Consider the following 55,661-nt stretch of genomic DNA (forward strand, 5'->3'; position numbering starts at 1 on the left):
AGCCGAGGCCGAACATGCCGACCGCGAAACCGGCCACGCCGCCGCCCACCGCCGTCGCCGCGGTGCCGGTGACGTAAAGCCGCTGGCCGACGAAATAATCGAAGCTCGAATATTGCATCGCCGTGTAGGCGGCGGTGTTGCCCGGGACGACGAAATAGCCTGCGCCGGTGCGCTGGATCTCGATCCCGCCGGTATAGGCCCAGCGCTGCCCGGCGCCGCCCGGTCCCTGCCGGTTCAGGTGATGCGTCAGCCCCAGCGACAGCCCGGCCGAGCGATACTCGCCGCTGACCGCCCCGGTGGCGACCGCGGCCAGTTCGACGTCGAGGGTGCGCGTGACCGGCACCGCCACGCCCAGCGACCCGCGCAGGATCAGGCCCGCGCCGGTATCGACCAGCCCGCCGCCCGCGAAGCCGGCCGAGCCCTCGGCAAAGAACGACAGCCGCCCGACCGAGACCCGCTGACGCAGGCCGCCGGTGATTTCCATGTAGCCCTGCGCGCCGCGCGCGGCACCGGCGCTGCCGAAGGTGAATTGCGTGTTGGGACCGAGGTCGAAGAACACCCGCGCCCCGGCGATGCTGACATCGGCCTGCGCCCCGGCCGAGCGGTTCAGCGTGCCGCCGGGCGAGACCATCTGCGTGACGACCGCGCCGATGGCGTCGAATTCGGGCACGCCGCCGCCCGGCGTGCCGCCGCCGCCGATCCGGTAGCGCAGGCCCAGGCCATAGGCCGGTCCGTCGATCGGGGCGCCGTCGATGCGGATCCACGAGGCGCTGGCCTGAAGATCCCACGCCGCCGTGAGCCGGTAATCGAGCGAGGCCGCGGCGCGCAGCATCAGCCCGTCGCCGACCACCTGCGAGGCCCCGCCGCCGCCGCCGATGAAACCCGCGAACGAGAGGCCGAAACGCTCGCTCAGCGGCACCCGGGCCACGCCTTCGAAGCCCCAGAAGAAGGCCCCGCCCGCATCGCCCAGCGCCGCCGAATAGACCGAGCCGCCGACGCTGACGTGGGGCGTGATGCGGCGACCGACATAGAGGCGGTGCAGCCCCTCGATCAGGGTCGTCGGATTGCTGATCGCCTCGAGCCCGGTTTCGATGTCGAAGCCCTGAGCCTGGGCGGCGCCGCCAAGGCCAAGACCTGCGGCCAGAGCAAGCGCGGCGGGGGACAGGCGACGACTGACATACGGCACGGAGGGGACCTCGATCTTTTCTGACGGAATATGGCGCCGACAGTGACGCAGGGTCGGCGCTGGGAAAAGGTGAAAAGGGCGGGCAGGGCGCTTTCGCCGCCAATCGGCGGCCCGATGTTGCAGCAAGGCCGCGCTCTGCCGGGGCCTCGGGCCGCGGCGGGCTGGCCAAACAGGCGATTCGCGCCTATTTACGGCGTGAAACAAAGAGGTCAGCCCGTGTACGACAAGAAAGGTACCGTCACCCGCGAGGGGATCCGTATCCACGAACCGGCGGATTTTGCCGGGATGCTGAAGGCCGGGCAGGTCGCGGCGCAGATTCTGGACGACATCGCCCCGCATGTCTTTCCCGGCCAGACCACCGGCGAGATCGACCGCCTGATCGAGGAGATGGTCAACACCCATGGCGCCAAATCCGCGACGATCGGCTACCGCGGCTATCAGCACGCCAGCTGTATCAGCGTCAACCATGTGGTCTGCCACGGTATTCCCGGCGACAAGCTGCTGAAGAACGGCGACATCCTGAACATCGACGTGACGGTGATCGTGGACGGCTGGTTCGGCGATACCTCGCGCATGTATGTGGCGGGCGAACTGGGCCGCAAGGCGGAACGCCTGATCCAGGTGACCCATGACGCGCTGATGCTGGGGATCGAGGCGGTGAAGCCCGGCAATACCTTCGGCGACATCGGCTATGCGATTCAAAGCTATGTCGAGGCGCAGCGCATGTCCGTGGTGCGGGATTTCTGCGGCCACGGTCTGGGCCGGGTGTTCCACGCGCCGCCGAACGTGCTGCATTACGGCCGCCCGGGCCGCGAGGCGGTGCTGGAGGAAGGCATGTTCTTCACCATCGAGCCGATGGTCAATCTGGGCCGTCCCGAAACCAAGGTCCTGGCCGACGAATGGACGGCGGTGACCCGCGACAAGTCGCTGTCGGCGCAATTTGAGCATTCGGTGGGTGTCACATCCGACGGTTGCGAAATCTTCACGCTTTCGCCCGGCGGAAAGTTTCATCCGACCTGGGGCTGACTAAACCCCGAAGTTGAAAAACGGCGGCCGAGAGGCCGCCGTTTCAATTTCTGATTGCCGTCGAATTCCTCAGAGTTGAAATTCGATCTTCCGAATACCTTATTGCATCGCTGTCGCCCAAACGGAAACGGCGCCGCACCCGGGTCTCAGATCGCCATGTCGTCCAGGGTCTTGCCCTCGGCGAAGGCTGCCTCGACCCAGCGCGGACGACGGCCGCGGCCGGTCCAGGTCTGCGACGGGTCCGCCGGATTGGCGTATTTCGGGGCGGCGGATTTCCGCGTCCGTTTCGAGGAAAGCTCGGTCAGATCGGCGGCGGTCAGGCCACGTTCGCGGGCAAAGGCCTCGACTTCGGCCAGAGCCTTGCGGCGCTCGCGATCCTTGAATTCGGTAATCGCGGCGTCGACGTCCTTTTGCAACTGCTTCAACTCTTTAAGCGAAAGGCTTTCGAGTTCGATCATTCGCTTCTGTCCTCACGGAGTTTGAATCAAGTGAGGCTCATTTGCACCTTTTTCGGCGGTGCGTCAATTGCAAAACGCAATACATCAAAAGGTTGAGTTTCGGGTTTCACGCCAGATCATGTAAATGCCGGCGCCCAGGATCAGGCTAATGCCGATCCACGCCACCGGATCGGGCCATTCGCCAAAGACCAGCAAGCCCCAGAAGATCGCCATAGGCATGGCGGCGTATTCCAAAGGCGCGACCAGCGCCGCCTCGCAAAGCCGGTAGGCTTGTGAAATCAACAGCCCGCCCAAAGCGGTTCCCAGCCCCGCCAGCAGGAAGAACGGCAGATCCTCGGGCCGGGGCCAGATCCAGGCGCGCAACAGGAATTCCAGCGCCGCGCCTTCGCCTTCGCCCGCCCAGCGGCCCGATCCGAAAGCCAGGCCGAAAACCACGCTGAACAGAAGAAAGGTGATCTGGATATAAAAGGCCATGGTCGGCGCCCGTTCGCCAATGCCCAGGCTGCGGGTCATGATCTGCAATCCAGCATAGCCCGTTGCCGCCAGAAGCGGCAGCAGCGCCACCAGCGAGAAGGACTCCGACCCCGGCCGGATCACCACCACCACGCCCAGCAATCCCGCGGCAATCGCCGTCCAGCGTCGGGGGCCGACCGTCTCGCCCAGAAAGATGACCGAGAAGAGCGCAATGACCAGCGGGCTGACGAAGAAGATCGCCGTGGCATCGGCAATCGGCATCGCCGCCAGCGCCACGAAGAAACACATGTTGGAAAAGACCACGAAGGCGCCGCGGATCAGGTGTTTCCCCGGCTGCCGCGTGCGCAACAGCGCATAGCCCCCCGACAGCGGCACGATCACCGCCAGCAGCACGGCCAGCGCCACCAGCGAGCGGATCAGGATGACCTCGTGCAGCGGATAGCCGCCTGACAGCGCCTTGACCGACATGTCGTTGAGGGTGAACGCCACCGATGCCCCGACAGCGCACAGCGCGCCCTGTGTCGGGATCGACAGCGCGGCCCTCATCGCGCGCGGGCCAGCAGGCGTTCCAGCGCCTGGGTGAAGCGCGACCGGTCCCGCGGGCCGAAGGTCTTGCCCGAGCCCTGCCGGAACGGATCGGCCGAGCGCAGATCGGCGGCAAGGTCGCGCATCGCCAGCGCCTGCCCGATGCTGGTGGCGGTCAGCACTGTCCCGTCGGGCTTGATGACCTCGGCCCCGGCATCGATGCAGCGCGCGGCCAGGGGGATGTCGGCGGTGATCGCCACATCGCCCGGCACGCAGGCGGCGGCGATCCATTTGTCGGCCTCGTCCGCGCCCTGATCGACATAGACCATCCGCACCAGCGGGTGATCGACCGGCCGGATCCCGCCGTTCGAGACGATCACCACCGGCACCTTGTGCCTGAGCGCCACACGCAGGGATTCCTCGCGCACGGGGCAGGCGTCGGCGTCGATATAGAGGCTGGGCATGGGCACCTGTTTGTTAACAGATGCATCTATGCCGAGCGCCCGCCTTTATTGCAAGCTCAGTGCCCCAGCATGCAGCAGCCCGACAGGCCCTGCGCCTGACCACGCCAATAGATCTGGCCCTCAAGCCCATAGAGCCGGTCGCTCATCCCGTCCGAACAGACCCCGTTGCGGATCACGGCGAAACCTTCGCGCGCGCCCTGGAACGGCAGGGTCAGCGTGGGCGGAAACTGCGTGCCGGGCAGGTGGGGCGCATCGGTGCGAACCTCGAACGACGTGTCGGGGGCCACGTATTCGGCGCGGTTGTTGGGCAGGAAGAAACGGAAGGTCCAGAAGGGCTCGGTCCCCAGGCAGGTCAGGGTTTGCTGACCGTCGCGCCAGCTGTCGCTGCGCTCGGCCTGCAGATAGCGCATCGAGGTCCAGCCGATCCCCTCGTCGATCCGCACCAGGCCCCAGCGGCGATCCTCGGACAGGCCCACAACCTCGATCCCGACCTGCGTACGCTCGAACCGGCCGACGATGGCGGCCCGGGCATTGGGTTCGGCGCGGATGTTCAGAACGTCCCCGGCCGAGACATTGACCACCCGGAACAGGGCCGGGAAATCCTGGGCGGCGGCGGTCTGGGCGAAAGCCAGAGCGATGAGCAGGGCGGCAAGGCGGAGCATGAAAAGACCTCGTGTCAAAAAAGCGGGCGGCAAAAGGACGTGCCGGCCCCGATCCTAGCACGGAAATTCCCGCCCGGGGATGCGAACACCGATTTGTCAGATGCCGTGGGTCAGGTCTTGGCGCCCCAGCTGAGCGAGGCCCGGCGGCGCGTGTAGAATTCCGCCATCAGCCCGAACAGCAGGCAGGCGGCGGTGACGGCGACCGGGTAGATCAGGCTGGTGTAATGCGGGCTGTAATTGAGAAAGGCGAAACCGCGCGCCTGGTCGATGATATGGAACAGCGGGTTCCAGGCGAAATAGGGCAGCATGATCCCGGGCAGCGCATTGGCGACGAACATCTTGCCCGAGGCGAACATGTTCACCCGGGTATAGATCTGCTGGATCAGGCCCACGAATTTCGGCGCCCAGGGTTTGGCGGCCAGAAAGATCGTGCCGACCGCCACGCCCGAGAACCAGGCCAGCAGCATCATCAGGATGCAGCCCAGCGGATCGTGGATCACCAACGGCTGCCAGGCGGCGTGATAGATGAACAGCACCACCGCGACCGACAGGATCTGGACATAAAGCTCGCCCAGAGCCGCGGCGCCGATGGCGACGATCGTGTTCATCGGCGCGTGTTTCATCATCGCCGAGGTCGGTCCCTCGGCCCCGAAAACGGCGCCGATGGCCTTGACGTGACTCATGTAGAGAAAGACGCCGGTCATCAGATAGAGCATGAAATCGCCCCGGATCCCGGTGGGACGCCAGCCGCCGAGCCAGTACATCATGTAGAAGACGCCAACCAGCATCAGCGTCTGGGCGATGTTGAGCAGCAGGCCGATCAGCGCATTGCCATGCGAATTCCGCACCGAGCGGACGCCGGAATGATAGATCAGCTCGAGAATCGTGAAGGCCGAGGCGGCCCACGCTTCCTGTCTGCGGTTATTGAGCATCCGCGCGATTCCCTGCCGTTGGCCCGCCGTCCGGCGCCGAACCTTGCCATCCGGGCCGGGGCAAGGATAAGGCGAAACCAGTATTCATTCAACTCACCGCCCCGAAGGACCATCATGATGACCGACGCTTTCCAAAGCCTTGTCGAAACCGCCTTCCGGCGCATCGCGCTTCAGGCCGGGGCAGTCATCATGCAGGTCTATGCCCGCCCGGATTTCGAAGCCCGCGCCAAATCCGACAATTCGCCGGTGACCGAGGCGGACGAGTCCGCGGATGCGCTGATCCGCGCCGAACTGGCCAAGGTCTTTCCCGACATTCCGGTGGTGACCGAGGAACTCTCGGACAGCCACTCGATCCGGGCGGATCGGTTCATCATCGTCGATCCCCTGGACGGCACCAAGGAATTCGTCCAGCGCCGCGGCGATTTCACCGTCAATATCGCCTTGGTGGAAAACGGCGTGCCGGTGCGGGGCGTGGTCTATGCCCCGGCCAAGGAGCGGCTCTTCTACACCCGCGCCGATGGCGCCTCGGTCGAGGAACAGGGCCCCTTCGGCGATACCCCGGGCGCGCAGGGGACGATCCGGGTCTCGCAGCCGGACAATGACGCGCTGCTGGTCGTGGCCTCGAAATCGCACCGCGATGCGGCGACGGACGCCTACATCAACCGCTATGCCGTGAAGGACGCGAAAAGCGCGGGCTCGTCGCTGAAATTCTGTCTGGTGGCGACGGGCGAGGCGGATTTCTATCCCCGCCTCGGCCGGACGATGGAATGGGACACCGCCGCCGGTCATGCCGTGGTGCTGGGTGCGGGCGGGCAGGTGCTGCGCTTTGACGACCACAGCCCGCTGACCTATGGCAAGCCGGGCTACGAGAATCCCTTCTTCCTGGTCCTGGCGCCCGGCGTCACGCTGCGCTGAACAGCCCGGGAGCCGGTCGGGCATTCTCCCGGGGGGCAGGGCGCCGCAATGCGGCACTTGCCGCCGGGATTTCCCGAAAACATCAACAAAACCTCGATTTCACGACACAATCGCGCCTCGATTAACAGTCATTAACCCCCTTGTAGACGGAACAAACCGTCAGTCATCGACAGCAAGGTGGACCCTCCGATGCGCAATAAAGTCACGAAAGCCGTTTTCCCCGTTGCCGGTCTGGGCACGCGTTTCCTCCCGGCCACCAAGGCCGTTCCGAAAGAGGTGCTGACCCTGGTCGACCGCCCGCTGATCCAATACGCGATCGACGAGGCGCGCGAGGCCGGGATCACCGAATTCATCTTCGTGACCTCGCGCGGGAAATCGGCGCTGGAGGATTACTTCGACCGCGCTCCGGAACTGGAGATGTCGCTCAAGGCCAAGAACAAGACCGACCTGCTGGAGATCTACAACCAGACCTGCATGGACTCGGGATCGCTGGCCTATGTCCGCCAGAACCAGGCGCTGGGCCTTGGCCACGCCGTGTGGTGCGCCCGTCACCTGATCGGCAACGAGCCCTTCGCGGTGCTGCTGCCCGATGACGTGATCGCCGCCGAAAAGCCCTGCCTCAAGCAGATGGTCGAGGCCTACGCCGAAACCGGCGGCAACATGGTCGCGGCGATGGAAGTGCCCGATGACAAGGCCTCGTCCTATGGCGTGCTCGACGTGCCCGCCTCGGTCGGTTCGGTGATGCCGGTGCGCGGCATGGTCGAGAAGCCCGCCCGCGGCACCCAGCCCTCGAACATGGCGGTGATCGGCCGCTACATCCTCTCGCCCGAGGTGATGCTCGAACTGGACAAGAAACAGACCGGCGCCGGGGGCGAGATCCAGCTGACCGATGCGATCGCCAAGCAGATCGAGACCCGCAACAACGTCTATGGCTACCGCTTCCAGGGCCAGCGCTATGATTGCGGCTCGAAAGCCGGGTTCCTGCAAGCGACCGTCGCCTTCGGCCTGGCCCGCGACGACCTGCGCGACGAGCTGGAGGAATTCCTCCACGACATGATGGCGATGCGCCACGCCGCGGAATAAGCCGCTGCCAGACCCGCTGATGGGGCCCTTCGGGGCCCCTTTCGCGTTGCGGGCTTGTGATAATACCGACCGGATGGTACGGTTCCTCATGCCAAGGCCGACCAAGCAGACCCCCGAACGCGGCAGCGCCCGCCAGCGCCTGCTGGAGGCGGCGCGCGACGTGATCCGCGCCAAGGGCTTCGCCGCCACCAGCGTGGATGAGCTTTGCACCGCGGCCGGGGTCACGAAAGGCGCCTTCTTCCACCATTTCGCCAGCAAGGAGGCGCTGGGCATCGCCGCGGCCGAGTTCTGGGGCAGCTCGACCGGCGCGCTCTTCGCCGGGGCCCCCTATCACACCCCGGCCGATCCCCTGGACCGCGTGCTGGCCTATCTCGATTTCCGCCGCCTGCTGATCGGCGGCGAGACCTGGGAATGGACCTGTCTGGTCGGCACCATGGCCGAGGAGGTCCACCAGACCCATCCCGACATCGCCCGCGCCTGTGGCGAGGCGATCTTCGGCCATGCCGCGACGCTGGAAGCCGATATCGCGCTGGCCATGGCGCAGCACGGCATCAGAGCGCCCAGCGCCGCCAGCCTCGCCCGCCATACCCAGGCGGTGCTGCAGGGCGCTTTCGTGCTGGCCAAGGCCGGTGGCGGGGCGGAGGCCGGGCAGGAGGCGCTGGATCACCTGAAGCGCTATGTCGAATTGCTGTTCGGAAAAGGCGAGTCATGACCCGGATCACCTGCCCCTGCGGCCGGACCGCGCTGGACCTGACCGGCCCGCCGATCCTTGCCGCCACCTGTCATTGCACCTCGTGCCGGACGGCGGCCGGGCAGCTGGCGGCGTTGCCCGGGGCCCTGCCGGTGACGGATGCGAACGGCGGCACGCCCTACGTGCTGTGGCGCAAGGACCGGGCGGCGGTGACCCGCGGCGCGGAGGGGCTGCGCGAGCACAAGCTCACCGCCAAGGGCAGCCGCCGCGCCGTCGCCAGCTGCTGCAACGCGCCGATGTATCTGGAATTCAAGGGCGGGCACTGGCTGTCCCTTTATGCCGCGCGCTTCGATCCGCCGCCGCCGATGCAGACGCGCACCATGCTGATGGATGCCCCGCCCGGCAGCGTGCCCGAGGACGGTATCCCGGGGGCGCGGCGCCAATCCTTCGGATTCATGACGAAATTGCTGGGTGCCTGGGCCGCCACCGGCTTTCGCTTCTTCAAGATGGCCCCGATGCCCCCGCTGGAGGAACCGCGATGAGCGACAAGATCGAGGTGCAGAATGTCACCAGCCCCGGCCGCACCACCCGCGTGGACCGCGCCAAATACGAGGCGGCGCGGGCGGCGCTGATGGCGGTCCTGCCGGCCGAGGCGCCGGGCATGACCCCGGCCGAGGCGCAGAAGGCCATGGTCGCGCATCTGCCGCAGGATCTGTTTCCCGGCGGCGAAAAGGTCGGCTGGTGGATGAAATGCGTGCAGCTGGACCTTGAGGCCAAGGGCATCCTGACCCGGGCACCCAAACCGCCCGTTCGCCTGTGGCGCGTCTAACCCCTTGACGCAGCGCCCCTTCCGGGCCGAGGGTGACCCGGTTCCGCCGGAGGTTCCCATGCGTATCCTTGCCCTGCTCCTGTCCCTTGCCGCCGCGCCCGCCTGGGGTCAGAGCCTCGCCGCCAGCCTGTCCGGCGATTGGCAGGGCGAGGGGCAGCAGGTCGGCGGCCAGGTCTGGGATATCGTCCTGCATCTGCACGCCGATGGCGCCGTGGTCGACTTCCCCGACATCGGCTGCGCCGCCTGGTGGCAGTTCACCGATCACCGCGCCGATCAGGTCACCGGGATCGAACATCTGGCTGCGGGTCATGACCTGTGCATCGACCAATCGGGCATACGGTTGAACACCGATGCCAAGGGCGGGCTGCGCGTGACCTGGACCGATCCGGCCGGCGCGGTCATCGCCACCGCGGCGCTGGACAGGCGCTAGGCGGACACCCCCCGCTAAAACCCCAAATATTGTGGCCGGAGCGTGACATCCCCCGGGGAATCCGCTATCAGCACAGGGGAACAATCACGGACGGACGGCATGACGGCTCAACCCGCCCCGCGCGAGGAATACGGCGCGGATTCCATCAAGGTCCTCAAGGGCTTGGACGCGGTGCGCAAGCGCCCGGGCATGTATATCGGGGACACCGACGACGGCTCGGGCCTGCACCATATGGTGTACGAGGTGGTGGACAACGGCATCGACGAGGCGCTGGCCGGTCACGCCACCCTGGTTTCCGTCAAGATTCACGCCGACAGCAGCGTCTCGGTGCGCGATAACGGGCGCGGGATTCCGACCGATATCCACCAGGAAGAGGGCGTCTCGGCGGCCGAGGTCATCATGACCCAGCTGCACGCCGGGGGTAAGTTCGACCAGAACAGCTACAAGGTCTCGGGCGGTCTGCACGGGGTCGGCGTTTCGGTGGTGAACGCGCTGTCCGACTGGCTGGAACTGCGCATCTGGCGCGGCGGCAAGGAATGGTACGCACGGTTCGAGAACGGCGACACCAAGATCCACCTGCGCGAGGAAGGCCCGGCCGAACCCGGCCAGAAGGGCACCGAGGTGCGCTTCATGGCCTCGGCCAAGACCAACCGGCCGGACGGCACCTTCTCGAACCTCGATTACGTCTTCAAGACGCTGGAGAACCGGCTGCGCGAACTCGCGTTCCTGAACTCGGGCGTCCATATCCTGATCGAGGATGAGCGCCCCGCCGAACCGCTGAAGACCGAATTCCTCTATGAAGGCGGCGTGCGCGAATTCGTGCGCTACCTCGACCGGTCCAAGAACCCGGTGATGCCCGAGCCGATCTTCATCTCGGGCGAGAAGGACGGGATCGGCGTCGAAGTGGCGATGTGGTGGAACGACAGCTACCACGAGAACGTGCTGCCCTTCACCAACAACATCCCCCAGCGCGACGGCGGCACCCATATGGCGGGCTTCCGTGGCGCGCTGACCCGGACGATCACCAAATACGCCCAGGAAAGCGGGATCGCCAAGAAAGAGAAGATCGCTTTCACCGGCGATGACGCGCGCGAGGGGCTGACCTGCGTGCTCTCGGTCAAGGTGCCCGACCCCAAATTCAGCTCGCAGACCAAGGACAAGCTGGTCAGTTCCGAGGTGCGCCCGGCGGTCGAGAACCTGGTCAACGAAAAGCTGAGCGAATGGTTCGAGGAGAACCCGGGCCCCGCCCGCCAGATCGTCGGCAAGATCGTCGAGGCGGCGCTGGCCCGTGAGGCCGCGCGCAAGGCCCGCGACCTGACGCGGCGCAAGACGGCGCTGGACGTGGCCTCGCTGCCCGGGAAACTGGCCGATTGCCAGGAACGCGATCCGGCGAAATCCGAACTCTTCCTGGTCGAGGGTGACTCGGCCGGCGGTTCGGCCAAGCAGGGCCGCTCGCGCCACAATCAGGCCGTGCTGCCCTTGCGCGGCAAGATCCTGAACGTGGAACGCGCGCGCTTCGACCGGATGCTGTCCAGCCAGGAGATCGGCACGCTCATCACCGCCATGGGCACCGGCATCGGCCGCGACGAATTCGACATCGGCAAGCTGCGCTACCACAAGATCGTCATCATGACCGACGCCGACGTCGACGGCGCGCATATCCGGACGCTGCTGCTGACCTTCTTCTTCCGGCAGATGCCGGCGCTGATCGAGGGCGGCTACCTCTACATCGCCCAGCCGCCGCTTTTCAAAGTGGCCCGCGGCAAGTCCGAGGTCTATCTCAAGGACCAGCCCGCGCTGGAGGATTACCTGATCCAGCAGGGGATCGAGGGCGCCGTGCTGAAGCTCAGCAATGGCGAAGAGATCGCCGGGGCCGACCTTCACCGCGTGGTCGAGGCGTCGCGCAGCTTCAAGCGCGTGCTTGATGCCTTTCCGACGCATTACCCGCGCAACATCCTGGAACAGGCCGCCATCGCCGGGGCCTTCGATCCGGGTAAGGCCGATGCCGACCTGCAGGCGGTGGCCAATACCGTCGCCCAGCGGCTGGACATGGTGGCCAAGGAATACGAGCGCGGCTGGTCGGGCCGCATCACCCAGGACCACGGCATCAAGCTGTCCCGCATCCTGCGCGGGGTCGAGGAGATCCGCACACTGGACGGTGCCGTCCTGCGGTCCGGTGAGGCGCGGCGCCTGGCCCAGGTCTCGCAGCAGCGGCGCGACGTCTATACCGATCCGTCGAAACTGGTGCGGCGCGATCGGTTCCAGACCATCCACGGGCCGATGGATCTGCTTCGGGCCATGCTGGAAGAGGGCGAGCGCGGCTTGTCTTTGCAACGCTACAAGGGTCTGGGCGAGATGAACCCCGAACAGCTGTGGGAAACCACGCTGGACCCCGAGGCGCGCACGCTGCTGCAGGTGCGCATCGAAGATGTCGCCGAGGCGGATGACATCTTCTCCAAGCTGATGGGCGACGTGGTGGAACCCCGCCGCGAGTTCATCCAGCGCAACGCGCTGAACGTGGAAAACCTGGACGCCTAAAGCGTCAGGTCGGCCTTGGCGCCAGCGGCGAGGGCATTGAGCCTCTCGCGGCTGGCGCAGAAGGACGGCGCCTCGGTCGTGGCATCCTTGCCGGACAGCTCACGCTCCCAGCGCGAGCATTTCCGGCTGTGCCAGCACAGCGCACAATTGCTCAGCATGTCCGACAGGCCCTGAGGGGTCAGCGCTTCGGTTTTGACCGCGGTGCTCAGGTCGATGCCCATCTTGGGGGCAATCGTCCAGACAGCGGCGGCGGGGCGGTTGATGAAATGCATGGACAACGGCGGTCTCTACGGTTCTGCTTGCCTCGGTCAACGGTTTGGCACTGGCAAAAACACACCCGTTACACGCACATTCCCCGGTTACTCGCCTATAGGGTGATTCATGTGCGAAATGGTTACTCGCCCATTAGTTGTGTTTGATTGTGGCGTCGTCAAGGCGCCTGTCCCGGGATTCCCGCCGTCAGACGCGGAAAGTTCATGCATCGGCGGCCGGATGCCGATCCGATGACGGCATCCGGGTGCTGAAAGGCGCGTGCGGGGTGGTCCTCAGGCGCTCAGCGCCTCGCGGCCATGCGGCTGGCCAAAGTCCGGCCGGGGCCCGATGGGGACGATCCGGTGCGGATTGATGGTGTCGTGGCTGTAATGGTAATGCCGCGTGATGTGGTCCATGAACACCGTCCCGGCGACGCCCGGCACCTGATAGAGGTCGCGGGTATAGGCCCAGAGGTTCGGGTATTCGATCAGCTTGCGCCGGTTGCATTTGAAGTGGCCGTGATAGACCGCGTCGAACCGCAGGAGCGTGGTGAAGAGCCGCCAGTCGCCCTCGGTCATCCGCGCGCCCATCAGATAGCGCGAGGTGGTCAGCCGATCCTCCAGCCAGTCGAGCGTCTCGAAGAGGGGGACAACCGCCTCGTCATAGGCCGCCTGAGTCGTGGCGAAACCGGCCTTGTAGACGCCGTTGTTCACCGTGTCGTAGATCCGCGCATTGACCGGCTCCAGCGCCGCGCGCAGATCCTCGGGCCAGAGGTCCAGATCGTTCCCGGTTATTTCGTCAAAAGCCGAATTGAACATGCGGATGATCTCGGACGATTCGTTCGACACGATCGTCCCGCGCTGCTTGTCCCACAGCACTGGCACCGTCACGCGGCCGGTCATCTTCGGATCGGCGCGGGTATAGACCTCGTGCATCGCCCGGGCGCCATGCAGCCGGTCGCCGGTCGCGCCGGGAAAGTCGGGGCGGAATTCCCATCCCTGTTCCAGCATGTCGGGATGCACGGCCGAGACGTCGATATGACCCTCCAACCCCTTGAGAACACGGAAGATCAGCGTGCGATGCGCCCAGGGGCAGGCATAGGAGACATAGAGGTGGTAGCGCCCGCTTTCAGCCTTGAAGCCGCCCTCGCCGGAAGGCCCGGCCGACCCGTCCGCCGTCACCCAGTTGCGCCAGCTCGCCTCGCTGCGCTTGAAGGCGCCGCCGGTGGATTTGGTGTCATACCATTGGTCGTGCCAGGTGCCGTCGATCAAACGTCCCATGAGAAACTCCTTTGCCCTTAACCTGAGCCCTGGGGCCCCGGGGTCAAGAAAAGCCGCCCCGGGAACCCCGCGCAGGCGTTGTGCGTTTGCGCAGGCTGGAGAAAAAAACGCGGTCGCGACAAATGGCTAACTTGTTTTCGTCATGATCGCCGTGAACCATGATGCCACGGGAATCGGGAGGCGCCCATGTTCGAATTTCTGCCGGAAGACATCCGCCGTGGCCTGCAGGCTGCCCAGACGCGCGCCCAGCGCAAAAGCTCGCGGCTGAGCGTGCATATGGGTGACGCCGCCTATCCGATCCTGCGCCTGTCCGAGACCGGCTTCGTGGTGGAATCGGGCCGCGTGCCGGTGCTGCGCGGTTTCGTCGACATCTACAACGGGCCGCGCCATATCCTGCAGGCGCTGGTCATCGGGGTGGAGGATGCGGAGGGCGAGCGCAGCTATGAATTCAAGCGCGAAACCGTGGTCCATTCGGCACCGATCCGCGATTACGCCGACGACCGGCCCGAGCATGGCGGCTTCCTGGCCAGCCCGATCTGACGGCTTTTTCGGGACTATCCGAATGAAGAAGGGGGCCCCGCGGCCCCCTTTGTCATGTCCTGCCGCTCATTGCAGATCGGCGAAGGCCTTTTGCAGGCGTTTCACCGCCTCCTCGATCCGCACCCGCGGCGTGGCGAGGTTGAAGCGCATGTAGCTGTCGCCGCCCAGGCCGAAGGTCGCCCCGTGGTTGACCGCCAGCTTGGCGTCCTGCTGGATGCGGCGGATCACCTCGTCCGTTTCCATCCCGGTGCCCGAGAAATCGACCCAGGCCAGATAGGTCGATTCCAGATCCATCGACCGCACGCCCGGAATGGCGTTCACGCCCGCGTCGAAGATCCGCCGGTTCCCGTCCAGATAGACCATCAGCGCATCGACCCATTCGGCGCCCTCGGGCGAATAGGCGGCGGTCTCCATGTTCAGGCCGAAGGAACTGGGCGAGATGCCGAGGCCCAGCATCGTCGCGCCAAACGCCGCGCGCAGCGTCGCATCGGGGATGATGACGTTGCCGTTGTGGGCGCCGGCGATGTTGAAGGTCTTGGTCGGCGCCGTCATCATCACCAGCCGGTCCAGCATGTCGGGCAGGGCCTTGATGGCCGGGACATGCGTCTGGCCGGGGAACAGCAGGTCGCAATGGATCTCGTCCGAGATCAGGATCAGGTCATGCGCCTTGCAGAACTCACCCAGCGCGCGCAGCTCGGCCTCGGTCCAGCAGCGGCCGCCGGGGTTGTGCGGGGACGAGATGACCACCAGCTTCTCATTCCCGGTCAGGCGCGACGCCGCATCCTCGAAATCCATCTCGTAGCGGCCGTCGACCAGCGCCAGCGGGCATTCGGTGACCGTCCGTCCCGCGGCTTTGATGATCCGCGCGAAGGCGTGATAGACCGGCGTGAACAGCACCACGCCTTCACCGGGCCTGGTCCAGGTATGCACGCACAGCGCCGTGCCGTTGACCAGCCCGTGGGTGGTGAAGATCCACTCGGGATCGACCGCCCAGCCGTGCCGCGTGCGCATCCACCAGTCGATCGAGGCCTTGTAGGCCGCGTCATCGCCGAAATAGCCGAACACCCCGTGGTCGACCATCGCCTGCAACTCGGCCGTCACGCAGGCGGGCGGCCGGAAGTCCATATCCGCCACCCACATCGAAATCCCTTCGTCGGGCGAAACCCCATAGAGGGATTCCATCATGTCCCATTTGGCCGAATGGGTGCCGCGGCGGTCGATGATCTCGTCGAAATTCATGCCAATCTCCTGAACCTGTGCAGCAGAATGCCCGCTGGGGCGACGGGCGCAAGAGTGAAACTGCCCGGCCCCGCCGTCCCGTTGCGTGCCGCATCGGGATCGCCTACATCAGGCGCATGACGCTGAAACACATCCTTCTGCATCCCGATCCGCGCCTGAAGAAGGTCTGCGCCCCTGTCGAGGGCGTGACGCCCGATCTGGGCAAGCTGGCCGAGGACATGCTGCAAACCATGTATGACGCGCCCGGCATCGGCCTGGCCGCGCCGCAGGTCGGCGTCATGCAACGCCTCTTTGTCATGGATTGCGTCAAGGGTCAGGACGAGGCCGCCAAGCCCATGGTGCTCATCAACCCCGAGGTCACCTGGACCTCGGAAGATCGTAGCACCTATGAGGAGGGATGCCTGTCGATCCCCGAGCAATTCGCCGAGGTGACGCGCCCGGCCCGGGTGCGGATGGCCTGGACCGGCCTCGACAACCAGCGGCACGAGGAGGAATTCGACGGGCTCTGGGCGACCTGCGCCCAGCACGAATTCGACCATCTGAACGGCAAGCTGTTCATCGACTACCTCGGCCCGATCAAGCGCCAGCTGATTACCCGCCGGATGGAAAAGTTCAAACGCGAACGCGCGCGGGGTTGAGGCGATGGGCCCGAAACCCGGCGGGCTGAGGATCGGTATCGCCGGCGCGGGCATGGGCGGATTGGCCGCCGGGATCGCCCTGACGCTGGCGGGCCATCGGGTCACGATCTGCGACAGGTTCGACGCCCCGCGCCCGGTGGGGTCGGGGCTGGTGTTGCAGCCGGTGGGCCAGCGGGTTCTGTCCTGGCTGGGATGCGGGGCGGCGGCCCGCGCGCTGGGCTCCCCGGTGCGGGTTCTGCACGGGGTCGAGGCGCGGACCGGCGCGGGCACGCTGAACGTGCGGTATGACCGGGCGGGCGCCGGGCTGCACGGGCTCGGCATGCACCGCGCCAGCCTGTTTCACGTGTTGCACGAAAGGCTCGTCTCGCTGGGCGTCACTGTCCTGCCCTCGGCCGAGGTGACCGGGCGCGCGGGGCAATCCCTGACCCTCGCCGATGGCCGATGCCTCGGCCCCTTCGACCTGATCGTCGACGCGCTGGGCGCGCATTCGCCGCTGACGCCCTTGCGGTCGCGGATCCTGCCCTATGGCGCCCTCTGGACCACGCTGCGCTGGCCCGAAACCGCGCTGCCCGACGACCGCCTCACCCAGCGCTATGTCGCGGCGCATCGGATGGTGGGCGTGTTGCCCATCGGTCGGATGCCGGACGACCCCCAACCCCTCGCCGCCTTCTTCTGGTCCTTGAAGGGCGCTGAATACGACGACTGGCAGCGCCAAGGCCTGATCCCGTGGAAGAGTGAAATCCTGTCGATCTGGCCCGAATTGTCGCCCTTCCTCGCCCAGATCACCGACCCGGCGCAGATGGTCTTCGCCCGCTACGCTCATGGCACGCTCTACCGCCCCTATGGCGAGGGCATCGTCCATATCGGCGACGCCTTCCACCGCGCCAGCCCGCAGCTGGGGCAGGGGGCCAACATGGCGCTGCTGGACGCGCTGGCGCTGGCAAGGGCGCTGGATCAGGCGGGGCCGGAGGATGCGCCCGCCCTCTATGCCCGGATCCGCCGCGGCCATGTCGCGGTGTTCCAGACCGCCAGCCGCTTCCTGACCCCGCAATACCAGTCCGACAGCCGCGCCGTCGCCTGGTTCCGTGACCGGATCGTGGCGCCCCTGGGCCGGGTGCCGCCGATGCCGCGGGTGATGGCCTCGATTGCTTCGGGCCTGATCGTGCCGCCTTTGGGCGGTGAGCCCTATCGCGACGGCCGACCTGTCCCGCCCGTCTGGGCGATGGACGAAGGCGAGGGCGGGTGGTAACCGGTCGCCATGTCCATCCTGCCCATCGTCCTGTTCCCCGACCCGATGCTGCGCCGGCCCTGCACGCCGGTCGCGGTGATCGATGACCGCATCCGGCAACTGGCCGCCGACATGCTGGAAACCATGTATGCCGCGCCCGGCCGGGGCCTTGCCGGGCCGCAAGTGGCGGTGCCGCTCAGGATCTTCGTCATGGACGTGACCTGGAAGGAGGGCACGCCCAGCCCCCGTGTCTGCATCAATCCGGTCATCCTGGACGCCTCGGAAACGCAGGCCGAGAATACCGAGGGCTGCCTCTCGATCCCCGGCATCCCGGCGCAGGTCTCGCGCCCCGACTGGATCGTGCTGCGCTACACCGACCTCGCGGGGCAGGAGCAGACCGAGCGCCTGACCGGGTTCGAGGCCGTCGCGGCCCAGCACGAACTCGACCACCTGAACGGCCGCCTCTGCATCGACCTGATGGACGAAGACAGCCGCACCAAAGCCTCGCCCGCCCTTGCCGCGATGGGAGCCCCCGCATGATCCGCCGTTGCCTGCCCTGGCCTGATGCCCGCCTGCGCACCCCGGCCGCCCCGGTCGAGGCCGTGACCGACGAGGTCCGCGCGATCTGGACCGACATGATCGACACGATGGAGGCGATGCCGGGCGTGGGCCTCGCCTCGCCGCAGATCGGGGTGATGCTGCGGCTGGCGGTGGTCGATGCGTCCGAGGGGCGCGGTCAGGCGGTGCGGATGGCCAATCCCGAGGTGCTGCACGCCTCGGTGCAGCTGCGTCCGCACGAGGAAGCCTCGCCCAACCTGCCCGGGGTCTCGGCCCTGATCGAGCGGCCGCGGGCGGTGACGGTGCGGTTCCTGAACGATCAGGGCATGGTCGAGGAAAGGGATTTCGTCGGCCTCTGGGCGACGAGCGCGCAACATCAGATCGACCACCTGAACGGCCGGATGTATTTCGACCGGCTGGGCAAGGTGAAGCGCGACATGCTGCTGCGCAAGGCAAGGAAGATGGGCTGACAGCCCACCCTACGGGAGGCGACGATGAAGGTCATTTTCATGGGCACGCCGGAGTTCTCCGTGCCGGTGCTGGAGGCGCTGCATCAGGCGCATGAGGTGGTCTGCGTCTATTGCCAGCCGCCCCGCCCCGCCGGTCGCGGCAAGCAGGAACGTCCGACCCCGGTGCATGCGAAGGCGCTGGAGCTGGGCCTGCCGGTGCGCCACCCGGCCCGGCTGAAGGATCCCGCCGATCAGGCGGATTTCGCCGCGCTGGGGGCCGATGTGGCGGTGGTCGTGGCGTACGGCCTGATCCTGCCGCAGCCGGTGCTGGACGCGCCGAAACTTGGGTGCCTCAACATCCATGCCTCGCTGCTGCCGCGCTGGCGGGGGGCGGCGCCGATTCACCGGGCGATCATGGCGGGGGATGCCGAGACCGGGGTCTGCATCATGCAGATGGAGGCGGGGCTGGATACTGGGCCGGTGCTGCTGCGCGAGGCGATGGCCATCGGCGCGACCGAGACCACCGCCGAATTGCACGACCGCCTGTCGGCGCTGGGCGCGCGGCTGATCCTTCAGGCGCTGGACCGGCTGCCCAGCCTCACGGCCGTCCCACAGCCCGGGGAGGGCGTCACCTACGCCGCCAAGATCGACAAGGCCGAGGCGCAGGTGGATTGGACCGCCCCGGCCACGCAGATCGCCCGCCAGATCAACGGCCTCTCGCCCTTTCCGGGCGCCTGGTGCGACACGCCATCGGGGCGGCTGAAACTGCTGAACGCCGAAGCCACCGACGAGACCGGCCCCCCCGGCACGATCCTCCACGGCCTGACCGTGGCCTGCGGCAACGGCGCCGTCGCCATCACCCGCGCCCAGCGCGAGGGCAGGCGGCCGATGGAGGCCGAGGAATTGCTGCGCGGCCTGGGGTGGGAGCCGGGAACGCGGCTTTAGCCTTCCGGCACGAAATGGGCGAAACGGGCCTGCTGGGCGATCAGCACCGCCTGCGTCCGGCTTTGCACCCCCAGCTTGCGCATGATCGCCGTGACATGCGCCTTCACCGTCGTCTCGGCGATCGACAGCTCGAAGGCGATCTGCTTGTTCAGCCGCCCCTGACAGAGCAATTCCAGGATTTTCGCCTGCTGCCGGGTCAGTTGCGCCAGCCGCCCGACCGCCTCGGCCGCGCCGTCGTCGGCCTCGTCGGCGACGCCCTCGGGCAGCCAGGTCTCGCCGCGACCCAGCGCCTCCAGCGCGGCGCGGAAACTCTCGCGGCCCGCATGTTTCGGCACGAAGCCCGCGGCGCCTGCCGCCAGCCCGGCGCGGATCAGCCGCGGTTCGGCCATGGACGACACCACCAGCACCGGGATCTCGGGATGCGTGGTGCGCAGGCGGATCAGCCCGTCCAGCCCCTCGACATCCGGCAGGTCCAGATCCAGCAGCACCAGCTCCGGCCGGGGCGGGGCCTCCAGCCGGTCCAGCGCGGCGCCCAGCGAATGGGCGGCGTCGACCTCGACCACCCCGGCGATGCCGCGCAGGGTCAGGGCCAGCGCGTCGCAGAAAAGCGGGTGGTCATCGACGATCAGGGCGCGGGCGAAGGAGTCGAGGGGCGGCATGGCTGTCTCCGGCTAACCGACCCCCACGATAGCAGCCCGCCCGCCGTCCCGAAACCGCCACGAAAGTCCCCCGGCAGCGCGCGCCCATGCGACCAAGGTCTGACAGACCAAAGCCTGCTTTCGCTGCCTGACGCGCTGTCCTATGGTGCCCGCGACTTGGGGAGGGAACCAGCATGCAGATGAACGACAGCCGCCTGATCGCCGCGCCGCCCGCCGTGGTCTGGGCCGCGCTTCTGACCCCGGAGGTGCTGAAAGCCGCGGTGCCGGGCTGCGAGGAACTGACCGGCAGCGTCGCCGAAGGCTATGAAGCCGCGGTGGTGCAGAAGGTGGGGCCGGTGAAGGCCCGCTTCACCGGCCTCGTGACCTTCGCCGATATCGTCGAGGGCCAGAGCCTGACGCTGCAGGGCGAGGGCAAGGGCGGCGCCGCCGGTTTCGCCAAGGGCGAGGCCAAGGTGGCGCTGGAACCGGCGACGCTGGAGGACGGGACCGAGGGCACCAAGCTGACCTATGCCGTCGACGCCAAGGTCGGTGGCAAGCTGGCGCAGCTGGGCAGCCGGATCATCGATGGTTTCGCCCGCAAGATGGCGGATGAATTCTTCAGCCGCTTCGCCGATGCCGTCGAGGGCCCGAAGGATTCGCCGGACGCCGAGGCCGAGGCCCCGGTCGAGGGCGAGGCGCCGAAAAAGGGCTGGTTCAAGCGGATGCTGGGTTCGGACTAAAGCCCCGCCAACGGATCGACGCCGATCACCAGCGGGTGCAGCCAGATCAGCAGCGCCCAGACGGCCACCCCCGCCAGCATCGGCACGAGGCGCGGGGGGCCGGGCCGCCATCGACCCGTCAGCAGCCCTGCAAGCGGCACGATCAAGGTGTTCCGCGACAGAGCCTCCCACTCGGGCATCTGGCGCCGCTTGCGCCGGTCGATGGCGGCCATCCCGGCCAGCGCGAAGAGGCCCATCGGCGCGAAGAGCAGCAGATGCGCCAGATCGCCATTGGCGATGGCATGGGCAAAGGCCCAGAGCGCCAGCGCCCAGAGGACCGGATGCCGCGTGACACCGGCGATGCCGGGCCGGGCCGGATCGAAGGGCGCGGCGCGTGAGCCGAAGCTGAGGGGATTGGTCCCGGCCAGCGCCCCCGCGACCAAGAGGCAGGCTCCCAGCATCAGCGCCCCCGCCACCCAGACCTGCCAGGGCGCCGGATCCCAGAGGGCGACATAGGGCGCCCGCCCCGCCGCGACGATCACCCAGACCAGCAGCAGGATGGACAGCGCCGAATAGGCGAGGCCAAATCCGGCATGCCCCAGCCGGGCCACCAGCGGCGCCTTCAGCCCCGGCCGCGCGGTCAGCGCATGCGAGCCGATGAACACCGCCATCGCCAGCGCGAAATTCCCCCAGCCCTCCATGCCGTCCCCCGTCTGCAGCGATTGACCCTGCCCCGATTTCCCCGACAATGCCACCCGACGCAACCGGAGATTGCCATGCGAACCGAACCCGGCCCCGATGGCCAGCCCCGCTGCTGGTGGTGCCTGTCGACCGACCAATATGTGGCCTATCACGACGACGACTGGGGCTATCCCGTCGCCGACGACCGCCGGCTGTTCGAGAAACTGACGCTCGAGGCCTTCCAGTCCGGCCTCAGCTGGCGCACCATCCTGGAAAAGCGCGACGGCTTCCGCGCCGCCTTTGCCGGGTTCGACGCGGCGACGGTCGCCGCCTTCACCGAGGCCGATGTGGAGCGCCTGCTGCAGGACAAGGGCATCGTCCGCCATCGCGGCAAGATCGAGGCCACGATCAACAACGCGCGGCGGCTGCTTGACCTGCAGGCCTCGGGCACCAGCTTTGCCGCCTATCTGTGGTCCTTCGAGCCGCGCGATCCGGGCCCTGTCGGGGCCTCGACCACGGCCGAATCGCTGGCCATGTCCAAGGACCTGAAGAAACGCGGCTGGAAATTCGTGGGACCGACGACGATCTACGCCTTCATGCAGGCCGCCGGGGTGGTGAACGACCACCTGCCGGATTGCAGCCATCACGCCAAATCGGTCGCCGCCCGCGCCGCTTTCGAAAGACCTGCGGCGTGAGCCTGACCGGGATCCCGCTCAGTTACGAGCCGCTGGTCGCCCCGGCCCGCCCGCGTCGCCAGATCTGGCGCACGCTCCTGGGTCTGGCGATCACCGGCGCGGTCTATTTCGGCTGGATGGTCGGGCTGGCGATGCTGGCCGCGTGGTATCAGGGCGTGCCCTTCGACCGGCTGCTTTACCGCGTCGCCACCGGGGCCGATCCCTGGGGAATGATCCTGCTGCTGGGCGGATTTCTGGGTGGCTGGATCGGTGTCTGGGTGGCGATCCGCCTGTTGCACCGGCGGCGGCTGGGCAGCCTGCTGGGCCGGGCGCCCGCGGTGCTCAGGGATTTCGTCACCGGGGTGGTGATCCTGGCGCTGATCGGCGGCGGGCTCACGCTGGTGATGATGCCGATGCTGCCGCCCCTGACCCTGCGGCCCGATGTTCCGGTCTGGCTGGCCTTCCTGCCGCTCGCCTTGCTGGGTGTTCTGGTCCAGACCGGGGCCGAGGAACTGCTGTTCCGTGGCTATCTGCAAAGCCAGCTTGCCGCGCGCTTCGTCCGGCCGCTGATCTACCTGACGCTGCCCGCGATCCTGTTCGGCCTTGCCCATTACAACGCCGAGGAACGCGGCGCCGACGCCTGGCTGGTCGTCGGCTCGACCGCGCTGTTTGGCCTGATCGCGGCGGATGTGACGCAACGGACCGGCAATCTGGGCATGGCCTGGGGCCTGCATTTCGCCAACAACGTGCTGGCGATGCTGGTGCTCAGCGTCACCGGCGCGCTGAACGGGCTGGCGCTGTTCGAGGCGGGCACCCTCGCGCCCGACATGGCGCGGCCGCTTCTGGTGGCCGACATGCTGGTCACCGTGGCGGTCTGGGCAGTCTGCCGGCTCTGGCTCAGACGCCGCTGATGTTGCAATCCCTGAGGACCCGGCCTATCTGGACCCAACAGCAGGGGGAGACCCGATGAACTGGATCACCAACTACGTCCGCCCGACGATCAACTCGCTCTTCTCGCGCCGCGAGGTGCCCGAGAACCTGTGGACCAAATGCCCCGAATGCGGGACGATGTTGTTCCACCGCGAGCTGACCGACAACCTTCAGGTCTGCACCAACCCGTCCTGCCAGCACCATCTGCCGATCAGCCCGCGCGACCGCTTCAAGGCGCTGTTCGACGGCGGGATCTTCGGTGAGGTCGCGGTGCCCGAGCCGGTCGCCGACCCGCTGCAATTCCGCGACCAGAAGAAATATCCCGACCGGATGAAGGCCGCGCAGAAGGCCACCGGCGAGAAAGAGGCGATGCTGGTCGCCGAGGGCGAGATCGGCCGCCAGCTGGTCGTCGCCGCGGCGCAGGATTTCAGCTTCATGGCCGGGTCCATGGGCATGTATGTCGGCAACGCCCTGATCGCCGCCTGTGAACGCGCGGTGGAACGCCGGGCGCCGCTGGTGGTCTTTGCCGCTGCCGGGGGCGCGCGCATGCAGGAAGGGATCCTGTCCCTGATGCAGATGCCGCGCACCACGGTTGCCATCCAGATGCTCAAGGAAGCGGGCCTGCCCTATATCTGCGTGCTGACCCATCCGACCACCGGCGGCGTTACCGCCAGCTACGCCATGCTGGGCGATATCCAGATCGCCGAGCCGAACGCGCTGATCTGCTTCGCCGGGCCCCGGGTCATCGAACAGACCATCCGCGAGAAACTGCCCGAAGGCTTCCAGCGCGCCGAATATCTGCTGGACCACGGCATGCTGGACCGCGTCACCAACCGCAACCAGATGCGGGGCGAGCTTATCACCATCCTGCGCATGCTGTCCGGCCTGCCGCCCGCCGTTGCGGGCGAGCTTCCCGCCCCGGCCGAGGGCGCCGATTCCATCGCCGCCGCCCCTTCGGCCGCGGAAACGGGTGAGCCCTGATCGTGACCGCTTCTACCTCGGACGCCATCCTGCAACGCCTGATGGCGCTGCACCCGAAGATCATCGACCTGACGCTGGACCGCGTCTGGGCGCTGTTGGAAAAGCTGGGCAATCCCCAGAACGACCTGCCGCCGGTGATCCATGTCGCGGGCACCAACGGCAAGGGCTCGACCCAGGCGATGATCCGCGCCGGGCTGGAGGCCGCGGGCAAGACGGTGCATGCCTATACCTCGCCGCATCTGGCGCGGTTTCACGAACGCATCCGCGTGGCGGGCGAGCTGATCTCGGAACCCGACCTCGCCGCGCTGCTCGATGAATGCGAGGCGGTGAACGGCGGCACGCCGATCACCTTCTTCGAGATCACCACCTGCGCCGCGATCCTGGCCTTCGCCCGCACCCCCGCGGATTACCTGCTGCTGGAAGTGGGCCTTGGCGGGCGCCTCGACGCGACGAACGTGGTGGCGAAACCGGCGCTGACCATCATCACTCCGGTGTCGATCGACCATCAGCAATATCTGGGCGAGACGCTGGCCGAGATCGCGGGCGAAAAGGCCGGGATCCTCAAGCGCGGCGTGCCCTGCGTGGTCGGTCCCCAGGCCGAGGACGCGCTGGCGGTGATCGAAAGCAAGGCCGAGCGTCTGGGCGCGCCGCTGATCGTCGCCGGTCAGCACTGGTTCGCCTTCGAGGATGCCGCGCGGCTGGTCTTCCAGGACGAGAACGGGCTTCTGGACCTGCCGCTGCCCAACCTGCCCGGCCCCCATCAGATCGAGAATGCCGGCGCCGCGCTGGCCGCGCTGCGGCACCTCGGTTTCGACGCCGATGCCTGCGAGGCGGCGGTGACCGAGGCCTTCTGGCCCGCCCGGATGCAGCGGTTGCGCCAGGGGCCGCTGGTCGACCACGCGCCCGAGGTCGAGCTTTGGCTCGATGGCGGGCACAACCCGGCCGCGGGTCAGGCCATCGCCGCCACGCTGGACCGTCTGCCGCAGCGACCGACGCGGATCATCTGCGGCATGCTGAACACCAAGGACGTGAAGGCCTTCATGCGCCCGCTGGCGGGACACGCCGATGGCCTCTACGCCGTGTCGATCCCGGGCGAGCCCAATACGCTCAGCGCCGAGGCCACGGCCGAAGCGGCCAGCGCCGCCGGTCTCAGCGCGCAGACCGCGGGTTCGGTGCTGGAAGCGCTGGAGGCCATCGTCGCCGAGGTGCCGCAGGCCCGCGTGCTGATCTGCGGTTCGCTGTACCTCGCCGGGGCGATCCTGCGCGAGAACGGCTGAACCGGGGCCACCGCTGCGAGTGAAAAAACCCGTGACGCCAGCGCGTCACGGGTTTTCGCGTCTCAGGCCGGTCGCTCAGTTCGGCGCGGCATAGACATAGCCGGGGAGCGGGCTCGCCTCGGTCGAGCCATTGCCCAGCTGCCCCGAGTCGTTGGCCCCCCAGCACAGCGCATCGCCGGTGCTGTTGATGATGCCGCAGCTGTGCATTCCCCCGGCCGACAGCTGGTCCATCGGCGTTTCCGCCGCCGCGACCATCACCGGCCGCCAGCGGTTGCTCATCGTGCCGTCGCCCAACTGCCCCGCTGCGTTGTTACCCCAGCAATAGGCGCTGCCGTCCATGGCCAGGGCGCAGGAATGCAGACCCCCGGCGCTGACCTGGACGATGCTCTGCACCGGCAGCCGCAGCACGCGCACCGCCTGCAGGCGGTCGGTGAACGACCCGTCGCCCACCTGGCCCGAGCTGTTCGACCCCCAGCAGAAGACGTTGTTGAAATTGTGCACGGCGCAGGTGTGGTTGCTCCCGGCCGAGATCTGGCGCACCCGACCGAAGGGGATCACGTTGGTCGGCTGGTTGCGGTTCGTGGTGGTGCCGTCGCCCAGCTGGCCCGCGGCATTCTCGCCCCAGCACAGGACCATGCCCGTGTCGCGCAGGGCGCAGGTATGGTTGCCCCCGGCGGTCAGCGCCACGACGCGGCGCAGACCGATCACGCTGACCGGGGTCAGGCGGTCGGTGAAGCTCCGGTCGCCCAGTTGCCCCGACCCGTTCGCGCCCCAGCACGAGACGGTGCCGTTGGTGTGCAGTGCGCAGCTGTGCTGGGCCCCGGTCACGATCTGCGCCACGCGCCGCAGCCCGGGCACGCTCACCGGGCGCCAGCGGCCCTGCGTGGTCCCGTCGCCGACCTGGCCCGCGTTGTTGCGGCCCCAGCAATAGGGGCGCCCGTTCTCGCGCAGGGCGCAGGTGTGGAAATCCCCCAGCGCGATGTCGCGCGAATAGACCGGGATCGGCTGCGGGTTCAGCTGATCGTCGTTCGAGGCATTGCCGACCTGGCCATTGACGTTGTCGCCCCAGCAAAAGAGCGACCTGTCCCGGGTGCGTGCGCAGCTATGGGCGCCGCCCGCCACGATCTGCGGTCGGCTGATGATCGTCAGCGGCTGCGCGGCCGAGGTCGAACCGGCGAAGAGGCCGTCGCCGCCATAGACCGCTGTGATGGCGCTGCTGCCCATCGGCAGGGTGGCGGCATCGACGCTGGCCCGCCCGGTGATGTCCAGCGCGCCGGTGGCGACTTCCACGCCGTTGCTGCGGAAGCTGACGCTGCCGGTCGGCGTGCCGCCAGGCCCGCTCACCACGGCGGTGAAATTCGTCGGCTCCTGAAAATAGCCGAGCGGCGGCACGGTGAGCGCGGTGGTGGTGGCGACCTGCGTGGTCTCCAGGATGACGGTGAGGGTGATGTCACCCTCCTCGCCGCTGTAGCCGGCGACGGCGATCTGGTACTCGACCCCGGCCGAGGCCACGAACGCGACCTGCGACTGGTAGAGGCAGGTGTCGTCATCCTCGCCCACCAGAGCCAGCGCGTTGACCGCGGCACCGGTAAAGACCGCCAGAACGGTGTCGAAATCGCTGCCGCAGGTGTTGACGGTCAGTGTTCCATTGCTTGCCGGGGTGAAGCGCCACCAGACCGCATTGGCGTCGCTGAAACCCTCGATCACCGGCTGTCCGGCCTCAGGGGTGGCGTCGATCGTGGTGCCGGTGACGGTCCCCGGGGCGGCGATGGTGATGCGGTTGGCGAAATCGTCGTTCGCCGGACGGACCACCACCCGCGGCACGATGGTCAGCGTCCGGGCGGCCGAGGCCGAGGCTGTGAACCCGGCGCTGCCCAGGAAATGCGCGGTGATCTGGTAGCTGCCGACCGGCAGCGTGGCGACGCTGAGGCGGGCCTGCCCTTGGGCATCGAGCGCACCCTGGCCGATCTCGATCCCGTTACGGCGGAAGCTGACCAGGCCGTTCGCCACCCCCTGCGCGGCGCTGACCGAGGCCTGCAGAAGCACCGTATCGCCCACGGTCGCCTGCGCGCCGTTGCCGGGCGAGACCAGCGCCGTGGTCGTCGCCGCGGGCGCCGCCGGGGTCACCGCCAGGTTCAGGGCGATGGTGCCGCTGGCGTCGAGCTTGCCTGCGACGGCGATCTGGTATTCGGTCCCGGCCAGCGCCTGGAAGGTGACGCTGGCGTTGAGGCCGCAGGAATCGTCATTCTCGGCAACCGGGGTCAGCGCGTCGAGCGCCGCGCCGGTAAACACCGCCAGCACCGAATCGAAGCCGCTGCCGCAGGTACTGATTGTCAGCTGGCCGTTGACCGTGGGCGTAAAGCGCCACCAGACGGTATTGGTCGCACCGGCCGGAAGGATCGGCTGCCCGGCCTCGGCGGTGGCGTTGACGTTCGTTCCGGCCAGGGTGCCCGGCGCGGCGACCAGCGTGCGGTTGGCGAAATTGTCGTTGACCGGGGCGCCGCCGGTGCCGACCTCGGGCCGGTAGGCGGCGACCGCCTCGCGCACGGCGTTCAGCCAGCGGGCCGCATTGGCCGCGCCCGGGTTGCCCGCCAGGATGCCGGTGGTCTGTCCGTTGTAGGTGACTTCGGGGTTCGAGAACTGGTTGATCCGGGTGCAGCTGACGCCCTGGTCCGAGCAGCGGTTGGCATAGGCCATGATCGTGCGAAACCGCGAGGGCACGTCGACATAGCCGTATTGATCCTGCGAATTCGGCGGCGCGGGGCTGACCACATAGCGGTCGTGGTTGACCCCGGCATTATGCCCCAGTTCATGCGCGAAGGTATGGTTCGAGATGCAGTTCACCGCCGTCACGGAATAGCCCAGATGGTCCGTCGCGGCGGTGGGCACGTCGGGCAGGTAGCCGATGCCGCAATACTGGCCCGAGGCCGAAACCAGCAGCGACACCAGATCGGCCCCGCGCGCGTCGCGCTCGGCATGGACGGTCTGGAAGCCGGGCTGCGTGCCCAGCCGCAGGTCGGCCAGCATGGTCTCCATGTCGGTCTCGGCGTAGTTCTGCACCTGGACCAGGCCGACCAGCCGGTACTGGATCAGCACATTGCTGCTGGTAAAACCGGTATTGGCCAGCGAAATCGCCAGGTTCGCCGCGCTCTCGATCCCCGAGGAGGCGGCCGGGGTATAGGCCACCAGCACGTCGATGGTGGTGACGGTGTCCGACTGCGCCCGCCCGGCCGGCAGTGCCGGGGCGGCGTCGTGCAGCGCGCCATGGTCCTCGTCATGCGGCGGGTGTCCCTCGCTGGGGAAGCCCGCGCCGTCCAGTTCGGTGATGCGGTGGAGGCCGCCCGGGGCGATCGGGTCGATGCGGTAGCTGCGGGGCTCGGTGCCGCCGATCTCCACATGGCCGGTGACGGTGCCGTCGCGGATCACCAGATTGGCCAGCGCCTCGACCGGGTCCTGCGCGGTGCCGGTCCAGACATAGCCGCCGCCGAACGCCTCGGAGATCGAGCTGCGCTGGAAATCCACCACGAGGCCGGGGAACAATTCGATCCGCACCTGGGTCGGCTGCGGCACCTGTTCCAGCCGTCCGGGCTGCTGGTCCCTGCCGAGCGGGGCGATGGTATCGGCCAGATAGGCCTGATCGAGGATGACGTCGCGCGCGCGGCTGGTCGCCAGAAACGGCGGGGCGGTATCCGCCGCATTGGACCGCAGCGCGGAGGGCGTGGTGAAAAGCCCGTCGGCTGCCGCAGTCTGGGTAAACGCAAGAACCAGGAACAGAAGGACGAGAAGGCGGCGGGAAAACGAATACATGGGGCCTCGAATCAGGGGGCTCGGACAACATTCGCGCCTTTATAACAAGGGTTCGAAGCCGCTCCAGACCGCAAAGCTCCGCAATTCCGCCAAAATCCCGCAAAAACTGGCGCGTCCCGGAAACTCCGGCGTTCCCTTGGTCCTGCAACGGCGGCGGGCGGGGCATCCCCTTGGCCGTTGCGGCGGGGCGCGATGTTCCGTAACCCTGCCTCATGTCGCTCAGCCTTGTCCGCCTGACCCTGTCGCGCTTTCGCTCGCATCCGCGGGCGGAACTGGCGTTCGACGGGCGCGTCGTGGTGCTTTACGGCGACAACGGCGCGGGCAAGACCAACCTGCTGGAGGCCATCTCGCTGCTGTCGCCCGGCCGCGGCCTGCGCCGGGCCGCGCCCGAGGAGCTGGGCGCGCAGCCCGCCGGTCTGGGCTGGAAGATCGAGGCCGAGATCGACCTCCAGGGCACCGGGCACGAGATCGAGACCGCCGCCGCCCCCGGCCAGCCGCGCAGCGTGCGCATCGACGGCAAGGCGGCGGCGCAATCGGCACTGGGGCGGCTGGCGCCGATGCTCTGGCTGACGCCCGCCATGGACCGGCTCTGGATCGAGGGGGCCGAGGGGCGGCGGCGTTTTCTGGACCGGCTGGTGCTGGGTTTCCAGCCCGACCATGCCGAGGCCTCGCTGGCCTATGACAAGGCGATGCGCGAACGAAACCGCCTGCTGCGCGAGGGGGTGACCGACGCCCGCTGGTACGCCGCGCTTGAAGCGCAGATGGCCGAGGCGGGCGCCCGGGTGACCGAGGCGCGGCGCGCGACCCTCGACCGGCTCGCCGCGGCGCAGGACCCGGACAGCCCCTTCCCGCAACCCGACCTCACGCTGGCCGATGACAGCCCCGCGGATCTGGCCACGGCGCTGGCCGAGAACCGGCGCCGGGACCTCTCGGCCGGGCGCACGCTGGTCGGGCCGCATCGCGCCGACCTTGCCGCGCTCTGGGCGGCGCGGGGGCGGGTGGCGGCGCAATGTTCGACCGGCGAGCAGAAGGCGCTGCTGATCTCCACCCTGCTGGCCCATGCCCGGGCGCTGCACGCAGACCGCGGCCACGCGCCCTTCCTGCTGCTGGACGAGGTGGCGGCGCATCTCGACGACGGGCGGCGCGCGGCGCTTTACGATGCGCTCTGCGCCATGGGGGTGCAGGCCTTCCTCACCGGCACCGGGCCCGAACTCTTCACCCCCCTCGGCGCGCGGGCGCAGGCGCTGCGCCTGTCCGAAACCGTGGGCGACACGCAGATCACGGAGACAGAGCTATGAAACCGCAACGCATCACCCTGGTCACGCTGGGCGTGGCCGATCTGGAGCGCGCCCGCGCCTTCTATGCCGCGCTGGGCTGGGAGCCGCAGGAAACCAATCCCGGCGTGATCTTCTACGATCTCGGCGGGATGAAGATGGGCCTCTTCGGTCTGGACCCGCTGGCCGAGGATCAGGGCCGCAAGGGCGCCGCGCTGGGCACCGGGGCGATGACGCTGGCGCAGAATTTCGACAGCCGCGCGGCGGTGGACGCCGCTTTCGCGCAGGCGCTGGCGGCCGGGGCCACGGCATTGAAGACGCCCGAGGCGGTGTTCTGGGGCGGCTATTCCGGCTATTACGCCGATCCCGACGGGCATGTCTGGGAACTGGCCCACAACCCCTTCTGGCCGCTCGACGCCGAAGGGCGGCTGGCCTAGGCTGAGGGCTGCGGCAGGGCAGGGGTGGCATGCGGCGGACACGCAAATGGTGGCTCGATTACCTCTGGCGCCGCAGGCGCCAGCTGCGGCTGGCCCGGGCCCTGCGCAAGCGCCGTGAGCTGACGCCGCTGGTGGACCGGACCGAGGCGATCCGCACAGGCGACGTGCTGGCCTTCACCACGCTCAGGAACGAGATCCAGCGCCTGCCGCATTTCCTGACCCATTACCGGGCGCTGGGCGTGCGGCATTTCCTGATGGTCGACAACGACAGCGACGACGGCAGCCGCGATTACCTCGCCGATCAGCCGGATGTCTCGCTCTGGCACACCAGCGCCAGCTACCGGGCATCCCGTTTCGGGGTCGACTGGATGCAGGGGCTTCTGTCGCGCCACGGCCGGGGTCATTGGTGCCTCAGCGTCGATGCCGACGAGCTGCTGGTCTATCCCCATCACGACACCCGCCCGCTGCCCGCGCTGTGCGATTTCCTCGAGGACGAGGGCGAGGTGGCTTTCGGTGCGCTGATGCTGGACCTCTATCCCAAGGGGCCGCTCGATCAGGTCGCCTATCGCCCCGGGCAGGACCCGGTCGAGGTTCTGGCCTGGTACGACAGCGCCAATTACACGATCACCCGCAAACCGGATACCAAGGCGCTGTGGATCCAGGGCGGGCCCCGGTCGCGGGCGTTCTTCGCCGATCAGCCGGAACGCGGGCCAACGCTGGCCAAGATCCCGCTGGTCAAATGGCATTGGCGCTATGCCTATCTCAATTCGACGCATGTGTTGCTGCCGCGCCCGCTGAACCGGGTTTATGAAACCGACGGGGGCGAGAAAGTGTCGGGCGTGTTGCTGCACACCAAATTCCTGCCCGGCATCGGCGCCAGATCGGCCGAGGAAAAGACCCGCCGCCAGCATTTCGGCGATCCCGGGGTGTTCGATCCCTATTACGACGCGCTGATTGCCGCGCCTGATCTGTGGACCCCCTATTCAACGCCCTATCGCGGCTGGCGCGCGCTGGAGGCCGAAGGCCTCATGTCGCGTGGCCGCTGGGGCTGAGGGCGGGGCGTCACCAGCCGCGGAAGTTTTCGGTTTCCAGCCGATTCCCACTCCGGTAGTTTCGGGGGAAACCCCAAAGGGACAGACAATTGGGCATCCTCACCTCCTATCGGCTGCGGCTGATGCGCCGGCGCTGGAAGATCCGCGCCCGGCTGAAGGGACGTGAGTTGCAGCCGCTGGCCGATCGCACCGATCAGATCAGCAGGAACGCCATCCTGCTTTTCGCCACGCTGAGGAACGAAAAGCCGCGCCTGGCCTATTTCCTGAAATACTACCGCGCGCTGGGCGTGGAGCATTTCCTCATCGTCGATAACGGCTCGGACGACGGCTCGGCCGAGTATCTGGCCCAGCAGCCCGATACCTCCGTCTGGCGGGCCGAGGCGAGTTACAAGGCCTCGCGCTTCGGCATGGACTGGATGAACGGGCTGCTCCGGCGTTACGGGCACGGACATTGGGCGCTGACCGTCGATGTGGACGAATTCTTCCTCTATCCCCATTGCGACACGCGCCCGCTCAGGGCGCTGACCGACTGGCTGGACGATGCCGGGCTGCGCAGCTTCGGCACGCTGCTGCTGGATGTCTATCCCAAGGGGCCGGTCGGCGATCAGCCCTGCCTTGAGGGCCAGAACCCGCTGGAGATCGCCGGCTGGTTCGACAGCGGCAATTACGCGATCACCCGCAACCACCGTTTCCGCAACCTCTGGATCCAGGGCGGCCCCCGGGCGCGCGGCTATTTCGCCGACAAACCCCGGGCCGCGCCCGCGCTGAACAAGATCCCGCTGGTCAAATGGCACCGCAGCTTCGTCTATGTCAGCTCGACCCATATGCTGCTGCCGCGCGGGCTGAACCTGACCTATGACACGCTGGGCGGCGAGAAGGCCTCGGGCTGCCTGCTGCACACCAAATTCCTCGCCACCCTCAGCGACAAGGTGCGTGACGAGATGGCGCGCGGCCAGCATTACGCCGAAAGCCGCGAATATCAGGCCTATGCCGTCGGGATCGCCGATCGCACCGACCTCTGGACCAAATGGTCGGAACGCTTCATCAACTGGCGACAGCTCGAGATCATGGGGCTGATGTCGAAAGGAAACTGGGCGTGAGCGCGCGGCTGGGCTTCATCATGCTGGTGCATCAGGCGCTGGACCGCGCGGCGCAGGTGGCGCGGTTCGTCGCGGGCACCGGCAGTCCCGTGGTGATCCATGTCGATGCCCGCACCCCCGCCACCCAGCGCGAGGGGCTGGTGCAGGCGCTGGCCGACCTGCCGCAGGTGCGCTTCTGCAAGCGGCACCGCTGCGACTGGGGCACCTGGTCGCTGGTGGCGGCCATGCAATCGGCCGCCGAGCTGCTGCTCAGGGACTTCCCGGGGGTGGAGCGGGTCTATGCGATGTCCGGCGCCTGCCTGCCGCTCAGGCCGGTGGCCGAGCTTCAGGCCTGGCTCGACCGCCATCCCGACACCGATTTCATCGAATCGGTCAATGTGGCGGATGTGAACTGGACCAAGGGTGGGCTGAACGAGGAACGCTTCACCCTCTGGTTCCCGGTCGGCTTCAAGCGCAACAAATGGGTCTTCGACCGGCTGGTCGATGCCCAGCGGTTGCTCCCCGTGAAACGCGACATCCCCGACGGGATCGTGCCGCATATGGGCAGCCAATGGTGGTGCCTGACGCGCGAGACGCTGGAGGCGATCCTCAAGGACCCGATGCGCCCGGTCTATGACCGCTATTTCCGGCGGGTCTGGATCCCGGACGAAAGCTATTTCCAGACCCTGGTCCGGCTGCACGCCCGGCGGATCGAAAGCCGCTCCTTGACGCTGGGCAAGTTCGACCATCAGGGCAAGCCGCATGTCTTCTACGACGACCATCTGACGCTGCTCAGGCGGTCCGACTGCTTCATGGCCCGCAAGATCTGGCGCGGGGCCGACCGGCTCTATCAGCATTTTCTGGCCCCGCGCGAGGCGGGCTCCGACACGGAACCCCAGCCCAGCCGCATCGACCGCCATTTCGCCCGCGCCACCGAACAGCGGGTGCGGGGGCGGCCGGGCCTCTATATGGCCAGCCGCTTCCCCGTCGCCAACCGCGAGAATGGCAAGACGGCCGAGCCCTATTCCGTCTTTCAGGGCTTCACCGAGGTCTTTCAGGATTTCGAGGGCTGGCTGGCCGCGGTGGCCAATTGCCGGGTGCATGGCCACCTCTTCGCCCCGCAGAAAGCCCAGTTCGCCGGGCGTGAACGCCATTTCGCGGGCGGGCTCAGCGACAGCGCGACGCTGCGGGACTACAACCCGCGCGCCTTCCTCACCAACCTCCTCTGGGCCACGCGGGGCGAGCGTCAGTGCTTCCAGTTCGGCCCCGGCGACACCCAGGGCCGCAAGTTCGACCTGCTGTGGTTCATGGCCACCGATTCCAACGCCCAGATCTCGGTCATTTCCGGCGCCTGGGCGGTGCCGCTCTACCGATCGGGCGGGGATTTCGCCCAGCTTCGGCGCGAGGCCGCGCGCCTGCAACGCATCGAATCCGAGATGATCGAGATCCTGCACGCCCCCCAGACCCGGGCCCGCATCCGCATCTGGACCATGGCCGAATTCCTCGAAAACCCGGCCGAGCCGCTGCACACCCTCTTTGACGAGATCGCGCCCCATTCCGCCGCCCGGCTGATGCGCCTGCCCGATCTGGTCGACCTCACCGGCTTCGGCTCGTTCCTGCAAGAGCTGCGCAATCAGGGCATGCAGCCGGTCTTGATGGGCGATTTCCCGACCACGCCGCTGCCCCCCGATCCCTCGCACCGGATGAAGTGATGGCTTTCGATTGTTTTGTGATTCTGGCCGAGATGCGGACGGGCTCGAATCTGCTGGAATCGAACCTCAACGCTTTCGAGGGGATCGAATGCCATGGCGAGATCTTCAACCCGGGCTTCATCAACACCCCCGGCACCGACAGCTACAAAGGCGTCACCTTCGCCGAGCGCGAGGCCGATCCATGGCGGCTGATGATGGCGGTCCGGAAGGGCGTGCGGATGCCGGGCTTCCGGCTGTTCCATGACCACGACCGCCGGATCTGGGACCATGTGCTGGCCGATACCGCCTGCGCCAAGGTGGTGCTGACCCGCAATCCGCTGGACAGCTACGTCTCGCGCAAGATCGCCGCCGCCACCAACCAGTGGAAGCTGGGCGATGTGAAGCACCGCCGGCAGGTGCAGGTCCCCTTCGTCGCCGCCGAGTTCGAGGAGCATCTCTCGCGCCTGCAGGCCACGCAGATCGAGATCCTGAACACCCTGCAACGCAGCGGCCAGACCGCGTTCTACATCGGCTATGACGACGCCAACGATCTGGACGTGCTGAACGGGCTGGCCCGCTGGCTGGGGGTGCCGGCGCGCATCACCGACCTGCCGCGCGCCCTGAAGAAGCAGAACCCCGAGCCGCTGGAGCAGAAACTCACCAACCCGGCCGAGGTCGCCCGGGCCCTGGCGCGGATCGACCGCTTCGACCTGGGCCGCACGCCGAATTTCGAGACACGGCGCGGCCCGCTGTTGCCAGCGATCCAGGCGGGTGCCAGCACGCCGCTGCTGTTCCTGCCGCTCAGGGCCGCGCCCGAGGGCGCCGTGACCGACTGGCTGACCACGCTCGACGGCGCGGCGCCCGAGTCCGGTTTCGACGAAGGGCGGCTCGACCGTTGGCGGCAGGCGCATCCCGGGTTCCGGTCCTTCACCGTGCTCCGCCACCCGTTGCGCCGCGCCCATGCCGCCTTCGTCCGGGTGCGCGACAGCGGCGATTTCGCCCCGGTGCGCGAGCATCTGGCGCGGCTCTATGGCGTCGATCTGGGCACGGGCCCCGATCCCGCCACCGCCTTCAAGGCCTATCTGAACTTCTGCCGCGCCTCGATCCAGGGGCAGACCGGGCTGCAACCCTGGCCGCTCTGGGCGACGCAGGCCGCCCAGCTTCAGGGCTATGGCGCGGTGATCCAGCCCGACCTGATCCTGCGGGAAGAGGATCTGGCGCAGGACCTGCCCGCCCTGGCCCGTCGCATGGGCCATGCCGCGCCCCCGCCGCCCGGCAGCGCTGCCGACACCGGCCTCGAGGCGATCCTCGATGCCGAGATGCAGGCGCTCTGCCGCGCGGCTTACGGGCGCGACTACGACAGGTTCGGCTTCGGCGATCTGTGAGGGAAATGAGATAGGGGGCTCACGGTTTCCCGGAACCCCCCATCTTCCCACGTGCCCTTCGCACCACACGTAGAAACGGATATGTCCCGGACCATCCTGGCCCATGGACACAGCCTGCCACGCGGTGTGGTCCGAGGCAAAAGCATTCTGCGCGGCATTTGTCGCGAATGCCGCGCAGGGCGCGGCTCAGGCGTAAACCGCCTCTTTGCCGAAATGCTTGCACAGCATGTAATAGACCACGGCGCGGTATTTGTTGCGCTCGGACTTGCCATAGGTGGCGATCACGGCGTCGATCGCCTCGTCCAGCGCCGGACCGTCGGTCAGGCCCAGCTTCTTGACCAGGTACTTTTCCTTGACGGTGGCGATCTCATCCGGCTGGCTGGCCGCCACGGTCGAGGCATCGGCGTCATAGATCGACGGGCCGCAGCCGATCGTTACCTTGGTGAGCAGCGCCATATCCGGCTCCATCCCGCATTTGTTGCGCAGGTCATCGGCGTATTTGGCGATCAGATCGTCGCGGCGTCCCATCGTTCGGTATCTCCCTGAGAATAGTCTTTCTTCGGCAGAAACCATACGAACCGCTTGGTCCCCGCCGCAAGCATAAACCGCGGCGGGGTTGGCGATTGCGGCTCAGAGGCGGCGCAGCAGCTCGGGCGTGGGCCAGCCATCGGCGGGCAGGCCGACCTGCGCCTGCACATCCTGCACCGCGGCCCGGGTGCCGGCGCCGAGGATGCCGTCCACCTCGCCCACATTGAAGCCGCGCGCGGCCAGACGGCGCTGCAGCTCCATCATCTGCTCGCGCCCCAGCCCCTCCTGCGGGTTGCCCGCCTCATAGACCGGCGCCCCCTCGATCCGCGTCGCGAAATAGGCCGCGGTCACGACATAGGTGAAGGACTGGTTCCATTCGAACAGCACGCGGAAATTGTCGAAGATCATGAAGGCCGGGCCGCGATGCCCCTGCGGCAGGATCACCGAGGCCCTCAGCCCGCCCGAGGGCATCGACACGCCCCGCGCCTGCACGCCCAGCCGCGACCAGTCGCTGACGCTCATCTGCGTGCGCAGCCCGGTGCGCGTCAGGTCCAGATTCGCGGGGATCTGCACCTCGACCAGCCAGGGCTCGTTCGGACGCCAGCCATGGTGGCGCAGCAGCGCCGCGCCGGTCAGCACGGCATCGGGCAGCGAGCCCCGCACATCCACATGCCCGTTGCCATCGGCATCGACCCCCAGCGCCAGAATGTCGCGCGGCAGCATCTGCACCATGCCGATCTCGCCCGCCCAGGCACCCTGCGTGGTCGCCGGATCCAGATCGCCCCGGCGATAAAGCTCGGCCATGGCGATCAGCTGCGGGCGGAACAATCCCGGGCGGCGGCAATCATGCGCCAGCGTGGCCAGCGCATTGGCGGTGTTGATATCGCCCTGCACCTGGCCGAAATCGGTCTCGAAGGCCAGGAAGGCCAGCATCACGCCCGGGTTGATGCCATAATCGCGTTGCAGGCGCTGGAACAGCTGCGGCTGCTGCTGCAACAGGCGCCGCGCCCGGTCCAGCCGGTTCTGGCTGATCAGCGAGCGCGAGAAGTCGATGAAGGGCCGTTGAAAGAACCCCTGCCCGCGGTCGCGGCTCAGCACCGTCTGGCTTTGCTGCAGACGGCCGAAGAAGCGGTCGGCGACATCGGCGGGGATGCCCGATTGCACCGCCTCCTGTTCCAGACCGGCGATGAAGCTGGACCAGCTTCCGCCGCAGGGCGCCGATTGGGCCCCGGCGGCAAGGGGGGACAGGCAAAGGGCCGAAATCGCGGCGGCAAGAACGAGGCGCATGAAATCTCCTGTGGAATGTTGCAGCAACCTAGCAACAAACCACCCCTTCGGCCAAGCGTTCCCGGAAATCGCGCCGGTCACATCCCCGCCAAAAGGCCGCGCCTTCTTTGCGCTGAAAATATCCTCGGGGGGTGAATTGGCCGCAGGCCAAGAGGGGGGCAGAAAGCCCCCCTGACCCGGTTTCCCATGGTGCCGCCGGAACGGGTCTCAGACCCGCATCGGCATCACGACATAGACCGCCGAGGCATCGGTGCCCTCGCGCACCAGCGCCGGCTCGCCAGAGGAATTGAACAGGAAGACCGCGTTCTCGCGGTCGATCTGGCTGGCGATCTCCAGCAGGTACTTGGCGTTGAAGCCGATCTCCAGATGGTCGTCGCCATAGGCCACCACCAGCTCTTCCTGGGCCATGCCGCTGTCGGGCGCGTTGACCGAGAGGGTCAGCTTGTCCTCATCCAGGATCAGCTTCACCGCGCGCGAGCGTTCGGACGACACCGTCGCCACCCGGTCCACCGCCTTGGCGAATTCGCTGGCGTCGACTTCCAGCCGCTTCTGGTTGCCCACCGGGATGACGCGCGAATAATCGGGGAAGGTCCCGTCGATCACCTTCGAGGTCAGGGCGATTTCCGCCGTGGCGAAGCGCACCTTGGTCTCGCTGACCGAAATCGCGATATCGGCCGCGTCGTCATCGAGCAGCTTCTTCAGCTCGTTCACCGTCTTGCGCGGCACGATCACGCCCGGCATCGCTTCGGCGCCCGGGGGCACCGGGCAGTCGATCCGCGCCAGCCGGTGGCCATCGGTCGCGACGCAGCGCAGGACGCGCCCATCCTCGCCCTCGGCCACATGCATGTAGACGCCGTTCAGGTAATAGCGCGTCTCTTCGGTGGAAATCGCGAACTTGGACTTCTCGAACAGCCGCTTCAGATCGCCCGCCTTGGCGCTGAAATTCGTCTGATATTCCGACGAGGCCATGACCGGGAAATCCTCGCGCGGGAGCGTCGCCAGCGCGAAGGTGGAGCGTCCGGCTTCGACCGTCAGCCGCCCGGTCCGCTGGTCGTCGGTCAGCGAGACCAGCGCGCCGTCGGGCAGCTTGCGGACGATCTCGTGCAGCATCACCGCCGAGACGGTGGTGGCGCCGGCGCGTTCGACCATGGCGGCGGCCTTATCCACGACCTCGATATCCAGATCGGTGGCGCGGAAGCTGACAGTGGCACCCTCGGCCTCGATCAGGACGTTCGCCAGGATCGGGATCGTGTTGCGCCGCTCGACCACCGATTGAGCCTGCGCCACGGCCTTCAACAGCGTTGCGCGTTCGATGCTGAGCTTCATCGCCTTCCCTCCGACACATCAGGCCGGTGCCGACAACGCGCCGGCCCGGCCTGTCTTTTCTGGTTCCTGTTTGTTTGCGGCCCTTTGCCGCCGCCGTCAAGGTTCGCCGGGCGTTCCGGGCGCCTCAGGCTCAGCTTTCCAGCAGACGGCGCAGCAGATCCAGGTCCTCGGACAGCTGGCTGTCCTGCGCGCGCAGTTCCTCGACCTTGCGCACACCGTGCAGGATCGTGGTGTGATCGCGCCCGCCGAAGCGGCGGCCGATCTCGGGCAGGGACCGCGTGGTCATGTGCTTGGCCAGATACATCGCCACCTGCCGCGGCCGGGCGATGGTGCGCAGGCGCTTCGGGCCGATCAGGTCCGACAGGCGCACGTTGTAATGTTCCGCCACTTTGCGCTGGATTTCCTCGACCGTGACCTTGCGCTCGGACGAGCGCAGGATGTCGGCCAGCGTGTCCTGCGTCATGTCCAGCGTGATCTCGCGCCCCAGAAGCGAGGCCAGCGCGAAAAGCCGGGTCAGCGCCCCTTCCAGCACGCGGACGTTGGTGGTGATCCGGTGGGCGAGGAATTCCAGCACATCCGGCGCGATCGAGACATTGCCGTAATTGGCGCGGTTCTGGTCGACCTTCTGCTGCAGGATGCCCAGCCGCAGCTCGTAATCGGTGGGATGCAGGTCGACCACCAGCCCCGATTGCAGGCGGCTCTTGATGCGTTCCTCCAGATCCTTGATCTCGCCCGGCGCGCGGTCGGCCGAGATGACGATCTGCTTGTTCTGGTCGATCAGCGCGTTGAAAGTGTGGAAGAATTCTTCCTGCGTGCTGTCCTTGCCGGCGATGAACTGCACGTCGTCGACCATCAGGATATCGACCGAGCGGAACAGCGACTTGAAGTCCATGATCTGCTTTTCGCGCAGCGCCTGCACGAAGCGGTACATGAATTGCTCGGCGCTCAGATACAGCACCCGGGCTTCCGGGTTGCGGGCCTGCAGCTCCCAGGCGATGGCGTGCATCAGGTGGGTCTTGCCCAGCCCGACGCCACCGTAAAGGAACAGCGGGTTGAAGGTCACCGCCGCGCCCTCGGCCACCCGGCGGGCGGCGGCATGGGCCAGGGCGTTCGGCTTGCCGACCACGAAATTGTCGAAGGTATAGCGCGCGTCGAGCGGCGCGCCGGGCAGTTCTTCGCCCTGCGGCGCGGCCACGGCAGCGGCGCGCGGGGCGGCGGGGGCAGGGCTATCTTCGGCCTCGGGCCGGGTGCCCGGGACGCGCACCTGAACCGCCAGGTCCAGGCGATGGACCTCGGCCCCGGCGGCGTTCAGCGCGCGCAGGATCTGGTCGGCGAAGTTGCGGTTCACCCAATTGGCGATGAAATTGGTCGGCGCGGCCAGCTGCGCGACGCCGCCCCGGAATCCGGTCAGCTCGAGCGGCGCGATCCAGGTGATGAAATTGCTTTCCCCGACAACGTCCCGAAGTTTCTTGCGGACATCGCCCCACACGCCGTTTGTCATTCTGTCCCAACCCATGACCGCGTCCGGATGGCGCGGTATTCTGTTCTCGTTCTTTCGTCCGGTAGACCCGGATCGCATGGCGCGAAACATCGCCGGACCGGCCGCACGGGGCGGCGGCAACAGACAAGAGGGGAACGACCCGATCAGGCGGCAGGGCCCGAACGGACAAACAACAACAACCCGGTTCCCAGAGCGGCAGCAAGGGCAGCGAATCGTCGCGGTTCAGGAATGTCCCCCCCAGGGCTTCGTGAATCGCAGGGCAACGCTATCAAGCCCCCGGCGAGGCCTTCAACCGAACAACGTTCTTGACAGGAGAGGGGGCCGAAGGAATCGCCGAGGGCGTGGGTTTCGTGCCACACTCCCCCTGACGGACCCCTGCCGGCAGGTATGGAAAAAGCGCACCCGAGGCGCGCTTTTTCTAATCTTAACAGGGCGTTAACCTTAGCGGATCAGGCGTTCAGGGCCTTCACGCGCGAGGTCAGGCGCGACATTTTGCGCGAGGCGGTGTTCTTGTGCAGCACGCCTTTCGACACGCCGCGGGCCAGTTCCGGCTGGGCTTCCAGCAGGGCGGTTTTCGCGGCTTCGGCGTTACCCGACGCGATCGCTTCTTCCACTTTGCGCAGGTAGGTGCGGATGCGCGAACGGCGGGCTTTGTTCACTTCAAAGCGGGCCTCGTTCTGACGGGCGCGCTTTTTGGACTGGGGCGTATTGGCCATGGTCTGGGCTCTTTCCGGGTCTGTTACAATATCGTTGCACACAGACCCTCCGATCCGCCGGAAACAGGTTCCTTGGGATCAGGTCGATTCTCGCCTAAGCGGGCCCACGCGCATGTGGGGCGGTCCATAAGCCAACCGCCGGAAAAAGAAAAGGGGGGAAATCCCCCCTCACCGGTCGCGGAACTGCGCCTCGCGCTTTTCCAGGAAGGCGCTCATGCCCTCTTTCTGGTCCTCGGTGCTGAAGAGCGCATGGAAGATGCGGCGCTCGAACAGGATCCCCTCGCGCAGCGTCGTCTCGTAGCTGCGGTTGACCGCTTCCTTGACCACCTTGGTGGCGATGCCCGATTTCGAGGCGATCTTCTGCGCCGCGGCCATGGCCTCTTCCATCAGCTTCTTGGTGGGCACCACGCGGCTGACGAGGCCCGAGCGTTCGGCTTCCTCGGCATCCATGAAGCGGCCGGTCAGATGCATGTCCATCGCCTTCGACTTGCCGACGAAGCGGGTCAGGCGCTGGGTGCCGCCGATGCCCGCGACCACGCCCAGATTGATCTCGGGCTGGCCGAATTTGGCGTTCTCGGCGCAGATGATGAAGTCGCACATCATCGCCAGTTCGCAGCCGCCGCCCAGGGCATAGCCCGCCACCGCGGCGATGACCGGCTTGCGGACCGACAGCAGCGCGTCGGTCTCGGGCGTGAAGAAATCGCTCTCGAACATGTCGACGAAGCTCTTGCCCGCCATTTCCGAGATATCGGCCCCGGCCGCGAAGGCCTTTTCCGAGCCGGTGAGGATGATCGCCCGGACCTTGTCATTCCGGTCGGCCGCCTTCAGCGCATCGGCCAGTTCGCCCAGCAGTTTCGAATTCAGCGCGTTCAGCGCCTCGGGCCGGTTCAGCCGGATCGTCGCCACGTAATGGTCGATCTCGACGAGGATGGTTTCATACGCCATGAGGGTTTCCCTGTGGTCGTTCACTCGCCCGTGTCTAGCAGCCCCGGCCCCGGGATCAAGGTATCTCTCGCCGCCCTAGCGCTGGCAGGTCGCGCAGTAATAGCTGGACCGCCCGCCCTGCACGATGCGCTGCACCGAACCGGCGCAACCGGGGGTAGGGCAGGGCGCGCCCGCGCGGTCATAGACGCGGAAGGAATGCTGGAAATAGCCCAGCTCACCATCCGCCTGCCGGTAATCCCTGAGCGAGGATCCCCCGGCCTCGATCGCCTCGGCCAGCACGGCGCGGATATCGCCGACCAGCCGCTCCAGCCCGTCGCGGGGGATGCTGCCGCCCGCGCGTTCGGGATGGATGCCGGCGCGGTGCAGCGCTTCGGAGACATAGATATTCCCCAGCCCCGCCACGATCCGCTGATCCAGCAGCAGGACCTTCACCGGCCCCTTGCGCCCCTTCAGCCGCGCCGCCAGCCCCTCGGCGTGGAAATCGTTGCCCAGGGGCTCGGGCCCCAGCGAGGCCAGCAGCGGATGCGCCTCGGCCCGGTCGGTGGGCATCAGATCCATGGCCCCGAAGCGGCGCGCATCGTTGAAGGTGACCCGCGCCCCGTCGCCCATGTCGAAGACGACGTGATCGTGTTTCTGGATCAGCGGGTGGGCATGGTGAAACTGGCCCGGCACATAGGGCGCCTCGATCCCGGACACGGTCATCCGCCCGGTCATGCCCAGATGCACCAGCAGCGTCTCGCCCGTATCCAGATCGGCGAGGATGTACTTGGACCGCCGCCTGAGCCGCTCGATCCCGGCGCCGGTCAGCCGCTCGGCCATCCGCTCGGGGAACGGCCAGCGCAGGTCCGGGCGCCGGATCTCGGCCCGTTCGATGCGTTTTCCCTCCATCGCCGGGACCAGCCCGCGGCGCACGGTTTCGACCTCGGGCAGTTCGGGCAAGGGCAGGCTCCGGCGAAAAGGGGTCGCATTGTGAGGGAGGCCATCCTCGGCTAAGGAAGAGCGCAACACAAGATCACCGCGCAGGATCAGGGGAAAGCCATGAGCCCGGATAACCGCACCACCCATTTCGGCTTCCAGACCGTCGACGAAGACCAGAAGGTCGGGATGGTGCACGGGGTGTTTTCCTCGGTCGCCTCGAAATACGACGTGATGAACGATCTGATGAGCCTGGGCATTCACCGCGTCTGGAAGGATGCGATGATGGACTGGCTGGCGCCCCGCGCGGGCCAGCACCTGCTCGACGTGGCGGGCGGCACCGGCGATGTGGCCTTCCGCTTCCTCGGCCGGGCGGGCGAAACCGCGCGGGCCACGGTCTGCGACATGACCGCGCCGATGCTGGAAGAAGGCCGCAAGCGGGCCGAGGCCGAGAAGCTGGCCGAGCGTCTGGACTGGGTCTGCGGCGACGCCATGGCGCTGCCCTTCCCGGACAACACCTTCGACGTCTACACCATCAGCTTCGGCATCCGGAACGTGGTCCGCATCCCCGACGCGCTGAAGGAAGCCCACCGCGTGCTGCGCCCCGGCGGGCGGCTGATGGTGCTGGAATTCAGCCAGATCCCCAACGAGGGGCTGCAAAAGCTCTACGACCTCTATTCCTTCAACGTCATTCCCCGCATGGGTCAGGCGGTGGCGGGCGATCGCGACAGCTATCAGTACCTCGTCGAATCGATCCGCAAATTCCCCGATCAGGAGACGTTTGCCGCCATGATCCGGGCCGCGGGTTTCCAGCAGGTGAAGTACCGCAACCTGTCGATGGGCATCGCCGCGCTGCATTCGGGGTGGAAGATCTGACGTGAAGGGCCCGCATAACCTCTGGCGGCTGATCCGCACCGGCGCCACTTTCGAACGCACCGGCGCCATGCGCGTGGTGCTGGAGGCGATGAATGTCCCGCCCCGCCTGCGCGTGGTGGCGCGGGTCATGGGCTGGCCTTTCGCCTGGCTGGGGCTCAAGGGCGATCCGGCCCTGCCGCCGGTGACCCGGGCGCTGACCGCGCTGGGTCCGGCCTATATCAAGTTCGGGCAGATCCTTTCCACGCGGCCCGATATCGTCGGCCTCGATCTGGCCAACCAGCTGCGCTATCTGCAGGACAAGCTGCCCGCCTTCCCCACCGCCCAGGCCCGCGCCCTGATCGAGGCCGAGCTGGAGCGCCCGGTCGAGGCGATGTTCTCGGACTTCAGCGACCCGGTCGCCGCCGCCTCCATCGCCCAGGTCCACCACGCGCGGGTGGCCGAGACGGGCGAGGAAGTCGCCGTGAAGGTGCTGCGCCCGGGGATCGTGAAGGCCTTCCGCCGCGACATCGACGCCTTCTATTTCGCCGCCGGGATGATCGAGCGCCTCCTGCCCTCGACCCGCCGCCTGCGGCCCACGGATGTGATCGCCCATTTCGAGGGCGTGGTGATGGGCGAGCTGGATCTCAGGCTGGAAACCGCCGCCGCCGCCGAATTCGCCGCCAATACCGCGGGCGACCGGGGTTTCCGCGTCCCGCAGCCGGTCTGGCACCTGTCCGGCCGTCAGGTCATGACACTGGGCTGGGCCGAGGGCGCGCCCTTGGGCGACAACGCCGCCATCGACGCGCTGGGCGTCGACCGGATGGAGCTGGGCGAGCGGGTGCTGCAGCTCTTCCTCAAACACGCGCTGAGGGACGGGTATTTCCACGCCGACATGCATCAGGGCAACCTGAAGGTGGCGGCGAATGGCGACCTCATCGCCTATGATTTCGGCATCATGGGGGTACTGGATGAATACACCCGCCGGGTCTATGCCGAGATCCTGTTCGGCTTCATCCGCAAGGATTACCGCCGCGTCGCCGAGGTGCATTTCGAGGCGGGTTATGTCCCCGCCGACCGCGATGTCGAGGAATTCGCCCGGGCGCTGCGCTCGGTGGGCGAGCCGATCTTCGGCATGGACGCCAGCCGGATTTCCATGGCGCGGCTGCTCAATTACCTCTTCGAGGTGACCGAGCGTTTCGGCATGCAGACCCGGACCGAGCTGATCCTGCTGCAACGCACCATGGTCGTGGTCGAGGGCGTGGCACGGTCCCTCAATCCGTCGATCAACATCTGGCATGTCGCCCAGCCGGTGGTCGAGGAATACATCCGCAACAACCTCGGCCCCGCCGCGCTGGCCCGCGATCTGGGCCGGGCGCTGACGGTGATGGCCCGCTTCGGCCCGCATCTGCCCGGCGCGGTCGAGGGCGCCCTGATCCGCCTGCGCACCCCCCTCGACCCCGCCCCCCCGCGCCGCTCGCTCGCCCCTCTCGCCTGGTTCATCGCCGGCGCCGCGGTGACCTGGGCCGCCGTCGCAACCTGGCTGGCGGTCTGAGGCAGGGGTCGGGGTTTCGGCTCGGTGCCCGGCAGGCAAAGGGCCTACCGGCACGCAGCCTGAACCAAGGCGCCCGGGCCGGGATACTGCCCCGCCTGCCGACCCTCTTGTCCGCTGGTCCAGCACATTTGGGTCATTCCCGGCGCTCTGCCTCTCGGGTCGCGGCGCGAGTTTCGGCGGGGTAAGGCGCAGGCCGCGCAGCTTGCGAGGACGCGCTGACCCGCCCTGCCAGCCGCTGGCCCCTGTTCGGAGCGGAGGGCGATCTGCCGGGCCGTGCTTCCGACGGGGCCCATGGCCGCGGGCGCAAGGGTTGCGGAGCGTTGGCCAAGATTGCGGCTGTCTCCCTCGGTGAGGGCCGCCGCGTTCCTGATCGCTCGCTGGCCCTGTTCACCCGCCGGAACGGTGATGCGCTGGCCCCCTATCGCACCCAGAAGACGGGCCAAGGAGGCTTCGCGGTGCTGGCCGACGTCAGGCGGAGCCTGGGGCGGCGCCGGGTCATAGACAGGAGGCAGGGAGCGAGGGTTTCGGTCAGACAAGGGGCCGGTGGGACGGCGCCTCGACGAACGGCCCGCGCGACACAATCCAGCAGGGAGGCGCCTGCGGACATGCGCCTGCGGTTGAGCTCCCATGCGCCCCTTGTGGCACAAGGGGGCGCGCATTCCCGATCCTGCACCAGTCTCGGGATCAGGGAGCGCCGTCAGAAGCCACCCGGAAGGCAGGCCCGGCTCCCCCGGCCCGGGGTCGCGATGGCTGCTGAGGCACGCCGCGCTTTGGCCGCTGGCCCGCGCTGCATCCGGCAGGGGGGAGGGGGTTTCGCCCTCGGCCGGAACGCCTCCGGCGCTCAGCCCTCGGGCGACCAGGCGCGCCGGGCGTGCCGCCCGGCGCGCGGGCCTCGCTTGAGGGATGCAGCCTTCTTTCAGTTGCCGGCGGGCCGGGTCGGCGGCCTGTATCCGGCAACTCTGTTCGCGACCTGCCTGTCCCCGGGCGCCGCAGCGCGCGTGGTCTCGACACGGCTTCATCGCGAGCGCGGCGCAGGCCCGTCGGCGACCGCCCACCATCGCCGGCAATCTTGCCCGGACCCCGTGCAACTGCCCGCCCCGGCAGCGCCCTGCGACAGCCCGTGGCGCGCGGCGCCCTGTTGCGCGCCGGACCGAGTTCCGCACCCCGCCGCACCCGCTCAATTCGCCGGTTCAGCCTCCGGCCGGCGCAGGCCGGTGACCTGCGAACTGTCGACATAGAGCCCGCCGGGCAGCACCAGCAGCGTCATCCCGTTCTCGTAGCGCGCCTCGAGGATCGGCACATAGGCGGCGACCGGCTGGGTATCCAGCGTCTCGCCGTCCAGGGTCGAGTCGATCTCGAAGGAATAGGTGCCGGGGGGCAGCAGTGCGCCCTCGCTGTCGCGCCCGTCCCAGCTGTAGCTCTGCGCCTGCGGGTCGAGGGTGCGGCTGTCGACGATCCGCCCTTCCTCGTCCCGCACGATCAGCGTGACCGCCTCGGCCCCGAGCGCCGGATCGGGGGTCAGCGCGATCGGCGTGCCGTCGAAATGCGCGCCGCCATAAATCCGGGCCTCCATCCCCACCCAGCCGCCCAGATCGGCCAGCCCGGTCTGCCCCAGCATCGAGGCCAGCAGCTGGTTGGTATAGGTCTGCTGCTCGACCCCGGCGAAAGTGGCGAGCTGCACGGCGAAATCCGAGGCCGATTGCGGGTTCAGCGGATCCTGGTTCTGCATCTGCGTCGTCAGCATCTGCAGGAAGGTGACGAAATCCGATTGTTCCGGCGTGCCGGTGGCGGAGGCGGAGGACCCGAAGGATCCGAAGCTCGAGGCGATTTCCATGCGGTCCTCTCAGAGGCGAAGGTCGAGGTGATCGCGCGCGCGCAGCGTCGGCGCGGGCGCGGGTTGGGTTTGCGGGCGGGGGTCGGCCGGGGGGGCGCCCTGCGAGGCGCTTTGCGAGGGCGGGGCGTGAGGCGTTGCCTGTTGCCCGGCGCCGCCCGCATTGCCGCCCGAGAAGCGCAGCGAGAGCTGGTCATGGCCCAGCGCCCGCAGATCCTGCTCCAGCGCGCCGATATGGCGCCGCATCAGGTCGAGCGTTTCGGGCCGTTCGGCATGCACGATCAGCAGGCTGCCGGTCTCATGGCTGACCAGTTTCAGGCGGACATGGCCCAGTTCCTCGGGCTTGAGGGCCAGGTCGAACCTGCCGGGACCGCCGGTCTCCAGCCGGGCGGCGATCTGCTGGGCGATCCGGTGCGGCGTGTCGAGGGGGGGTGTCGCCCCGGGGCGCGGGTCGGCCATCACCTCGACCCGTTGCGGCGCGTCGAGGCGCGGCACGAGGTCGGCCGCCTGTTCTATGGGAACGGCAGTGCCGGGCGGCGGCGCGAGCGGGACCGGGGCCCCATCGGGCAAGGGCATGGCCGCCCCGGGAGGGGAGGCTTGCGGCGGCGGTCGGTCGGGGTTGGTGCTTCTGGCCGGGGGGCGCGCGATGGCCGCCGCCTCGGCCGGGACTGGCTGGACGGGGAGCAGGGCCGCGGCCATGGCCGGGGTACGGGGCGGCTCGGCGGCGGCAAAGACGGCACGGGCGGGGCCGTAGGGATCGCGCGGCAGCGGGGAGGAGGCGCGGGGCGGCGGCAAAGGTGTCGCGCCCTCCGGCGGCGGGACGCCGGGCGCGGAAGCGGGCTGCCGCACGCTGACCGGGGCGCGATCAGGGGCGATCAAGGGGGTGACGGGCGCGCTGTCCGTGCCTTGTGGCCTCGGGGCCGGATCGGGGGCTCGTTCGGGCGTCGGCAGGGGTGCCGGGGGCCGGAGGGTGGCCGCGACGGGCTCCTGCCCCGGGACCACGCGGCTGGCGGCGGGCGTCTGGGGAAGCGCCTCGGCCCGGGGGGCGGATTGCGGAAGTGCCGTTGCGCGGGGCTCTGGTGCGGGGGCGGTGGTGTCACCCGGCGGCAGGGTCGGGATCGCCGCGACAGCCCTTGGGGCGGGAAATGCTTGCCCCCGGAGGGGCAGCGGGGCTGGCCCGGGCACTCTGGCATCGGCTTGCGGCGTTTCGGCCTGAGTCGCCGGATCGGGGGGCGGGGCCATGATCGTGGGTCCGGCAGCGGGAGCGGCGGTGCTGGTGCCCTGCCGCAGGGCCGACCCCGTCACCGGGGCCTGCGGCTGTGCGGGCTGGAGCGAGGCGGACGGGGCAGGCATCGGGGCAGGCATCGGGGCCCGGGCCAAGGTCGGGGCGGCGGCGGCGAGGGCCGGACGCTGCCCGGACTGCGCGGGACCGGGGGGTGCTTGATGACCATGCGTCCGATGCGGCGCAGGCTGATCGGTCTGCGTCGCATCGGGCCGCGACTGCCCGGGCTGGGCCTGATCGAGTCGCGTCGGGCCGCGCCCTGCCAGAGGCGCCTGTGCTTGACGGGCGGCGGGCTGCGCGGTGCCCGGCAGATCCGGCTGGGCCTGAGGCGGCCTTGATTGATCGGATCGCGGGTCTTGCACGGCAATACCCGGCGCGTCCGCTGCGACCGCGTGTCCGAGGCGCGACGGCTGGGGCGGACCTTCCGGGCCGAGCAGCGGCGGCGCGGCCTCTGGTGCGCTCTGTCCGGGGGGCGCCCGGGTCGGCACGGGCTGCGCAGATCCGGTGCCCGCCTCCGGGGTTGAGCCCCGGCTCACGGGCGCCAGCGGGTCGGCGAGCGCAGGGGGCTGCGGCGAGGCCTGGGGTTGCGCCGCAAGCGGGCGGGGCGTCAGGGGCGGATCGGCGGGGCGGGTGTCCGGGGCTGGTACGCCGAGAGGCGGCTGGTCGGGTGTGGGAGCCTCGGCCGGCGTGCCGAGGGACCCGGCAGCGACCCCCGCAGCGACGGATGGAACCGGCGCGGGCGTGTCCCGGGCGACGAAGGGGGCAGCGCCCGGCGCGTCCAGCACCAGACGGGCCCGCAACAGCGATTCGCGCCCCGGGACGCCCGGCGGGCTGGCCGGGGTGCTGGCCGGGGGGCTGGCCGGCGTGCTGGCCTGATCGGCGGGATCTGCCGGGGTCGCCGTCCCCTCCGGCAGGTCCAGAAAGGCGCCCAACGCGCTGTCCTGGCTGACAACGGCAATTTCGGGCGTGGCCCCGACCTCGGGCTCCGGCGCGGGGGCTTCCGGCATTTCCTCTCCCGTTTCCTCCCCCTCCGGGGGAGCCGCGACCACGGGCTCGTCGTTCGGGGCCGGTTGCAGTTGCTCCGGCGCCATCATCGCCCTGAGCCGGGCCAGAACCGCGGTGAAATCCGCACCCTCGGGCAGCGCGGCCACCGGACGCGGCGCGCCCCGGAGTAGGGGCGTATTCTCGGCGGTGACCAAGGGCATCATGCCGGACCTCCGTTCTGGATCTCCGAACCCTAGCAGCCGTTGGTTACCGCTTCTTTACCGCCACCTGACAGGATTTGGCATCCGCATCAGGAGGTTCCGATGATCCAACCCGTTGCCCTGCCCACCGCGCCACCGCCGCCCGACGCCCTGCGCCGCAGCGCCGAGGCGCTGGAAGCCGCCTTTCTGGCCGAGATGCTGAAAAGCGCCGGGGCCTTCCGACCGACCGAGGGTCCCGGCTCGGGCGGCGAGGGCGAGGCGCACTTCGCCTCGTTCCTGGCCGATGAACAGGCCCGCGCCATGGTCGCCCGCGGGGGCATCGGCCTGGCCGATTCGATTGAACACGCGCTGCGCCTGCGCGCGGGCGGAGGCGTGCCATGACCGCGCGTAGCCTGTCCCGGGGCGACCTCAGGCGCCTCGCCGCGCTTTTGCGGCAGGAGCGCGCGGCGCTGACCCGCGGCGATTACGCCCGGCTCGAGGCATTGGCGCCGCGCAAGATCCAGCTGCTGGAACGGTTTGAGGCGGGCGAACCGCTGCCCGACACGCCCGCCAACCGCGCCCTCGCGGCCGAGATCCGCGCGATCGCCGCCCGCAACGCCCGCCTGTTCGAGGCCGCCATTGCCGGGATCCGCGAGGCGCGCGCGCTGTTGCTGCGCGCGCGGGATCGCGGGCGCGGCCAGACCTATGGCCCGAACGGCAGCCGCGCCGCGCTTGAACCCGCCGCCGGAAGCCTGCACCGGCGGGCCTGACCGCCCCCTCCGTCGCGTTGAATTTGACGGAAATTGGCATCGCGACGGGGGCAAGGTTTAAGCCGTTATTAGCACTTCACCCCGAGTCTGGCTGAGCACCGACCAGGTGGCGCGTCATCCGGAAACCGGACAGCCGCAGGTCCAGAATGGGCTTGGCCGCCGTTCTCGAACGGCACGAAACCGGCGTGAAACACGCCATGTGACAAGGGAAAATCCATGTCCTCCATTCTGACCAACAGCACTGCCATGGTGGCGTTGCAGACCCTCAAGTCGATCAACGCCAACATGGGGAAAACCCAGAACGAGATCTCGACGGGCAAATCGGTATCGAGCGCCCGCCAGAACTCGGCCGTCTGGGCCATCTCCAAGACCATGGAATCGGACGTCAAGGGCTTCAAGGGAATCGCCGATTCGCTCGCTCTGGGCTCCTCGACCGTCGCCACCGCGCGCTCGGCCTCGGAGCAGATCACCGACCTTCTGACGGAGATCAAGGGCAAGATCGTCGCCGCCCAGGAAGACAACGTCGACCGGGAGAAGATCCAGACCGACGTCGCTGCCCTGCGCAACCAGATCTCCACGATCGTCGGCGCGGCGCAGTTCAACGGCCTGAATCTGCTGTCCAACCGCGAAAGCGGCGCCACGGTTGCCAATATCGTCGGCAACACGGGCAACGGTGCCGGCATTCTCGGCTCGGGCACCGTCAGCATCCTGTCGTCGCTCGATCGCAGCAGCGGCGGGACCGTCACGGCCTCGTCGATCACCGCCGCCAAGGCCGACCTGGGCACCCAGGCCTCGGTCCAGGGCACGGGCACCGATCTGGCCGCCGGTGCGGTCACCGGTGCGGGCGCCATCGCCACCGGTGCGACGGGCACGCTCACCATCGTCGGTGACGTGGGCACGGCGGCACGGGGGGGCAACCGCGTCCTCGCGGGCGATTCCTACACCATCGGCGGTCTGACCGGCGTGTCCGGTGCCGTTCGCTACGTCGCCCGAGATGGCGATACGGTGAATGACATCGCCAGCGCCCTGAACGACATGCTGAACTTCCAGGCCGCGAAATCGGGGATCGCCATCTCGTCCACCGTGTCGGGCGCGGCGATCACCGTCACCAACGGCACCACGGCGGGGATCACCACCGCCATGACGCTGAACTCGGGCGGGACGGCCGGCGGCGGGCTGGAGATCCTCTCCAGCGTCGACGTGTCGACCTCGCAGGGCGCGGGAGCGGCGCTCAGCGCCATCGAAGGCCTGACCCAGACCGCGATCGAGGCTGCGGCCAACTTCGGTTCGGTGCAGGGGCGGATCGAGATCCAGAGCGAATATGTCTCCAACCTGATGGATTCGCTCAAGTCGGGGATCGGTTCGCTGGTCGACGCCAACATGGAAGAAACCTCGGCGCGCCTGCAGGCGCTCCAGGTGCAGCAGCAGCTGGGTATCCAGGCTCTGTCGATCGCCAACCAGGCGCCGCAGAACATCCTGGCGCTCTTCCGCTAAGGCCTCGGGCCGGGGCTTCTGCCCCGGCCCATCCCCTCCATGTCTTCGCACCATGAGGCCTTGAGATGAGTGTTGCTGCCTATGCGCGTACCAGTTACGGCGATCACGCCCGTGCGCTGAAAACCCCGCGTGATATCGAATATGACGTGCTGGCCCGGATCACCGGCCGCATCCAGTCGGAGCTTCCGCATCAGCCGGGCAAGATCACCCTCGCCCTGACCATGGCCCTGAACGACAACCGTCGCCTCTGGGCCACCTTCGCCACTGACCTTGCCAATCCCGAGAACGGTTTTCCCGTCGATCTGCGGGCTCGGCTGTTCTCCCTGGCCGAATTCACCCTCAAGCACACCACGCAGGTGCTGACCGGCCGGGCCCGCGCCGATGTTCTGGCCGAGATCAACACCGCGGTGATGCGCGGGCTGCGACCGACCGGGGGGGCGCGGCCATGAGCGGTCTGATCCTCAAGCTTGCCCCGCATGAGCGCGTGCTGATCAACGGCGCGGTGATCGAGAATGGCGAGCGCCGCTCGCGCCTGTCGATCGTCACGCCGAACGCCAACATCCTGCGGCTCAGGGACGCGATCCACCCCGGTGAGGTCTCGACCCCCGTGCGCCGAGTCGCCTATATCGCCCAGCTGGTCCTGTCGGGCGATGCCGCGGCGGAGGAGGCGACGCCGCAATTGCTGCGCGGCATCGAGCAGCTCAGCCAGGTGCTGACCGATCCTGACAGCCGGGCCCTGCTGGATCGCGCCAGCCAGGCGGTCCTGGACGGGGAATTCTATCCCGCCATGCGCCATCTGCGGGCGCTCCTTCCCCGGGAGGAGCGGCTCTTCGCAGCCGCGACTCGGCAATGAGCTTCCAGCCGATCCTGCCCCTGGACGGCTATGTCGGCTGGCGTTTCCTGCAAAGGACGCTGGACAAGCAGCAGGCGGCGGCCAACGCCGCCCCGCAGCTGCAACGCGACGAGGCGCATTTCCGCGAGAAGATCGCCTCGATCACCAGCGCCGAGGACCTGGTCAAGGACCGCCAGCTGCTCTCGGTGGCGCTGACCGCTTTCGGCCTGCAGGACGATCTGCCGAACCGGGCCTATATCCAGAAGGTGCTGGAAAGCCCGGCCAAGGAGGAGGGCAGCTTCATCAACCGCCTCGCCGACCGGCGCTACAAGCAGCTGAACGCGGCTTTCGGGTTCGGCGATACCTATGTCTCGTGGAACCAGATCGACGAGACCTTCGCTGACCGCATGGTCGCGGCCTATCGCGACCAGAGCTTCGAGGTCGCGGTCGGGGCGCAAAACGAATCGATGCGGCTGGCGCTGGGCCTGCAACGCGACCTGGCCGATCTGGCCCGGCAGGACAGCAGCGAGCTGACACGCTGGTATACGGTATTGGGCACCGGCAGCCTGCGTGCGGTTTTCGAAACGGCCTTCATGCTGCCGACCGGCTTTGGCGCATTGGATCTCGACCGACAGGTCGAGATCCTGCAAGGGCGGATGGAACAGCTGACCGGCTCGGACACGATCAGCCAGTTCAAGGACCCGGAAGCCGTTGATACGCTGATTCGGCGCTACTTTCTGGCCGGGCAGGTGAAGGCGATACAGGACAATGCGGTCGCGGGCAGCGGCGCGCTGACGCTTCTGCAGAATGGCCAGGCCTCGCTCCGCAGCATTCTGGGGCGCTGAGGGCGGCTGTCCCTGGCGCCGCGCCCGGGATGCGCCTTGCCGGGATTTGCCAGGACTGAGGGCCGTGCAATGCCTGATCGCGGGGAGCGCGGATTCACCGTCTCCGGTGCGACCGTCCGGCGCTGCCAGAGTTATACCCCGTCGGCCCTTCCCCCGTGCCTCCGGCCCGCCCGTCGCGTGGATTTCCTTTGGGCGATGCCACGACGCTGTTGATCGCCCCGCCGTTGTGTCCCCACACATCCGCACTACCCGCCAAAGGCGCTTCCCGCCCGCACGGCTTGGGAAAGCCTTCGGGAACAAGCGTCATTCCTGCCGCCCCGCGACCCGCCACGATCGGCGCAAACTGACGCAAGCCGGTAACACCACCGCCGCATCGATGAAGCGTCCCACCCCTCCACCAAGCGCAACGCAAAGGGGCCGCGATTCATCGCGGCCCCTCTGGAACCCCGGTCCGCCGGGAGGGCCGACGCGCTGGTCGATCTCTCACCGGAGCGTCGGACTGGCGGATGCGTCCCGCGAGGCCCTCTGGCGATCCGTGCCAAACCGACCCTCAACGGCACCGATCAGAAGACCCCCTTCGCCAGGCCGTCCGACCGCGCCTTGCGGCGTTTCAGTCGGAGGGCAAGGCCGCAGGCGATCAGACCACGCGTTCGACCATCATCTTCTTGATCTCGGCGATGGCCTTGGCCGGGTTCAGCCCTTTGGGGCAGGTCGAGGTGCAGTTCATGATCGTGTGGCAGCGATACAGTTTGAACGGATCGTGCAGCCCGTCCAGCCGCTCGCCCGTCATCTCGTCACGCGAATCGATGATCCAGCGATAGGCGTGCAGCAGGGATGCCGGGCCCAGATAGCGGTCGCCGTTCCACCAATAGCTGGGGCACGAGGTCGAGCAGCAGGCGCACATCACGCATTCATAAAGCCCGTCGAGCTTCTCGCGATCCTCGATCGACTGCCGCCATTCCTTGGCGGGGGTGTTCGACTTCGTCTCCAGCCAGGGCATGATCGATTCGTGCTGGGCGTAGAAATGCGTCAGGTCGGGGATCAGATCCTTGACCACCGGCATGTGCGGCAGGGGGTAGATCTTCACGTCGCCCTTGATCTCGTCCATGCCGAAGATGCAGGCCAGCGTGTTGCGCCCGTCGATGTTCATCGCGCAGGAGCCGCAGATCCCCTCGCGGCAGGACCGCCGGAAGGTCAGCGTCGGGTCGATCTCGTTCTTGATCTTGATCAGCGCGTCCAGAACCATCGGCCCGCAGCTGTCCATATCGACGAAATAGGTGTCGACCCGCGGGTTTTCGCCGTCATCGGGCGACCAGCGGTAGATGCGGAAGGTGCGCAGGTTCGTGGCGCCCGCCGGCTTCGGCCAGGTCTTGCCGGTCCGGATCGTCGAGTTCTTGGGGAGAGTCAGTTGAACCATCTCTAGCTTCCTTGCCGTATCACTCTTGGGTCAGGACGACCGAGGGGGAGAACAGGGACTGGGAGGCTGCCACCAGCCCCCCCAGTCTGGTGAGGTTATAGGGGTTGAACCCCGCCGCATTCGCCCGGCGCATGAATTCCAGCGCCCCGGCGTTCAGACTTTCATTGCGCGCCCCGACGACGGGCTCAAGCCGGGCGAGCTGCTGTTCCGGCACGCCCAGGTGGCGCAGCATCTGCTGGCCCGGACGGTCGCGCGAGACCTGGTTCTCCAGCCGGAAGGCGGTGACCCGATCCGGCCCCGCCGCGGTGCAGAGCCGGGCGTGGAACCCGTCCCAATCGGCAATCGGCGCGGCCATGGTCTGGAAGGCGTCCCAGGTGCCCGTGTAGCCGTCGGTCTTGACGATCTGGTTGTGCA

Annotated in this window: 57 protein-coding genes (2 of these 57 cut by a window edge); 34 read left to right on the forward strand and 23 right to left on the reverse strand. The window is 68.0% G+C overall.

Annotated features, from left to right (window positions below; all coding sequences use genetic code 11):
- Positions 1-1,186, reverse strand: the 5' portion of a protein-coding gene (locus DDE23_RS20985; protein ID WP_107754387.1) for a hypothetical protein. 245 nt of this gene lie to the left of the window's left edge; 1,186 of the gene's 1,431 nt are visible here — the first part of the coding sequence; it begins with the start codon at positions 1,184-1,186; its stop codon lies beyond the left edge, outside the window.
- 216 nt (positions 1,187-1,402) lie between these two features.
- On the opposite strand from DDE23_RS20985, the gene map reads away from it, so the two are divergent.
- Positions 1,403-2,212, forward strand: coding sequence for a type I methionyl aminopeptidase (map, locus tag DDE23_RS20990; protein ID WP_238150081.1), 810 nt, complete (start codon positions 1,403-1,405; stop codon positions 2,210-2,212).
- A 146-nt stretch (positions 2,213-2,358) separates the two neighbouring features.
- Here map and DDE23_RS20995 read toward each other — a convergent pair whose 3' ends face one another.
- The 5 genes from DDE23_RS20995 to DDE23_RS21015 all read right to left on the reverse strand — a co-directional run bounded on the left by DDE23_RS20995 (position 2,359) and on the right by DDE23_RS21015 (position 5,727).
- Complete coding sequence (locus DDE23_RS20995; RefSeq protein WP_107754388.1) at positions 2,359-2,670, reverse strand: H-NS histone family protein; 312 nt, start codon at positions 2,668-2,670, stop codon at positions 2,359-2,361.
- An 84-nt stretch (positions 2,671-2,754) separates the two neighbouring features.
- Complete coding sequence (locus tag DDE23_RS21000; protein ID WP_107754390.1) at positions 2,755-3,690, reverse strand: DMT family transporter; 936 nt, start codon at positions 3,688-3,690, stop codon at positions 2,755-2,757.
- A complete protein-coding gene (locus tag DDE23_RS21005) occupies positions 3,687-4,133 on the reverse strand; it encodes a YaiI/YqxD family protein (protein WP_107754392.1) in 447 nt (148 codons plus the stop codon). Before DDE23_RS21005 ends, DDE23_RS21000 begins: the two co-directional genes overlap by 4 nt.
- A 56-nt stretch (positions 4,134-4,189) precedes the next feature.
- Positions 4,190-4,795: a hypothetical protein gene (locus tag DDE23_RS21010; RefSeq protein WP_107754394.1), complete on the reverse strand. Its 606-nt coding sequence runs from the start codon at positions 4,793-4,795 to the stop codon at positions 4,190-4,192.
- 110 nt (positions 4,796-4,905) lie between these two features.
- Positions 4,906-5,727: an ABC transporter permease gene (locus DDE23_RS21015; RefSeq protein WP_107754396.1), complete on the reverse strand. Its 822-nt coding sequence runs from the start codon at positions 5,725-5,727 to the stop codon at positions 4,906-4,908.
- Positions 5,728-5,844: 117 nt separating this feature from the next.
- Here DDE23_RS21015 and cysQ point away from each other — a divergent pair, with 117 nt between their 5' ends.
- From cysQ to gyrB, 7 genes are all read left to right on the forward strand, one after another.
- The gene (gene cysQ, locus DDE23_RS21020) at positions 5,845-6,642 is read left to right on the forward strand and encodes a 3'(2'),5'-bisphosphate nucleotidase CysQ (RefSeq protein WP_107754496.1); all 798 of its coding nucleotides are present in this window, start codon (positions 5,845-5,847) and stop codon (positions 6,640-6,642) included.
- A 189-nt stretch (positions 6,643-6,831) separates the two neighbouring features.
- Positions 6,832-7,725, forward strand: coding sequence for a UTP--glucose-1-phosphate uridylyltransferase GalU (gene galU / locus DDE23_RS21025; RefSeq protein ID WP_107754398.1), 894 nt, complete (start codon positions 6,832-6,834; stop codon positions 7,723-7,725).
- 88 nt (positions 7,726-7,813) lie between these two features.
- Entirely contained in the window at positions 7,814-8,437 is a 624-nt protein-coding gene (locus DDE23_RS21030) for a TetR/AcrR family transcriptional regulator (protein ID WP_107754400.1), read from the forward strand.
- Complete coding sequence (locus tag DDE23_RS21035) at positions 8,434-8,958, forward strand: GFA family protein (protein WP_107754401.1); 525 nt, start codon at positions 8,434-8,436, stop codon at positions 8,956-8,958. Before DDE23_RS21030 ends, DDE23_RS21035 begins: the two co-directional genes overlap by 4 nt.
- Complete coding sequence (locus DDE23_RS21040) at positions 8,955-9,245, forward strand: DUF6958 family protein (protein ID WP_107754403.1); 291 nt, start codon at positions 8,955-8,957, stop codon at positions 9,243-9,245. The genes DDE23_RS21035 and DDE23_RS21040 overlap by 4 nt, the downstream gene beginning before the upstream one ends.
- A gap of 58 nt (positions 9,246-9,303) precedes the next feature.
- Positions 9,304-9,675 carry a hypothetical protein gene (locus DDE23_RS21045; protein ID WP_107754405.1) on the forward strand — a complete coding sequence of 124 codons (372 nt, stop codon included), beginning with the start codon at positions 9,304-9,306 and terminating at the stop codon, positions 9,673-9,675.
- Between the two features lie 99 nt (positions 9,676-9,774).
- Entirely contained in the window at positions 9,775-12,213 is a 2,439-nt protein-coding gene (gene gyrB / locus DDE23_RS21050) for a DNA topoisomerase (ATP-hydrolyzing) subunit B (RefSeq protein ID WP_107754407.1), read from the forward strand.
- Here gyrB and DDE23_RS21055 read toward each other — a convergent pair.
- On the reverse strand, positions 12,210-12,485 hold the full coding sequence (locus DDE23_RS21055; protein WP_107754409.1) for a DUF6455 family protein: 276 nt from the start codon (positions 12,483-12,485) through the stop codon (positions 12,210-12,212). The two genes, gyrB and DDE23_RS21055, sit on opposite strands and share 4 nt — an antisense overlap.
- Positions 12,486-12,758: 273 nt before the next feature.
- Positions 12,759-13,745 carry a glutathione S-transferase family protein gene (locus DDE23_RS21060; protein WP_107754411.1) on the reverse strand — a complete coding sequence of 329 codons (987 nt, stop codon included), beginning with the start codon at positions 13,743-13,745 and terminating at the stop codon, positions 12,759-12,761.
- A 186-nt stretch (positions 13,746-13,931) separates the two neighbouring features.
- Between DDE23_RS21060 and DDE23_RS21065 the strand changes: the two genes are divergently transcribed.
- Positions 13,932-14,285: a hypothetical protein gene (locus DDE23_RS21065; protein ID WP_107754413.1), complete on the forward strand. Its 354-nt coding sequence runs from the start codon at positions 13,932-13,934 to the stop codon at positions 14,283-14,285.
- Positions 14,286-14,351: 66 nt separating this feature from the next.
- Here the strand turns inward: DDE23_RS21065 and DDE23_RS21070 are convergent, their stop codons facing one another.
- Positions 14,352-15,524: a MalY/PatB family protein gene (locus DDE23_RS21070; protein WP_107754415.1), complete on the reverse strand. Its 1,173-nt coding sequence runs from the start codon at positions 15,522-15,524 to the stop codon at positions 14,352-14,354.
- A gap of 116 nt (positions 15,525-15,640) precedes the next feature.
- On the opposite strand from DDE23_RS21070, the gene def (DDE23_RS21075) reads away from it, so the two are divergent.
- The 5 genes from def (DDE23_RS21075) to fmt are packed head-to-tail and all read left to right on the forward strand — an operon-like array spanning position 15,641 to position 19,342.
- Positions 15,641-16,162, forward strand: coding sequence for a peptide deformylase (gene def / locus DDE23_RS21075; protein ID WP_107754417.1), 522 nt, complete (start codon positions 15,641-15,643; stop codon positions 16,160-16,162).
- A gap of 4 nt (positions 16,163-16,166) precedes the next feature.
- Positions 16,167-17,411 (forward strand): FAD-dependent oxidoreductase, encoded by a 1,245-nt coding sequence (locus DDE23_RS21080; protein ID WP_107754419.1) that lies wholly within the window; start codon positions 16,167-16,169, stop codon positions 17,409-17,411.
- 9 nt (positions 17,412-17,420) lie between these two features.
- Positions 17,421-17,930 (forward strand): peptide deformylase, encoded by a 510-nt coding sequence (def, locus tag DDE23_RS21085; RefSeq protein ID WP_107754421.1) that lies wholly within the window; start codon positions 17,421-17,423, stop codon positions 17,928-17,930.
- Positions 17,927-18,418, forward strand: a complete 492-nt coding sequence (gene def, locus DDE23_RS21090; RefSeq protein WP_107754423.1) for a peptide deformylase — start codon at positions 17,927-17,929, stop codon at positions 18,416-18,418. Before def (DDE23_RS21085) ends, def (DDE23_RS21090) begins: the two co-directional genes overlap by 4 nt.
- A 24-nt stretch (positions 18,419-18,442) precedes the next feature.
- Positions 18,443-19,342 (forward strand): methionyl-tRNA formyltransferase, encoded by a 900-nt coding sequence (gene fmt, locus DDE23_RS21095; RefSeq protein ID WP_107754425.1) that lies wholly within the window; start codon positions 18,443-18,445, stop codon positions 19,340-19,342.
- On the opposite strand, the gene DDE23_RS21100 is transcribed toward fmt, so the two are convergent.
- Positions 19,339-20,001 (reverse strand): response regulator transcription factor, encoded by a 663-nt coding sequence (locus tag DDE23_RS21100; protein ID WP_107754427.1) that lies wholly within the window; start codon positions 19,999-20,001, stop codon positions 19,339-19,341. The two genes, fmt and DDE23_RS21100, sit on opposite strands and share 4 nt — an antisense overlap.
- A 173-nt stretch (positions 20,002-20,174) precedes the next feature.
- On the opposite strand from DDE23_RS21100, the gene DDE23_RS21105 reads away from it, so the two are divergent.
- Entirely contained in the window at positions 20,175-20,720 is a 546-nt protein-coding gene (locus DDE23_RS21105; RefSeq protein ID WP_107754429.1) for an SRPBCC family protein, read from the forward strand.
- On the opposite strand, the gene DDE23_RS21110 is transcribed toward DDE23_RS21105, so the two are convergent.
- The gene (locus DDE23_RS21110) at positions 20,717-21,400 is read right to left on the reverse strand and encodes an NnrU family protein (RefSeq protein ID WP_107754431.1); all 684 of its coding nucleotides are present in this window, start codon (positions 21,398-21,400) and stop codon (positions 20,717-20,719) included. The two genes, DDE23_RS21105 and DDE23_RS21110, sit on opposite strands and share 4 nt — an antisense overlap.
- A 75-nt stretch (positions 21,401-21,475) precedes the next feature.
- Here DDE23_RS21110 and DDE23_RS21115 point away from each other — a divergent pair, with 75 nt between their 5' ends.
- The 4 genes from DDE23_RS21115 to DDE23_RS21130 are packed head-to-tail and all read left to right on the forward strand — an operon-like array spanning position 21,476 to position 25,242.
- Positions 21,476-22,075, forward strand: a complete 600-nt coding sequence (locus tag DDE23_RS21115) for a DNA-3-methyladenine glycosylase I (protein WP_107754433.1) — start codon at positions 21,476-21,478, stop codon at positions 22,073-22,075.
- Positions 22,072-22,965 (forward strand): CPBP family intramembrane glutamic endopeptidase, encoded by an 894-nt coding sequence (locus DDE23_RS21120; RefSeq protein ID WP_107754435.1) that lies wholly within the window; start codon positions 22,072-22,074, stop codon positions 22,963-22,965. The genes DDE23_RS21115 and DDE23_RS21120 overlap by 4 nt, the downstream gene beginning before the upstream one ends.
- Positions 22,966-23,020: 55 nt before the next feature.
- Positions 23,021-23,965, forward strand: coding sequence for an acetyl-CoA carboxylase, carboxyltransferase subunit beta (accD, locus tag DDE23_RS21125; RefSeq protein WP_107754437.1), 945 nt, complete (start codon positions 23,021-23,023; stop codon positions 23,963-23,965).
- A 41-nt stretch (positions 23,966-24,006) separates the two neighbouring features.
- Positions 24,007-25,242, forward strand: coding sequence for a bifunctional folylpolyglutamate synthase/dihydrofolate synthase (locus tag DDE23_RS21130; RefSeq protein WP_420330175.1), 1,236 nt, complete (start codon positions 24,007-24,009; stop codon positions 25,240-25,242).
- A 75-nt stretch (positions 25,243-25,317) separates the two neighbouring features.
- On the opposite strand, the gene DDE23_RS21135 is transcribed toward DDE23_RS21130, so the two are convergent.
- Complete coding sequence (locus tag DDE23_RS21135; protein ID WP_107754441.1) at positions 25,318-29,049, reverse strand: RCC1 domain-containing protein; 3,732 nt, start codon at positions 29,047-29,049, stop codon at positions 25,318-25,320.
- A 212-nt stretch (positions 29,050-29,261) separates the two neighbouring features.
- Here DDE23_RS21135 and recF point away from each other — a divergent pair, with 212 nt between their 5' ends.
- From recF to DDE23_RS21165, 6 genes are all read left to right on the forward strand, one after another.
- Positions 29,262-30,347, forward strand: coding sequence for a DNA replication/repair protein RecF (gene recF / locus DDE23_RS21140; protein WP_107754443.1), 1,086 nt, complete (start codon positions 29,262-29,264; stop codon positions 30,345-30,347).
- Entirely contained in the window at positions 30,344-30,760 is a 417-nt protein-coding gene (locus DDE23_RS21145; RefSeq protein ID WP_107754445.1) for a VOC family protein, read from the forward strand. Before recF ends, DDE23_RS21145 begins: the two co-directional genes overlap by 4 nt.
- Before the next feature lie 29 nt (positions 30,761-30,789).
- Entirely contained in the window at positions 30,790-31,812 is a 1,023-nt protein-coding gene (locus tag DDE23_RS21150; RefSeq protein WP_107754447.1) for a glycosyltransferase family 2 protein, read from the forward strand.
- A gap of 89 nt (positions 31,813-31,901) precedes the next feature.
- Positions 31,902-32,912, forward strand: a complete 1,011-nt coding sequence (locus DDE23_RS21155) for a glycosyltransferase family 2 protein (protein ID WP_107754449.1) — start codon at positions 31,902-31,904, stop codon at positions 32,910-32,912.
- Between the two features lie 20 nt (positions 32,913-32,932).
- A complete protein-coding gene (locus DDE23_RS21160; RefSeq protein ID WP_107754497.1) occupies positions 32,933-34,603 on the forward strand; it encodes a DUF5927 domain-containing protein in 1,671 nt (556 codons plus the stop codon).
- Entirely contained in the window at positions 34,603-35,967 is a 1,365-nt protein-coding gene (locus DDE23_RS21165) for a nodulation protein NodH (RefSeq protein WP_107754451.1), read from the forward strand. Before DDE23_RS21160 ends, DDE23_RS21165 begins: the two co-directional genes overlap by 1 nt.
- Before the next feature lie 186 nt (positions 35,968-36,153).
- On the opposite strand, the gene DDE23_RS21170 is transcribed toward DDE23_RS21165, so the two are convergent.
- The 7 genes from DDE23_RS21170 to mutM form a co-directional block, all read right to left on the reverse strand.
- Complete coding sequence (locus tag DDE23_RS21170) at positions 36,154-36,495, reverse strand: DUF2853 family protein (RefSeq protein ID WP_107754453.1); 342 nt, start codon at positions 36,493-36,495, stop codon at positions 36,154-36,156.
- Between the two features lie 102 nt (positions 36,496-36,597).
- Entirely contained in the window at positions 36,598-37,782 is a 1,185-nt protein-coding gene (locus DDE23_RS21175; RefSeq protein ID WP_107754455.1) for a lytic murein transglycosylase, read from the reverse strand.
- Between the two features lie 207 nt (positions 37,783-37,989).
- Complete coding sequence (dnaN, locus tag DDE23_RS21180) at positions 37,990-39,108, reverse strand: DNA polymerase III subunit beta (protein ID WP_107754457.1); 1,119 nt, start codon at positions 39,106-39,108, stop codon at positions 37,990-37,992.
- A 130-nt stretch (positions 39,109-39,238) separates the two neighbouring features.
- A complete protein-coding gene (dnaA, locus tag DDE23_RS21185; protein ID WP_107754459.1) occupies positions 39,239-40,609 on the reverse strand; it encodes a chromosomal replication initiator protein DnaA in 1,371 nt (456 codons plus the stop codon).
- Between the two features lie 449 nt (positions 40,610-41,058).
- A complete protein-coding gene (rpsT, locus tag DDE23_RS21190; protein WP_107754461.1) occupies positions 41,059-41,325 on the reverse strand; it encodes a 30S ribosomal protein S20 in 267 nt (88 codons plus the stop codon).
- A gap of 168 nt (positions 41,326-41,493) precedes the next feature.
- On the reverse strand, positions 41,494-42,270 hold the full coding sequence (locus DDE23_RS21195) for an enoyl-CoA hydratase (RefSeq protein WP_107754462.1): 777 nt from the start codon (positions 42,268-42,270) through the stop codon (positions 41,494-41,496).
- A 75-nt stretch (positions 42,271-42,345) separates the two neighbouring features.
- Positions 42,346-43,209 (reverse strand): bifunctional DNA-formamidopyrimidine glycosylase/DNA-(apurinic or apyrimidinic site) lyase, encoded by an 864-nt coding sequence (gene mutM, locus DDE23_RS21200; RefSeq protein WP_107754463.1) that lies wholly within the window; start codon positions 43,207-43,209, stop codon positions 42,346-42,348.
- A 99-nt stretch (positions 43,210-43,308) separates the two neighbouring features.
- Between mutM and ubiE the strand changes: the two genes are divergently transcribed.
- Both ubiE and ubiB read left to right on the forward strand, forming a co-directional pair.
- The gene (gene ubiE / locus DDE23_RS21205; RefSeq protein ID WP_107754464.1) at positions 43,309-44,061 is read left to right on the forward strand and encodes a bifunctional demethylmenaquinone methyltransferase/2-methoxy-6-polyprenyl-1,4-benzoquinol methylase UbiE; all 753 of its coding nucleotides are present in this window, start codon (positions 43,309-43,311) and stop codon (positions 44,059-44,061) included.
- A 1-nt stretch (position 44,062) separates the two neighbouring features.
- Positions 44,063-45,592, forward strand: coding sequence for a 2-polyprenylphenol 6-hydroxylase (ubiB, locus tag DDE23_RS21210; protein WP_107754465.1), 1,530 nt, complete (start codon positions 44,063-44,065; stop codon positions 45,590-45,592).
- Between the two features lie 1,177 nt (positions 45,593-46,769).
- Here the strand turns inward: ubiB and DDE23_RS21215 are convergent.
- A complete protein-coding gene (locus DDE23_RS21215) occupies positions 46,770-47,426 on the reverse strand; it encodes a flagellar hook capping FlgD N-terminal domain-containing protein (protein ID WP_107754466.1) in 657 nt (218 codons plus the stop codon).
- Positions 47,427-47,435: 9 nt separating this feature from the next.
- Complete coding sequence (locus tag DDE23_RS21220; RefSeq protein ID WP_157958095.1) at positions 47,436-47,999, reverse strand: flagellar hook-length control protein FliK; 564 nt, start codon at positions 47,997-47,999, stop codon at positions 47,436-47,438.
- 1,447 nt (positions 48,000-49,446) lie between these two features.
- Here DDE23_RS21220 and DDE23_RS25775 point away from each other — a divergent pair.
- The 7 genes from DDE23_RS25775 (at position 49,447) to DDE23_RS21250 (ending at position 53,830) form a co-directional block, all read left to right on the forward strand.
- Positions 49,447-49,581, forward strand: coding sequence for a hypothetical protein (locus DDE23_RS25775; protein WP_272947892.1), 135 nt, complete (start codon positions 49,447-49,449; stop codon positions 49,579-49,581).
- Between the two features lie 431 nt (positions 49,582-50,012).
- Complete coding sequence (locus tag DDE23_RS21225) at positions 50,013-50,291, forward strand: rod-binding protein (protein ID WP_107754468.1); 279 nt, start codon at positions 50,013-50,015, stop codon at positions 50,289-50,291.
- Positions 50,288-50,659 (forward strand): hypothetical protein, encoded by a 372-nt coding sequence (locus DDE23_RS21230; protein WP_107754469.1) that lies wholly within the window; start codon positions 50,288-50,290, stop codon positions 50,657-50,659. The genes DDE23_RS21225 and DDE23_RS21230 overlap by 4 nt, the downstream gene beginning before the upstream one ends.
- 216 nt (positions 50,660-50,875) lie before the next feature.
- Positions 50,876-52,153, forward strand: a complete 1,278-nt coding sequence (locus DDE23_RS21235) for a flagellin (RefSeq protein WP_107754470.1) — start codon at positions 50,876-50,878, stop codon at positions 52,151-52,153.
- Between the two features lie 65 nt (positions 52,154-52,218).
- Positions 52,219-52,602, forward strand: a complete 384-nt coding sequence (gene flaF, locus DDE23_RS21240) for a flagellar biosynthesis regulator FlaF (protein WP_107754471.1) — start codon at positions 52,219-52,221, stop codon at positions 52,600-52,602.
- A complete protein-coding gene (flbT, locus tag DDE23_RS21245) occupies positions 52,599-53,006 on the forward strand; it encodes a flagellar biosynthesis repressor FlbT (RefSeq protein WP_107754472.1) in 408 nt (135 codons plus the stop codon). The genes flaF and flbT overlap by 4 nt, the downstream gene beginning before the upstream one ends.
- Positions 53,003-53,830, forward strand: coding sequence for a DUF1217 domain-containing protein (locus tag DDE23_RS21250; protein WP_107754473.1), 828 nt, complete (start codon positions 53,003-53,005; stop codon positions 53,828-53,830). The genes flbT and DDE23_RS21250 overlap by 4 nt, the downstream gene beginning before the upstream one ends.
- Positions 53,831-54,467: 637 nt before the next feature.
- Here DDE23_RS21250 and DDE23_RS21255 read toward each other — a convergent pair.
- Both DDE23_RS21255 and DDE23_RS21260 read right to left on the reverse strand, forming a co-directional pair.
- Positions 54,468-55,247, reverse strand: coding sequence for a succinate dehydrogenase iron-sulfur subunit (locus DDE23_RS21255; protein WP_107754474.1), 780 nt, complete (start codon positions 55,245-55,247; stop codon positions 54,468-54,470).
- Between the two features lie 19 nt (positions 55,248-55,266).
- Positions 55,267-55,661, reverse strand: partial view of a hypothetical protein gene (locus tag DDE23_RS21260; RefSeq protein WP_107754475.1) — the 3' portion only. 436 nt of this gene lie beyond the right edge of the window; the window shows 395 of its 831 coding nt (coding positions 437-831); the start codon falls outside the window, past its right edge — the gene reads right to left on this strand; it ends in the stop codon at positions 55,267-55,269.

The sequence above is a fragment of the Pararhodobacter aggregans genome (genome assembly GCF_003075525.1).
GTDB lineage: Bacteria > Pseudomonadota > Alphaproteobacteria > Rhodobacterales > Rhodobacteraceae > Pararhodobacter > Pararhodobacter aggregans.

Coding starts and splice junctions, on each gene's coding strand:
- DDE23_RS20995 (WP_107754388.1), bottom strand. CDS start 2,670: ATGATCGAACTCGAAAGCCTTTCGCTTAAAGAGTTGAAGCAGTTGCAA.
- DDE23_RS21000 (WP_107754390.1), bottom strand. CDS start 3,690: ATGAGGGCCGCGCTGTCGATCCCGACACAGGGCGCGCTGTGCGCTGTC.
- DDE23_RS21005 (WP_107754392.1), bottom strand. CDS start 4,133: ATGCCCAGCCTCTATATCGACGCCGACGCCTGCCCCGTGCGCGAGGAA.
- DDE23_RS21010 (WP_107754394.1), bottom strand. CDS start 4,795: ATGCTCCGCCTTGCCGCCCTGCTCATCGCTCTGGCTTTCGCCCAGACC.
- DDE23_RS21015 (WP_107754396.1), bottom strand. CDS start 5,727: ATGCTCAATAACCGCAGACAGGAAGCGTGGGCCGCCTCGGCCTTCACG.
- cysQ (WP_107754496.1), top strand. CDS start 5,845: ATGACCGACGCTTTCCAAAGCCTTGTCGAAACCGCCTTCCGGCGCATC.
- galU (WP_107754398.1), top strand. CDS start 6,832: ATGCGCAATAAAGTCACGAAAGCCGTTTTCCCCGTTGCCGGTCTGGGC.
- DDE23_RS21030 (WP_107754400.1), top strand. CDS start 7,814: ATGCCAAGGCCGACCAAGCAGACCCCCGAACGCGGCAGCGCCCGCCAG.
- DDE23_RS21035 (WP_107754401.1), top strand. CDS start 8,434: ATGACCCGGATCACCTGCCCCTGCGGCCGGACCGCGCTGGACCTGACC.
- DDE23_RS21040 (WP_107754403.1), top strand. CDS start 8,955: ATGAGCGACAAGATCGAGGTGCAGAATGTCACCAGCCCCGGCCGCACC.
- DDE23_RS21045 (WP_107754405.1), top strand. CDS start 9,304: ATGCGTATCCTTGCCCTGCTCCTGTCCCTTGCCGCCGCGCCCGCCTGG.
- gyrB (WP_107754407.1), top strand. CDS start 9,775: ATGACGGCTCAACCCGCCCCGCGCGAGGAATACGGCGCGGATTCCATC.
- DDE23_RS21055 (WP_107754409.1), bottom strand. CDS start 12,485: ATGCATTTCATCAACCGCCCCGCCGCCGCTGTCTGGACGATTGCCCCC.
- DDE23_RS21060 (WP_107754411.1), bottom strand. CDS start 13,745: ATGGGACGTTTGATCGACGGCACCTGGCACGACCAATGGTATGACACC.
- DDE23_RS21065 (WP_107754413.1), top strand. CDS start 13,932: ATGTTCGAATTTCTGCCGGAAGACATCCGCCGTGGCCTGCAGGCTGCC.
- DDE23_RS21070 (WP_107754415.1), bottom strand. CDS start 15,524: ATGAATTTCGACGAGATCATCGACCGCCGCGGCACCCATTCGGCCAAA.
- def (WP_107754417.1), top strand. CDS start 15,641: ATGACGCTGAAACACATCCTTCTGCATCCCGATCCGCGCCTGAAGAAG.
- DDE23_RS21080 (WP_107754419.1), top strand. CDS start 16,167: ATGGGCCCGAAACCCGGCGGGCTGAGGATCGGTATCGCCGGCGCGGGC.
- def (WP_107754421.1), top strand. CDS start 17,421: ATGTCCATCCTGCCCATCGTCCTGTTCCCCGACCCGATGCTGCGCCGG.
- def (WP_107754423.1), top strand. CDS start 17,927: ATGATCCGCCGTTGCCTGCCCTGGCCTGATGCCCGCCTGCGCACCCCG.
- fmt (WP_107754425.1), top strand. CDS start 18,443: ATGAAGGTCATTTTCATGGGCACGCCGGAGTTCTCCGTGCCGGTGCTG.
- DDE23_RS21100 (WP_107754427.1), bottom strand. CDS start 20,001: ATGCCGCCCCTCGACTCCTTCGCCCGCGCCCTGATCGTCGATGACCAC.
- DDE23_RS21105 (WP_107754429.1), top strand. CDS start 20,175: ATGCAGATGAACGACAGCCGCCTGATCGCCGCGCCGCCCGCCGTGGTC.
- DDE23_RS21110 (WP_107754431.1), bottom strand. CDS start 21,400: ATGGAGGGCTGGGGGAATTTCGCGCTGGCGATGGCGGTGTTCATCGGC.
- DDE23_RS21115 (WP_107754433.1), top strand. CDS start 21,476: ATGCGAACCGAACCCGGCCCCGATGGCCAGCCCCGCTGCTGGTGGTGC.
- accD (WP_107754437.1), top strand. CDS start 23,021: ATGAACTGGATCACCAACTACGTCCGCCCGACGATCAACTCGCTCTTC.
- DDE23_RS21130 (WP_420330175.1), top strand. CDS start 24,007: ATGGCGCTGCACCCGAAGATCATCGACCTGACGCTGGACCGCGTCTGG.
- DDE23_RS21135 (WP_107754441.1), bottom strand. CDS start 29,049: ATGTATTCGTTTTCCCGCCGCCTTCTCGTCCTTCTGTTCCTGGTTCTT.
- recF (WP_107754443.1), top strand. CDS start 29,262: ATGTCGCTCAGCCTTGTCCGCCTGACCCTGTCGCGCTTTCGCTCGCAT.
- DDE23_RS21145 (WP_107754445.1), top strand. CDS start 30,344: ATGAAACCGCAACGCATCACCCTGGTCACGCTGGGCGTGGCCGATCTG.
- DDE23_RS21150 (WP_107754447.1), top strand. CDS start 30,790: ATGCGGCGGACACGCAAATGGTGGCTCGATTACCTCTGGCGCCGCAGG.
- DDE23_RS21160 (WP_107754497.1), top strand. CDS start 32,933: ATGCTGGTGCATCAGGCGCTGGACCGCGCGGCGCAGGTGGCGCGGTTC.
- DDE23_RS21165 (WP_107754451.1), top strand. CDS start 34,603: ATGGCTTTCGATTGTTTTGTGATTCTGGCCGAGATGCGGACGGGCTCG.
- DDE23_RS21170 (WP_107754453.1), bottom strand. CDS start 36,495: ATGGGACGCCGCGACGATCTGATCGCCAAATACGCCGATGACCTGCGC.
- DDE23_RS21175 (WP_107754455.1), bottom strand. CDS start 37,782: ATGCGCCTCGTTCTTGCCGCCGCGATTTCGGCCCTTTGCCTGTCCCCC.
- dnaN (WP_107754457.1), bottom strand. CDS start 39,108: ATGAAGCTCAGCATCGAACGCGCAACGCTGTTGAAGGCCGTGGCGCAG.
- dnaA (WP_107754459.1), bottom strand. CDS start 40,609: ATGACAAACGGCGTGTGGGGCGATGTCCGCAAGAAACTTCGGGACGTT.
- rpsT (WP_107754461.1), bottom strand. CDS start 41,325: ATGGCCAATACGCCCCAGTCCAAAAAGCGCGCCCGTCAGAACGAGGCC.
- DDE23_RS21195 (WP_107754462.1), bottom strand. CDS start 42,270: ATGGCGTATGAAACCATCCTCGTCGAGATCGACCATTACGTGGCGACG.
- ubiE (WP_107754464.1), top strand. CDS start 43,309: ATGAGCCCGGATAACCGCACCACCCATTTCGGCTTCCAGACCGTCGAC.
- DDE23_RS21215 (WP_107754466.1), bottom strand. CDS start 47,426: ATGGAAATCGCCTCGAGCTTCGGATCCTTCGGGTCCTCCGCCTCCGCC.
- DDE23_RS21220 (WP_157958095.1), bottom strand. CDS start 47,999: ATGCCCTTGCCCGATGGGGCCCCGGTCCCGCTCGCGCCGCCGCCCGGC.
- DDE23_RS21225 (WP_107754468.1), top strand. CDS start 50,013: ATGATCCAACCCGTTGCCCTGCCCACCGCGCCACCGCCGCCCGACGCC.
- DDE23_RS21230 (WP_107754469.1), top strand. CDS start 50,288: ATGACCGCGCGTAGCCTGTCCCGGGGCGACCTCAGGCGCCTCGCCGCG.
- DDE23_RS21235 (WP_107754470.1), top strand. CDS start 50,876: ATGTCCTCCATTCTGACCAACAGCACTGCCATGGTGGCGTTGCAGACC.
- flaF (WP_107754471.1), top strand. CDS start 52,219: ATGAGTGTTGCTGCCTATGCGCGTACCAGTTACGGCGATCACGCCCGT.
- flbT (WP_107754472.1), top strand. CDS start 52,599: ATGAGCGGTCTGATCCTCAAGCTTGCCCCGCATGAGCGCGTGCTGATC.
- DDE23_RS21250 (WP_107754473.1), top strand. CDS start 53,003: ATGAGCTTCCAGCCGATCCTGCCCCTGGACGGCTATGTCGGCTGGCGT.
- DDE23_RS21255 (WP_107754474.1), bottom strand. CDS start 55,247: ATGGTTCAACTGACTCTCCCCAAGAACTCGACGATCCGGACCGGCAAG.